This is a genomic window from Streptomyces sp. 1331.2 (assembly GCF_900199205.1).
Lineage (GTDB): Bacteria > Actinomycetota > Actinomycetes > Streptomycetales > Streptomycetaceae > Kitasatospora.
The window spans coordinates 109730-163779 of record NZ_OBMJ01000003.1 but is presented as its reverse complement, the minus strand read 5'-3'; the positions used below and the strand labels follow the sequence as shown (position 1 = coordinate 163779).

The following is a 54050-nucleotide window of genomic DNA, read 5'->3' as shown; positions in this document are numbered from 1 at the left end:
GAGCCGTCACTCCTGCCCGGGCCCCGGAGCATCCCGCTCCCGTCCGACGGGTTGCGCAGCCGGCCCGCCACCATCGTGGAACGCTGCGACACCGTCACCGTCGCCTCTCAAGGAACCGGAGTAGCAACTTCCTTTTCGACGGGACCGGCGGAGCGGCCCAACCAGGGCAGGGCCACCCGGAACGCGGCGCCGCGCTCTGCCTGTTGGTGGCCGCCCGGCCGTGAAAGGTTGCCCGCGTCGGAAGGTTTTCCCGAGCAGCGCCCGACCACGGCCGAGTGTCGGGGGAACGTCCGGCTTACGTCGTTCCCCGGTGTGGCGGTGGTCCGGCAGCCTGGTGTGCGCACGGACAAGGGGGAGCTCCCCGTTCCTCAGGGGCCCGCTGTGCACCGGTTCCGGTGCCCCGGGCCCGACGATTCACGGAGGGAACCATGCGTCGTATCGGAGCAATGATCGCTGCCACCGTGCTGACCGCCATCGGCGTCGTCGGCACGTCGGGAACCGCGCACGCCAGCAACAACTGCGACGAGCCCGCCGCCTACTACTGTCAGTTCGTCGAGACCAACTGGGGCTGGGTCCAACTGGCGACAGACCTCATCGACCACCGCGAGTGGGCCATGGCGAGGGGCGGCTCGAAGATCGGGTCGTCGTGGTACGTGTACATGGACCAGTCGAGCAACGGCGGTGTCACCTGGGACCCTTGGCTCAACACGGTCGTCAACACGACCAACTACACCGAATCCCTCCCGGACTCGGACATCGTCACCCGGGGGTGCGTCAACGTCAACGGGTACTCGTTCTGCACCGGTTGGCACTGATTCCGCAACGGCGGGTCGGATAGCCGCCCCGCCGTCCCAGGGGCCTGATCGGCCGCCTGTTCCGCACTCCGACAGCCCGTCATCGGGCGGAGCCCCCGTCGAAGGGGCCCGGCCGATGGCGGGTTGTCCCCGTCACACCGCCCGCTCACCCGGTACGCCGAGATCGAGGTGCACGACCGGCAGTTCGGTGGTCGCCCGCCCTGACCCGTTCCGGCCGGACGTCAAAGGGGTCCAGCCAAGGTACGGGCAAAGGGGGCCATGACGTGATCTTGGAAGCGTGATCGGAGGGCCCCCACCCAGCGTCTCCCCGTTCCGGCAACCGACCGGATGCCTCCCGCCGTCACTCCCCCGTTGCGGTCACAGTCACACCGAAGGTGAGTGCGCCCGTCAGTAGCGCGAATGCGAGGGTGACGGCCGCCCACTGTCCGATGGAGTCGACCTGGTCTCCGAGCCCGAGCAGCTGCCAGGCGGTGTCCCGTAGCGCCAGTGAGACCGGCAGTGTCAACGCGCCTGCGGTGGTCGCGATCCGGGCGGCCCGTCTCGTTTTCGACGCGGGAGGGGGCGCGGCGAACCGCAGGACGCTGTTGCAGGTCATCACAAAGGCGAAGGTGCCGCCCGCGAAGACTGCGGTCTCCATGGTGAAGAGCAGCACCCCGGGCCAGCCCTCGCCGGAAGCCAGTCCCGTGGCGACCAGCAGGCCGGCGGCGACGGCGGCTGCGGCGGCGAGCAGGGTGAACCGGAGGCGCACGAAGTCGAGCACCTTGCCGCGGCCGATCAGCGCAGCGAGTGCGCGCCCCGTGCGGGAGCGAGGGCCGGCGAGGAGAGTCGCGAGGGGGGCGAGGTCGTCCAGCCAGTCCCCGCCCGTGTCCTCGGCCCCGCGCACCGGCTTCGGTAGCCGTCGGATCGCCCGGCGGTGCAGCAGCAGGCCCCCGGCCGTAACCCCGGTGAGCGGCAGCAGGGACGCGATCAGCCAGGGGGTGCCGCCGTCCCAGGACGCGTGATCCGCCCGCGCGGCCACCGCAGCCCAGTCGGTGGCGAGCGTGGCTGCGACGAGCAGCGTGCAGACCAGCGCGGCCCGAAGCGCCTGCTCGACCCGGTGGCGCGGCAGCGGCCGGTCGCGGCGGCACAGCAGCACTCTTGCCCCGCCGAGCGCACCGAGCAGGGGGACGAAGAACATGGTGAAGGTCACCACCGCGTCGTACGGATCGCCCTGCCAGGGACTGCCCGCCCGCACCGAGCAAACCTGCGTCGTCAGGTAGGCGAACAGGGTGAAGGCGGCGGCGCCGGCGGCGGAGGTCGAGAGCGCCGCGGCCGCAGCGGGCCGAGCAGGGTGTCCGACTTCGAGCTGATCGATCGTCACGTCATGTCGCATGACGGTGATAGTACATATCGCGTACTACGTGGCACGTAGTTCGTAGCGCGTAGTATGGTGCTCCGTCATATCGAAAGGAGCGACATGCAAGCCAACGATGCCCAGACGCTGGTGCTCTGCGCGCTGGCCGACGGACCGCTGCACGGATACGCCATCAACACGGCGATCGAGGAGCTGACCGGGGAGCGGCTGGGCCCTGGCAGTCTGTACGGGGCGCTGGCCAGGCTGGAGTCGAAGCGGCTGATCGAGCCGCTCGACGGGCAGGGCCGCCAGCGCCCGGTGCAGCTGACGTCCCTCGGCCGCGAGGTCCTGGAACGCGAACTGCGCGCCATGGCGCGGGTCGCGAACGCGGGACTGCGGCGCCTGGGGGTGAACCCGGCGTGAGCGAGCGCAGCGAGCGAACCAGGGGAACTGGGCGTTGTGCGAGAGCACGCGACGAGCGCAGCGAGGAGTGGGCATGAGCGAGCGCAGCGAGCGAATCAAGGGAACTGGGCGTTGTGCGAGAGCACGCGACGAGCGCAGCGAGGAGTGGGCATGAGCGTCGTCACCCGCAGCCTGGTCAGGCTCTACCCGGACGCCTTCCGCGAGCGCTGGGGCTCGATGGTGGAGGACGAGGCCCGGGGCGCGGGCTGGAAGTCCTGGCCCAACCTGATCGCAGGCATCGTGGACATGTGGCTGCACCCGGCCCACTGGCCCGCCGACTCCCCGGCACAGTGCCATCGACGGGTGGCCACCATGGGCATCACGGTCGCCCTCGCCGCCTGGTTCCTGAGCCACCTGGCCGCCGAACAGGCCGGCCCCTGCCCGCCGACGCCGTCCGGGCGCAGATCACGCACGGCTGCACCACCCTGCTGCTGCTCGGCATCGCCCTCGTCGCACCCCGGCCCCGGCCCACGCTGCGCGCCGCGATCACCTTGCTGGGCTGGGCGCTCCGTCGCCTCGCCGTACCGACGCTCCTCGGCACCACCGTGGTCGTCCTGGTGCACGGCGGCGTCGACGCGGAGGCCTCACCGCCCACCTTGCGTACCGCCGTACTCGCCGCCTGGTGGATCTCCCTCGGCCTCGGCGCGATCCAGATCCCCCGCATCTTCACCGGCGTCGGCGCGGATGCCGTCGTGCCGCCCGGCACCGACCGCCTGCGGGCCGGTGTGTGGACCCTCGCCGGCGCCAGCGCCACCGGCGGCGCGACCATCTTCGGACTCTCGCTCACCGGTGCCGGATTCCACCCGCTCGGCGTCGGCATCGGCGTGGGCCTGCTGCTGCTGACGGCGGTGTGCGCGGGCACCCTGCGCGACCTGCGCGACCTGCCGTCGGCCGGGTAAGCCACGCGACATCCGCCTGCCCAGGGCTCGCCCGAACCGGCGGGCCGCTCCCATCCCCCTTGGACGGTGCCCATGCCCGACCTGCTCCGCTCCCTCTACACCCGCCGCCTGCGCCGCGAGGTCATGGCGGGCCCGCTTCCCCGGCATGTCGGGCTGATCATGGACGGCAACCGCCGCTGGGCCCGGCAGATGGGCATGGCCAACCCGAGCCTCGGGCACAAGGTGGGCGCCGAGCACGTCGAGGAGGTGCTCTCGTGGTGCGAGGCCCTGGGGATCAAGCACGTCACCGTCTTCGTCTGCTCGACCGAGAACCTTCAGCGCCGCGGCGACACCGAAGTCGCCTACCTGATGCGGCTGATCGAGCAGGTGGTCGTCGATCGCCTCACCCGCCCGGACTCCCGCTGGCAGGTCCACCTCGCAGGAATGACCGACGCCCTGCCCGACACCACCGCCCGCGCCCTCAAGGAGGCCGTCGAGGCCACCCGTACCTGCACCACCGGCGCTCACGTCACCCTGGCCGTCGGCTACGGCGGCCGCCAGGAGGTCGTCGACGCCGTGCGCGACCTGATGTACGCGCGAGCCGAAGCGGGCGCGTCACTGACCGAGGCCGCGGACGCCCTGACCGTCGACGACATCGCCCCGCACCTGTACACCGCCGGCCAACCAGACCCCGACCTGGTCATCCGTACCAGCGGCGAACAACGGCTGTCGAACTTCCTGCTCTGGCAAAGCGCCTACTCGGAGCTGTACTTCTGCGAGGCCTACTGGCCCGCGTTCCGCGAGGTCGACTTCCTGCGCGCGGTCCGAAGCTTCGCCGCCAGGCAGCGGCGCTACGGCGGCTGAGCCCCGGTCTCGTAGGGCGGCACCGGCTCGGCCGGCGCCGCCCCTTTTCCGTAGCAGCGGGTGGCGATCAGGAGGCAGCGGTCGCGGTCGTCACCCGCCGACGCATCTGCGGGCCCGTCAGGTACCGCAGCAGCTGGACGGTGCGGATCACCCGGCCCACCTCGCTGCACGTACCTTGGCTGGACCCCTCACAGCGGGGTGAGGACGTCCTGGTGCACCTCGTCCAGGACGAAGCCGTTGTCCAGCCGGACCCGGACCGTCACCCGGTTCCCCCGCTCCCGGTACGCGGCCCACTGCGGCTCCAGCGCGGTGATCTCCGCCTCCAGCCGCTCGCGGCTGGCCACCGGCATGGTGTGCCCGTAGTCCTCGAACAGTGCCCTGAGCCGCTGGTACTCGCGGACGTCGTGGCTCTCCGGGAGTTCCCCGTCCACCCGCTCGACCACGCCCTGCGTCCCGGCCCCCAGCGAGACGAAACCGACGACGGCCCCGGGCGTTCCGGCGACCGCCTCACCGATCGCCAGGTCCTCGGCCAGCTTGACGCGCCGGCCCTCCTCCAGAGTCATCCGTCCTCCGCCTCTCCCTCGCTCACCGCCGCCGACGGGCAGCGTCCGGCCCACGGCCCCGGCCATTATCCGCCGACCTCCGCCGACCTCCGCCGGTCCCGCCGCCCCCGGCCGGGCGCTCAGCTTCAGGCCGAAGCGCTGGTCAGCCCGAACCGGTCTCGGTCCACGGGCGGAGTTTCGCCGGATTGCGGATCGCCCAGATGCGCGTGATGCGGTCGCCGGTGAGGCCGAACGCCGCCACGGTCGCGGTGACGCCGGTGTGCTGGGCGACCAGGCCGGGTCGGCCGTTGACCGTCCGTTCGAGGAGGGTGAGCCCAGGGGCCTTGTCGGCGATGTGGATCAGGTACTGGGCGATGCGCTCGCTGCCCCGGACCGGGCGAAGGACGGCGCCGACCATGCCGCCCCCGTCGGCGGTCATCGTGGCATCAGGGGCGAGCAGACCGACCAGGGCCTCGATGTCCCTGGCCTCCCACGCCTGTTTGAAGTGCCCTACCACACGGGCCTGTTCGGTCGCGGGGGCTGCCGGCACCTGTGCGGCGCGCACCCGCCGGCGGGCCGAGGACGCCAGCCGCCGGCAGGCCGCCGGAGTCCGGCCGACCATCTCGGCGACCTCGGCGAAGGGGTAACGGAAGACGTCGTGCAGGATGAACGCCACGCGCTCGGCCGGCGTCATCGACTCCAGGATGACCAGGAAGGCCATGTTCACCGACTCGTCCAGGGTGACCCAGTCGGCGGGGTCGATCGGCTCGGCCCTGCTGCCGCCCGCCGGTCCGCCGATCGACTCCGTGCGGTCGGGCAGCGGCTCGGGTATCCACTCCCCGACATAGCGCTCGCGCCGGACCCGCGCCGACCCGAGCAGGTCCAGGCAGACGCGGGTGGCCACCGTCGTCAGCCAGGCGCCGGGCGACGCGACGGCCTCCTGCCGGGCCGGCGACATGGCGTACCAGCGGGCGTACGTCTCCTGCACGGCGTCCTCGGCCTCGACCAGGGAACCGAGCAGCCGGTAGGCGAGATTGATCAGCTGGCGCCGCTCGCCGACGATCGCACTCAGTCCCGGCTCGGATGGGGTGCTCATGAGTCGGGCCCACTCCCTGGTCTCTTCCGCTTCAGCTTCCGCTCTCGCCGCGCCCGTAGCTCCGATGACACCGCAGCGGCGTGTGAGGCCGGAAGCCCCCGCCTCACATTTCGCGGGCCTGCGTCGTCGGACTGCCGAGACACTATCGATCAACTGCCGCGAGGCAGAAGAGGGGACCACGACATGGCCATACCGACGACGGCAGACAAGCGCAGCCTCACGTTCCCGCAGGTCGCCCTCGCCCTGCAAACCCTGGCGATCTTCTTCCAGGCCGCCACCGCCGGCCTGCTGCTGGCCTCCCACGGGGAGACGCTGCACAGTGTCGGAGCACGCGTGATGTACGGCGCATCGATGCTGTACCTGCTCGCCGCGATCCTGGCCTGGCGGCCCGGCGGCGGCTCGCCCCGCCCCATCCTGTACGCGGCCGGCTTCCTGGTGCTCGCCTCGGTGCAGGTCGTGCTGGGCATCGCGCACATGCCGGCGCTCCACGTCCCACTGGGCGTCCTGATGTTCGGCCTCAGCGCTTTGGTGCTGGGGCAGGTGTCGACTGCCGCCTCCCGGGAGCGCCCTGGCACGCGCTCATAACCGCCGCGCCACCCCCTCCGGACGGCCGTACTCCTCACAGCGATCAGCCCGGGCGGGCCGCAGGGCGTCGAGGTGGGAGCACCGTGGGTGCCGGCGGTCGGCCGTCGGGGTCAGGCGGGCCGGGGGTGCTGCAGTCCGTGCAGGAGCAGGTCGATCAGGCGTCGGGGGTCGTACTGCGGGTCCGCGCCGCCGATGCACAGGTTGCCGATGCCGCGCATGAGTTCGTAGGGCTGGGTGCCCGCCCTGATCTCGCCCGCTGCGACCGCGGCGTCGAGCAGCTGCGCGCAGACCGGCAGCAGGCGGTCGAGGAAGTGGCCGTGCAGCGCGGCGAAGGCGCTGCTGTCGGACTGCATCGCGTCGGCCAGTCCGTGCTTGGTGACCAGGAAGTCGACGAAGAGGTCGATCCACCGGCGCAGTGCGGTGAACGGGGAGCCGGCGTCGGCCAGCAGCCGCGGGCCCGCCTGTGCGCACTCCTCGATCTGGTGGCGGTAGACGGCGGTGATGAGGTCGGCCCGGGTCGGGAAGTGCCGGTAGATCGTCCCCGTTCCGACGCCTGCCTCGGCCGCGATCCGGCGGATCGGTGCGTCGACGCCGGCGGTCACGAACACCTCGGCGGCCGCCGCGAGCAGTGCCTCCCGGTTGCGCGTCGCGTCGGCCCGCTTGCTCCGGGCCGACGACTTCCCGCTGGGGCTCTCGCTGGACACGGCTCTTCTCCGATGCTCGGTTGGGCCCGTTGACAAAACGGAACCTCGTTCCGGATAGTAAATGGGACGGTGTTCCGTTTCAGCTTAGCCGAGGCCGAAGGCTGCCGCCGTCTGCCACTTGCCTGCCGTCACCGCAGAAGGAGGAACGCTCGCCATGAGCGCACCCACCCGCACCGAACCTGTCTCCGTCCCCGTCCCCGTCCTGTCCTACAGCCCGGTGGTCCTGCCCGTCCCCGGACGCCCCGTGGACCTCCACGTCCGCGTCACCGCACCCGCGTCCGGCACCGGACTGCCCGTCATCCTGCTCTCCCACGGCCACGGCCCCTCGCACCACCTCTCCTCGCTGCACGGCTACGCGCCGCTCGCCGACGCCTGGGCGGCCGAAGGCTTCGCCGTCCTCCAGCCCACCCACCTCACCTCCCGAACCCTGAGCCACCTGGTCGCCGACGCCCGCGGCGCACCCGACTTCTGGCGCTCCCGCGCCGAGGACATGACCCACGTCCTCGACCGGCTCGACGTCATCGAGCGCACCGTCCCGCAGCTCGCGGGACGCCTCGACCACAGCAGGATCGCCCTCGCCGGGCACTCGTACGGCGGCTTCACCGCCGCCCTCCTGCTGGGCGCCGGACTCCACGACCCCGACACCGGGACCGTGGTGCACCTGGCCGAGCCGCGGATCACGGCGGGCGTCCTGCTCGCCCCGCCCGGCCGGGGCGGCGACGCCTACAACGGGCCCATGGCGAAGCAGTGGCCGATCATCGGAGCCGTCGACTTCTCCACCATGACCACCCCCGCCCTGGTCGTCGTCGGCGACCAGGACGACCCCCGGCACTTCACCGACCTCGGCCCGGCCTGGCACGCCGACCCCTACACCCTCGCCCCCGCCCCCAAGACCCTGCTCACCCTGTTCGGCGCGGAACACGGCCTCGGCGGAATCGCCGGATACGACGCCGCCGAGACCACCGACGAGAACCCCGAACGGGTCGCCGCCCTCACCCGGCTCACCGCCGCCTACCTCCGCACCCGCCTCCACCCCGGCGACCCGGCCTGGCCCACCGCCTGCGAGGCCCTGGCCGCCGCCCCCGAACCGGTCGGCCGGATCGAGGCCAAGTAGCCGCCCCGGGAGGCAGGCCGCCGTCCGGCTGCCTCCCCGGTTCGAGCACCGCCGCCGGCACGGCGCTGGTCCGGTACCACTGCACGGCGGTCATCCGGAACCCGGCCCAGACAGCGCTCATGGTGCGGATGAACCAGGCCTTCCGGATCGTCGGCGACCACAACGCCGGCTACCGCATCATCCTCGCTCACTCCGGACTCGCGCTCACCGCCCCCACCGCGGCCGGCGGCGCGGGCACCCAGGCCCCGGACACCGCCGCCGCCACCCAGCGCTGGGACCTCGTCCCTGCCTGAACCGCCGTCCCCGCAACGGCCGGAGGGACCGGCGCGCCAGGAGTCGGCGCCGGCCCCTCCGGCCCGGTGTGCTGTCAGCGGTCGTCGCCGAGTCCGCGGTCGGGGGCGCTCATGTCGCCGGTGGCGGGAGTGCCGTCGGCGAGGGCGTAGCGCAGGAAGACGGTGCCCTTGCGGCCGGCCGTGGGGGGTTCGAGGAGGGTGACGTTCGTGGGCACGGCGCCGCCGTCGAAGACCTTCTTCCCGACGCCGAGCACGATCGGGTGCACCCAGAGGTCGAGGCGGTCGAAGAGCTTCTCGCGCAGGAGAGTCTGGACCAGGTTCAGGCTCCCGACGACCTTCACGTGCCGGTGCCGGTCGCGGATCTCCCGTACCGCGGCGGCCAGGTCGGGGCCGAGTTGGGTGGAGCCGGCCCAGGAGAGGTCGGGCTTCCCGCGGGAGGCCACGTACTTGGGGACGCTGTTGAAGAGGGTGGCGAACTCGTTGTCCTGGCCGCCCTCCTGGTGGGGCCAGTAGGCGGCGAAGAGGTCGTAGGTGCGCCGGCCGAGCAGCAGGGCGTCCGTGCCCTCGTACGCGGCGGCGATCTGTGTGCCGGTGGCCTCGTCCAGCAACGGCGCCTGCCAGCCGCCGAACGGGAACCCGGCCGGGTCCTCGTCGGGGCCGCCGGGCGCCTGCCCGACGAGGTCGAGGGTGGTGAACAGTTCGATGTGGATGAGGCCCATGGCTTTCCTACTCCCGATTCCTCGAACGGCACTTGCCGACCGGTCGTGCAGCGCCCGGCACACACGGAGCCGAGTACACACGGTGCCCAGCACACGGTGCCCCACTCGCACCGCCCGCTCCAAGGCGCCGCGCGCGGATAACACGACAGAGGGTGTCGGGTTTCGAGGGGACAGTAGGGGCCCGGCCGGTGTCACGGTGGCGCAGGTCGGGACGACAGACGGTCAAACGATCAGACGGACGGACGGACAAGGACCCTCATGCGCGAGACACCCGAAGAACTCCAGCAGCTCCAAGCCCTCCTCGACACCTCGCTCGCCGGCTCCACGGCGCACCTGAGGTCGATCATCAGCAGCGAGCGCACGCTCACCGCCGAACAGCTCACCGGCGCGCTCACCGGCATGTGCACGCTCGCGCTGTCCACCGTGACGGCCAAGGGCGAGCCGCGGATCAGCGGAGTGGACGGCCACTTCCTGCACGGCAAGTGGCACTTCGGCACCGCGCGCAGCGCCGCCAAGGCCCGGCACCTCGCCGCCCGGCCCGCCGTCAGCGCCGCGCACCTGCGCGGGGAGGACCTGGGCGTGTTCACCCACGGCACCGCGGAGACCCTCAATCCCCTCGGCGGCGAGCCGGCCGCCGACTGGCCGGAACTGCTCGCGTACTTCCGGGACTTCTACGGCGACGACGCCTTCGACTGGGACAACGACGTGGTCTACTACCGGCTGCACCCGCAGTGGATGGCCGTGTTCGCCGCCGACCCCGCCAAGCTCGGCCGGCAGGCGGACGACGCGGACACGGCGGACGAGGTAGACCCGGCGGACGAGGCGAACAAGGCGAACGAGGCGGACCAGGTGGACCAGGCATGATCAGGCCCGGACCTGGAACGGGCCACCCGACGACGGAAGACTGACGGAAGGAGAGGCCACGTGCGGGCGAGCCGGGCCATCGCCCTGCTGCTGCTCCTCCAGGCCCGGCGGACGATGACCGCCGCCGAGCTCGCGGCCGAGCTGGAGGTCTCCGAGCGCACCGTGCAGCGGGACGTCGCCGCCCTGGTCGAGGCCGGCGTGCCGGTGTACGCCGACCGCGGCCGCGCCGGCGGCTACCGGCTGGTCGACGGCTACCGCACCCGCCTCACCGGCCTCGAACGCGCCGAGGCCGAAGTCCTGCACCTGGCCGCCCTTCCGGGCCCGCTGCGCGACATGGGACTGGCCGGGCACGCCCTCGCCGCACGGCTGAAGGTCGCCGCCGTCCTGGGCGACGCCCCCGCCGGCGCCGTCCGGCGGTTCCACCTCGACGCACCGGCCTGGTTCCGCGAGACCGAACCCCCGCCGCTGCTCCCCGAGGTGTCGCGCGCCGTGTGGGAGGAACGTGTGCTGCACGGCCGGTACGCGGCGCGCGGCGGCACCCGGGAGCGGCGGCTGGAGCCGTACGGCCTGGTCCTGAAGGCCGGGCAGTGGTACCTCGTGGCGCGCGGCGCCTCCGGCCGGGTCGGCACGTACCGCGTCGACCGCTTCGAAACGGCCGAGGCCGGCGACGAACGGTTCGAGCGCGACCCGGAGTTCGACCTCGCCGGCCACTGGGCCGCGGCGGCACGGGAGTTCACCCGCGCTCTGCTGCGCGAGCGGGCCGCCGTACGGCTGAGCCCGCTCGCCGTCGAGAACCTGGCCGTCCTGCTGGAGGCGACCGCCGCCGCCGACGCCCTCGCCACCGCGGGCCCGCCGGATGCCGAGGGCTGGGTCACCGTGACCCTGCCGGTCGAGGACTGGGACATCGGGTACCTCGAACTCCTGCGCCTGGGCCCGGAAGCCGAGGTCATCCGGCCACCCGAACTCCGGGCCCGCCTGGCCGAGGCGACCCGCCGCGCCGCCGCCCGCTACACCTGACCGCGCACGCCGCCGGGCGTGGCGCGCTGCCCTCGGCTAACTCCCTCACGGCGAACTCCCTTGTGGGGCACGGTGATCGGAGCTGGACCCGGCCTCACCCGGTCGGCTAGGTTGACAGCCATGACGACCGGGACGGCCTTGCGCCACACACGGATCGGCGACCCGGTGCTCCGCTGAGCACCGTGCGGGCCGGGGCCGGCCCGCTGCCGGACCGAGGCCCGGGCGCCGCTTCCCCGCAGGCCCGGGCTCCGCCTCCCTCGTGAGTTGATCACAGCTCGACACATCAACCACGACAGGAGAGTTCATGCCCACCAAGACCCTGCAGATCCCGACCGCGGACGGCCGGGCCGACGCCTTCGCCGCCTTCCCCGACGGTGGCGGGCGGCACCCGGGGGTGCTGATGTACCCGGACGGCTTCGGCATCCGGCCCGTACTGCGCGAGATGGCCCGCGAGCTGGCCGGGCACGGCTACTACGTGCTCGTTCCCAACTTCCTCTACCGGCACGGCCCGACCCCGGTGATCGACCTCCCCGCGCACATCGGGGAGGAGGTCCGGCCCGCGATCTTCGCCGAGCTGATGCCCCTGATCCAGGAGCACACCGCCGAACGCGTCCTGCGCGACGCCGAGGCGTTCCTCGGGTTCCTCACCGCCCAGCCCGAAGTCGCCGCCGGACCGGTCGGGCTGACCGGCTACTGCATCGGCGGCCTCCTGGCGCTGCGCACCGCCGTGGCCCACCCCGGCCGGGTGGCCGCGCTCGGCGCGTTCCACGCCCCGGTGGGCGCCGACGGGCCCGACGGCCTGCGCGGCCTCACTGTGGAGGCCCACTTCGGCCACGCCGCAAGCGACGTGACGCCCGAAGCCCTCGTCGAGCTCAACCGGGACCTGGACGCCGCAGGGGTCGGCCACACCTCCGAGATCTACCCGGGCACCGAGCACGGCTTCACCATGTCCGACACCGACGCCTTCGACCCGGCCGGCCTGCAGCACCACTGGGACCGCCTGCTGCCCCTCCTCGGTCGCACGCTGGCTGACGGCTGACGGCTGACGGCTGACGGCTGACGCTCAGTCCGGCCCGCCCGGCCCGCCCGTTCGGCCGGACGGGCGGGCCGGGCGTCAGGCCGCGAAGGCGGCGAGGAGCTTGTCGGTGAGGCGGTCGAGGTAGTCGCGGCCGGTCGGGGTGTGGACGACGGCGAGGCGCCAGTAGAGCGGGCCTGCGAGGAAGTCGAGCGCGAGTTCGCGGTCGGTGTTGGTGGGGAGTTCGCCGCGGAGGACCGCCCGTTCCAGGAGCAGGGTGGCCTTGGCGCGGCGGGTGTCGCGGACGGCGGTGAAGAGGGCCTCGGCCAGTTCGGGGTTGCGGTGGCCTTCGGCGATCAGGTCGGGGATGATCCGCGCGGGGAGCGGCTGCTGCAGCGCGTCGGCGACCTCGGTGAGGAAGGCGAGGACGTCGCCGCGCAGGCTGCCGGTGTCGATGGTCCCGGACGTGGTGACGGCGACGGCCGAGACCAGGTCGACGGTCATGTCCAGCTTGGACGTCCAGCGGCGGTAGATGGCCGCTTTGCCCGCGCCGGCGCGCTTGGCCACCGCCTCCAGGGACAGCCGCGCGTAGCCGGCCGACGCCAGTTCCTCGAAGAAGGCGAGGGCGATCGCCTCGGTGACCGAGTCCTGGAGCACGGGCCCACCGGGGAGTCGGCGCGGGTGGGCGGAGGTGGGCCCGGAGGCGGGAGTGGGCCCGGAGGCGGGCGCGGGGGAACTGGGCATGCCCCGAACCTACACGAGACGGAACGGTTGCGTCTCGACTGGGAGGGGGCTACCGTCGTTCCAGTAGACGAGACGGAACCGTTCCGTCTCGACAAAAGGGTCTGGGGTGCACCATGCGATTCCTGTACGAGGACGAGTCGTTCTCCTTCGAGACGCTGCGCACGGCCGGCTTCGCCAACGACGGCGGCGCCGACCTGGGCGAGGTCCTGACCACCGCCCGCGCCATCGGCGACGGCGACGAGGAGGCCTGGCTGCGCGAGTGGAAGCGCACCGCGCAGCGCGTCCACGCCGTCGGTACCCGCGCCCTGGCGGCCGGCCACCGGGTCAGCTCCCGCGAGGCCCTGCTGCGCGCCTCGAACTACTACCGCACAGCCGAGTTCTACCGCCGCGACGACCCCGCCCACGACCCCGAGGTCAAGACCCTCTCCGCCCTCTCCCGCGAGACCTTCGCGACCGCCGCGACCCTGATGGACACCCCCGTCGAGCCCGTACGCATCCCCTACGAGGACACCAGCCTGCCCGGCTACCTCTTCCTCGTCGACGACTCCGGCGCCCCCCGCCCGACCGTCGTCTTCACCAGCGGCTTCGACTCCACTCTGGAGGAGGCCTACTTCGTCATCGGCGCGGCCGCGCTGCGCCGCGGCTACAACGTGCTGGCCTACGACGGGCCCGGGCAGGGCGCGGCGCTGCGCGAGCAGGGCCTCGTCTTCCGCCCTGACTGGGAGGCCGTGGTCACCCCGGTGGTCGACTACGCGCTCACCCGGCCCGAGATCGCCCCCGACCGGATCGCACTGCTGGGCTACAGCCTCGGCGGCTACCTCACCGCCCGCGCCGCCGCCCACGAGCACCGCCTGGCCGCCCTGGTCCTGGACGACGGCCTCTACGACTACCACGACGCCCACACCCGGGTCATGCCGCCGTTCCTGCGGGACTGGGTCGAGTCCGGGCGCGACGACCTCGCCGACCCCGTCCTGAGCCTGCTCATGCAGGCCGGCACCCAACTCCGCTGGGCCCTGCGTAACGGCGTGTGGGCGTTCGGCGCCGACTCCGCCGCGGACTACATCCGCCGCACCGCCGACTACACCCTCGACGGAGTCGCCCACCTCATCGACTGCCCGACCCTGATCCTGGACGCCGAGGACGACCAGTTCTTCCGCGGCGAGCCCCAGCGCGTCCGGGCCGCCCTGACCTGCCCGCACACCCTGGTCACCCTCCCCGAGGCCGAAGGCGCGGGCGAGCACTGCCACATGGGAGCGATGTCCCGCTTCCAGCAGGTCACCTTCGACTGGCTCGACACCACCCTGACTCCGGCCGCCCACACCCCGCCCGCCGGCCCCACAGCCTGACCGGGCAGTGGCGTACGGTCCTGACCCCACGCTGGGCCTCTACCGTTCCAGCGTGGCGGATGCGGTCGGCTCCATGACCTCAGCCGGCAGGTAGTTCCGGGCCGGTGGGCGTCAGCCGCCGGCCGCCGGCCGTCCCTGGGCGTGGGTGTACGGGACGGGCCTGCCGGTGAGGGCGTCGGTCACGGGCCGGCTGCCGAGGGGGTGGCGGAGGACGGCCGTGACGCGGGCGATGCCGCCGTCCTCGCAGCCGATGTCGGGGCCCGAGGCGTCCCGGCGCCTCAGCAGCAGGGTGACCTTGTCGGCCCACTCCCCGGCGACCAGGTCGGGCTTGTAGTCGCAGCCGCTCCAGGCGACCTCCATCGTGATCGTGCGGTCGTCCGCCTCCACGACGGTGTTCTTCGTGGACGGATCGGCGAGCTGGAGCCGGACGAGGACCGACGCGTCCCGCCTCTTGAACGGGAGCGGGTAGGCGGAGTCCTCGGAGTGGTCGGCCCAGGCGTAGCACCCCGCCACCCCGACCCCGATCAACCCCACCACGGCTATCCAGCGCTTGTCGCGTCGCGTCAGTTCCACGGCCGCTTCCCCTCCCCTTGTCGCGGATCACGGTAGACCTGCGGCAGTCGTGGCCCAGGGCCGAGGTCAGTGGCGGTGTCCGCCCCGGGGCGCGGGGATGCGGGGCAGGACGTCCCACAGGGGCCGGCTGCCGGCGGCCCAGCGGGCGAGGGCGTTCCGGTCGACCAGGAGGATGCCCTGCTCGGCGCCCCAGCGGTGGGCTTCGCGGGAGAAGCTGCCGTTGGTGACGACGACGGCGACGTGGGCGCGGTGGGCCCGCTGGTAGGTGCCGGCGAGCGCGTACAGGACGCCCACACCGACCGGCTTTCCGCCGAGCGGATCCCGCTTGTGCTTGCACTGCAGGGCCCAGCGCCGCCCCAGCGGGTCCTCGGCGAGGACGTCCACGCTCTGGTCGTTGGCCCTCCCGACCTTGTGCGCGCGGCAGCCGTCGCGCTGCAACAGGTCGCGCACCGCGTACTCGAACGCGTCCGGCGCCATGTGGTCGATCCCGCCCGGACCGCTCAGCGCCAGGCGCAACCTGGCTGCCCGCAGCTGCAGTCGGCGGGCAGCGAGGACGCGGGCGCGCAGCACGGCGGCGGCGACGGCACCGGCCGTCAGCGCTAGGACGACGAGGACCCACCAGTTCGCCGCCAGCCACCGCAGGACGGCAACCGCCGCGCCGAGCGCGAGCAGTGCCACCATCGCGTAGGCGAGCCATGTGCCGTCATCGCGCCGCGCGGGCCGGCGGCGAGGGCGCGCCCGCGCCGGAGGCCTGCGCCTAGCCATTGGCTGTTCCGAGCCTGCTCATGCTTGGCGTCCTCCCTGCGGTCCGCAGCCGTACCCGCCGAGGGGAGGGTCAGTGGGTGACCTGGACAGCGATGCCGACGAGTTGGAGGATGGCGTGGCCCCAGCTGGTGGCGGCGATCAGGACACCGAAGACGACCGCGGTGAAGACGGTGAACGCCTCGTCCGTGCGGCTGCGGGATTCGGTACGGCGTCGAAGCCGGATGACGATGAAGATCGCGAGGAACGCCGTCGCGCTGATCGAGTACTGCACTGCACTGCCCGCCCTTGACGCTGTGTCATGCTCCGACTACTACCCGTCTGCCATTCGGGTGAGCATGTCAGAGCGGCGGACGGCCCGGGACCGCTTCGCGGAAATCAGGCGGACGCGAACGGCCCCACACGCCGCTGCACCCCGCCGGCACGCGAAGGCCGCGCCCGGCGTACGCCCGCGCGTCCGAGGAGGTGCCACGCGCAGCGCCTCGGCCGGCCCGGTGAAGTGCCAGGGCGACCTCCGGCGAACGCGGCCACCTACGTCGGCACCTAGGGCCTGTCCGGCGGATCTTGCCGGGCGCACGACGCCGGATCATCCCGCCTGGACGCACGCCCGAATCGTCCAAGTACACCCAGTACGAGGGCGATTCGGGCGCACGCCCAGACGGGCGCGAAGTGGGGGTACCTCCCGGCCGAAGGCTGGGGGAGCCGCGCGCTGATCCGACAAGATCCGCCGGACAGGCCCTAAGCGCTCTCGCCACCCGCCGCAGGCGTCCCGCCACCTCCCGCCGCTGCCCGGTCAGGCGGTGGTCGGGACGACGACCAACTCGCCGACCGTGTCGGCGAGGGTGCTGCGGGCCGGGGCGGGGAGGGCGTCGTCGGTGATGAAGCAGTCGATGTCCGCCAGGGTGGCGAAGCTGCTGAGGCCGACGACGCCCCACTTGGTGTGGTCGGCGACCACGACGGTGCGGCGGGCGGAGGCGATCAGGGCCCGGTTGGTCTGGGCCTCGGCCAGATTGGGGGTGGTGAGTCCGGCCTGTTCGCTGACGCCGTGGACGCCGAGGATGAGCAGGTCCACGTGGAGGGTGCGGATCGTCTGGTCGGCGAGGGCTCCCACCAGGGCCGCGGAGCGGGTGGGGGTTCCGCCGGTGAGCAGCAGGGAGGGGACGTTCTCCCGCCCGTCGCTGCCCGCCGCCCACAGCAGGTCGGCCACCCGCAGGGAGTTGGTGACGACGGTGAGCTGCGGGATCTCCAGCAGCCGGGAGGCGACCGCGTAGGTGGTGGTGCCGGCGGACAGGGCGACCACGCTGCCCGGTTCCACGCGCTGGGCCGCCGCGTCCGCCAGGGCGGCCTTGGTGCTCTCCTCCAGCTCGGACTTGACGTCGAAGCCGGGTTCGTCGGTGCTCGCGGCCCCCACCGCGATGGCCCCGCCGTGCACCTTCTGGACGGCGCCCTGGCGCACCAGGGCGTCCAGGTCGCGGCGGATCGTCATGTCCGACACGCCGAACTGTTCGACCAGCTCGGCGACGCGCACCGCGCCGGCCTTGCGGATGGCCTCCAGGATCAGCGCCTGGCGCTGCGGGGCGAGCAAACTCTGATCAGCCACGGAGGCCCTTTCGGTGTCGGACGGGTTCCCGGTCGCTCCCGCTTCGTCCGGCAGGTCGACGCCGCCACGGTCGTGGATGGACGGATGGATGGACGGATGGACGGACACATGAGTATCCCAGGGCCCCGCCGTACGGCGGTCTGCGGGTCAGGCGGGGAGGCCGACCGCCCGCTCGCGGTTGCGGCGCTGCTGGATGACGACGGCGGCGACCAGCAGGGTGCCCTGGGCGACGTTCTGCCAGAAGGCGTTGATGCCCTGGACGGTGAGGCCGTTCTGCAGCGCGCCGAGGAGCGCGACGGCGAGCAGCGTGCCGCCGATGCTGCCCTTGCCGCCCTTGAGCGCGCAGCCGCCGAGGGCCGCGGCGGTGATGGACTGGAGCTCCAGGCCTTCGCTGCCGGAGACCGGCTGGCCGGAGCCGGTGCGGGCGGTGAGCAGGACGCCGGCGAGGGCGGCGACGGTGCCGGAGAGGGCGTAGGCGGCGATCAGGTACTTGTTGAGGTTGATGCCGGCCAGGCGGGCGGCGGTGTCGTTGCCGCCGATGGCGTAGATGTTGCGGCCGATGTCGGTGTAGGTGAGCAGGGCGTGCACGGCGGCGGCGGTGAGGATCAGCAGCCAGACCATGGTGGGCAGGCCGGCGATCTTGCCGCGGCTGAGGAAGACGAAGACCGGGTCGTTGAGGACGTAGCCCTGGGCGCGGCCGTCGGAGACGAGTTGGGCCACGCCCTTGTAGGCGGCCAGTCCGGCGAGGGTGGCGATGGTCGGGTTGACCCGGCCGTGGATGATGACGACGCCGTTGAACAGGCCGATGCCGGCGCCGATGGCGAGTGCGGCGCCGATGCCGAGGTAGGGGTCGGCGCCGGTGGAGGTGAAGACCATGGCGCTGGTGACGGAGGCGAGCCCGGCCTGGGAGCCGACCGAGATGTCGAGGCCGCCGCAGATGATCACGACGGTCTGGACGACGGCCAGCAGGCCGGAGATGGTGGCGGCCTCGGCGATGACCTGGACGTTGTCCCAGCCGACGAAGTTGGGGTTGAGCGTGCCGAAGAGGGCGACGACGGCGACGAGGGCGCAGATCAGGCTGAGGTTCTGCCCGCCGATCGCGGCGAGCAGGGCGCGCGGGCCACCGGGCCGGACGGGCAGGGCTCCGCCGTCCGGTAGCGGGGCGGTCGGGGGAGTGGCGGTGGTCATCGGGTCTCTCCGGTCCGGGCGGGGGCGGTCTTCGCGAGGTGGGTGGCGGCAGCGCCAGCGGGGCTGGGGGCGGCGAGGTCGTCGGCCATGGCGAGGGCGAGGACGGCCTCCTCCGTCGCCTCGTCGCGGGTGAGTTCGCCGGTGGTGCGGCCGTTCTGCATGACCACGATCCGGTCGGCGAGGCCGAGGACTTCGGGCAGTTCGGAGGAGACGACCAGGACGGCGGTGCCCTCGCGGGCGAGGTCGGCGATGATCTGGTAGATCTCGGCCTTGGCGCCGATGTCGACGCCGCGGGTGGGTTCGTCGAGGATCAGCAGCTCGGGCCGGCGGGCGAGCCAGCGGGCGAGGACGACCTTCTGCTGGTTGCCGCCGGAGAGGGTGCGGACCTCCGCCTCGATGGAGGGGGCGCGCACCCGTAGCCGGTCGGCGTACTCCTGGACGAGGGCCTTCTCCTGGCGGCGCCTGACGAACCGTCGGCGGCTGAGCCGGCGCAGGCTGACCAGCGAGGTGTTGTCGCGGATGGTGCGCTGCAGGAACAGTGCCTGGGCCTTGCGTTCCTCGGGGGCGAGGCCGATGCCGGCGGCGATGGCGGCGCGGGGGTCCGTCAGCCGGAGGACCCGGCCGTTGAGCGTGACGGTGCCGGAGCGGATCGGGGTGTCGCCGGCGAGGGCGAGGGCGAGTTCGGAGCGTCCGGCGCCGATCAGGCCGGCCAGGGCGACGACCTCGCCGGCTCGGACCTGCAGGCTGATGTCGCGCACGTCGTCGGTGGTGAGGCCCTGCACGTCCAGGACGACCCGGTCGGTGGCGACCTGCCGGCGGACGAAGAGCGTGGACAGGTCGCGGCCGACCATGAGCCGTACGAGCTCGCTCTCGTCGGTGGCGCCGGCCTGGACGACCCCGGCGACCCGGCCGTCGCGCAGCACGGCGATGCGGTCGGCGAGCCGGAAGATCTCCTTCATCCGGTGGGAGACGTAGACGACCGCGATGCCCTCGTCGCGCAGCCGCCCGATCAGGGCGAACAGGGCCTCGACCTCGTGCTCGGAAAGCGATGAGGTGGGCTCGTCGAAGGCGATCGCGCGGGCCGGGACGGTGCCGGTCAGGGCCCGCATGATCTCGACCAACTGGCGCTGGGCGGCAGTGAGTTCGGAGCCGAGCAGGTCGGGGTCGAGGACCTTGTCGAAGCCGAGGCGCGCCAGGTCGGCGGTGATCCGGCGGCGCAGTTCGGCGCGGTCCAGGCGGCGGCCGGCCCGGCGGGGCAGCGAGCCGGCGTAGACGTTCTCGGCGACCGGGACGTGCGGGATGATCTCCGGTTCCTGCGGGATGATCCGGATCCCGGCGCGGCGGGCGTCCTGCGGGGAGTGCAGGTCGAGGGGGCGGCCGTCGAGCAGGACGCGTCCGCCGGTGGGGCGGTGGTCGCCGGTGAGGATGCGCAGCAGGGTGGACTTGCCGGCACCGTTCTCGCCCATCAGGGCGGTGACCTGGCCGGGCGGGAAGGTGAGCGTGACGTCCGTGAGGGCCTGGACGGTGCCGAAGCGCTTGGACACGCCTTCGGCGCTCAGGCCTGCGGAGCCCTCCGAGGTTGGGAGGGGCGGGGGTTGGGACGGGATCAGGGGTTCAGGTTCAGGTGGGGTCATCGGGGCCTCGTTGGCAGTCAGGGTGCGGACGGTCTTCATGCAGCGTCAGCTGCGGGGCCGGTCGGCTGCAGCACAGGGCCGGCTGCAGCACAGGGCCGGCTGCAGGCCGCGGTCAGCTGCAGGACACGCCCGCGGACTGCCAGGTGGCGGCGTCGACCATCGTGGTGGGGGCGAAGGCCTCCTTCGGGAAGTCCTTGCCGTTCTTGAGCTTGTCGTACATGGTCTGCACCGACAGGGCGCCGACGTCCTTGCCGTTGATGAACAGGGCGGCCTTCATGCCGGAGGGCTTGCCGGACGCCCAGTCCTTGCACGCCAGGTAGGCGCCCAGACCGACGCCGTCGATGTCGTCGGGGCTGATCCCGGCGTTCTGCAGGGCGGTGACGGCGCCCTGCACGTTCTCGTCGTTGCAGCCCCAGGCCACCCAGTGCTTGACGCCGGGGTTGGCGGTGACGGTCGCGGCGACCTTGTCCTGCGCGCCGGTGGGGGTGTTGTCGGTCGCCACGTCGATGACCTGCACGCCCGGTACGGCCTGGTCGAAGGCCTCCTTGGCGGCCTTCACGCGGTCCCCGCAGACGGTGACGTCCTGCTTCCAGGCGGAGACGATCCGGGTGTCGGCGGCGTTCCAGCCGGCCTTCTTGAACTCCTCGGCGGCGCGCTTGCCGACCTCGCCGCCCATCTGCTGACCGGAGAAGCCGATCCGGGGCACCAGGTCGGTGGCCGCGCACTGCGCCGGGGCCGGTCCGCTCGCGCAGACCTGGTCGTCGGAGGTGAGCAGTGCGGCCTTCGCGTCCCGGGCCGTCCGGACCACCTGCGGGCCGACCGCCGGGTCCGGCACCACGATGATCAGGCCGTTGCTCTTCTGCGCGATCGCGGCCTGCACCTCGCCGACGGTCTTGTTCGCGTCGTTGCCGAGGTTGACCACCTTCAGGTCGGCGCCCAGTTCGGCTGCCTTGGCCTTGGCGCCTGCGGCCTCGTCCACGAAGTACTGCTGGTCACCCTGCTTCTGCAGGTAGGTGATCGAGACCTTGCCGGAGACCGGCGCGACCGGGGCGTCGGCGCTGTTGGAGGACGTCTGCCCGGTGGAGCAGGCGGTCAGGGCGACGGAGGTGACCAGGCCCAGGGCGGCGATCGAGGCGAGGCGGGCGCGGCGGGGGAGGCGGGTGCGGCGGTGGCGGGCGCAGGGGGCGAGGCGGGAGAGGTGCACGGTAGGACTCCTGAGGGTGGAGGATTGACCGGCCGGAAGCAACAGAATCGATCAGAAAGCACCGCGATCAAACGCGGTGGATCACAAGAAAGCCCCCGATCCGGAGGCGGGTCAACCTCGCGCGTCACGCCAAGTGGCTATTGAGACCGTCTCGTTATGCCACCGCAGGGAACGTGGGCGAATGCGTTGTCTTTCGTCCGAAGTTGTTGATTGTTGTTGAAGATTGGGGCTAGTCTCCTCCCCGGCGTGACGACATGCACCCGTCAGTTACCCCGCCCCGGCCGAGGAACACCCTCCCCCCACCCCACCCCACCTCCCCACCCGGAGACCCCATGGGCCGTCAACTCCTCCCATCCATCAGGCGCACCGCCCTGAGCGCCGCACTCGCCCTCACGGGCGCGCTGGGCGGTCTGGCCGCACCACCCGCGGCCCAGGCCGCCCCGCCCGCGGCCGCCGCCGTCCAGACCTCCGTCACCCTCGACGGCACCAAGCCGGGACTCACCTTCGACGGCGTCGGTGCGATCTCCGGCGGCGGCGGCAACTCCCGCCTGCTGGCGGACTACCCCGAGCCCCAGCGCAGCCAGTTGCTCGACTACCTGTTCAAGCCCGGCTACGGCGCCTCACTGCAGGTGCTGAAACTGGAGATCGGCGGCGACACCAACTCCACCGACGGCGCGGAGCCGAGCATCGAGCACACCCGCGGGACCGTCGACTGCGACCAGGGCTACGAGTGGTGGCTGGCCGAGCAGGCCAAGGCCCGCAACCCCGCCATCAGGTTCTACGGCCTGTCCTGGGGCGCCCCCGGCTGGATCGGCAACACCGGCAACGGCGGCCACTTCTGGTCCCAGGACACCGTCGACTACCTGATGGACTGGATGGGCTGCGCCGACCGCCACCACCTCGACATCTCCTACCTCGGCGGCTGGAACGAGCGCGGCTTCGACAAGGCCTGGTACGAGAACCTCAAGAGCACCCTCGTCGCCCGCGGACACGGCGCCACCAAGGTCGTCGCCGCCGACGACACCTGGAGCGTGGCAGACGCCATGGCCACCGACCCGGCGTTCCGCAACGCCGTCGACATCGTCGGCGTCCACTACCCCTGCGGGTACCTGGGCTCCTACACCAACTGCCCCAGCACCCCCACCGCCCAGGCGCTCGGCAAACCACTGTGGGCCAGCGAGAACGGCTCCGAGGACGCCGACGGCGGTGCCCCGGCCGTGGCCCGCGGCATCAACCGCGGCTACCTCGACGGGAAGATGACCTCGTTCCTCAACTGGCCGGTCATCGCCGCGCTCTACCCCGACCTCTTCTTCTCCACCGACGGCATGTCGATCGCCAACCAGCCCTGGTCCGGCCACTACGGCATCGGCCGGACGACCTGGGTCACCGCGCACACCACCCAGTTCGCCAAGCCCGGCTGGCGCTACATCGACGCGGCGAGCGGCTACCTCGGCGGCGCCCGCGCCAACGGCAGCTACGTCACGCTGCAGAGCACGACCTCGACCACGACCGGCCGCGACTACAGCACCGTCCTCGAAACCGTGGACGCCACCGCCGCCCAGACCGCGAACTTCACCGTCACCGGCGGCCTGTCCACCGGCAAGGTCCACGTCTGGTCCACCGACCTGCGCTCCGCGAACCCGGCCGACTGGTTCGTCCGGCAGCAGGACGTCACCCCGGCGAACGGCCGCTACGCCCTCACCCTCCAGCCCGGCCGGGTCTACACCGTGACCACCACCACCGGCCAGGGCAAGGGCACCGCCACCCCGCCGGCCGCCGCCCCGATGACGCTCCCCTACGCGGACAGCTTCGAGACCCCGGCCGCCACCACCTCGCCGAAGTACTTCACCGACATGAACGGGGCCTTCCGGACCGCCCCCTGCGGCGGCGGCCGCACCGGCACCTGCCTGCGCCAGATGGCCCCGACCACGCCGATCCGCTGGACCGACGAGCGCTACAACGCCCCGTACACCATGGCGGGCGACGGCAGTTGGTCCAACTACACCGTCACCGCCGACGTCCTCTTCGAGCAGTCGAGCACGGTCGAACTCCTCGGCCGGGTCAACCAGCAGGGCCGCAACAACAACGGCCTGAACGCGTACCACCTGCGGGTCGGCGACACCGGCGCCTGGTCCATCGACAAGAGCGACACCAGCTGGAACTTCACCACCCTGGCGAGCGGCACCACCGCCGCGCCGGGCACCGGCAGCTGGCACACCGTCCGGTTCACCCTGGAGGGCCAGACCCTCACCGCGAGCATCGACGGCACCACCGTGGGCAGCGCGACCGACGCGAGCTACACCAACGGGCGGGCCGGCCTCGGCGTCACCGGCTACCAGACCGACCAGTTCGACGACTTCGCCCTCACCCCCGGCACCCCCACCACCCACACCGGCCCGGTCGCCTCGGCCCTGCCCGGCACCTGCGCCCGCCCCGCCGCCGACACCAGCGGCGCCGCCGTCCAGCTCTGGGCCTGCGACGGCAGCCCCGGGCAGGTGTGGACCTGGTCCAACGGCACCCTCACCCACAACGGCAAGTGCCTCGACGTGACCGGCCAGGCCACGGTCAACGGTTCCCCGGTCGAACTGTGGGACTGCAACGGCGGCACCAACCAGCAGTGGACGCCCCAACCGGACGGCACCCTCAAGGGCGCCCAGTCCGGCCGCTGCCTCGACGACCCCGCCGCCGCCACCGCCGACGGCACCCCGCTGGAGATCTGGGACTGCAACGCCGGCGCCAACCAGCGCTGGACCCTCCCGTAACGGCCACCACGGCAGGCCCGGCCGGTCCCGCGCGCCCCGACGCGCGGGCCCGGCCGCCCAGGTGCGTACGGTTCGCTGCCGCGATCCCCGTTCAGCCGCCGCAGGCGCAGCCGGCCGTCGCAGCGGCGGCTTCGGAGGTCTGCGCGCCACTGGGGCAGCAGGTGTCGCCCCCGGCGGCGCTCCTGCCGAGCCGGTCGGCATCGGCCTTGACGACATAGACCTCCCAAGGCTCCTTGCCGGGGCCGTGCACCCAGACCTTGTCCTGGAGGGCATAGCAGCAGCTGGTGTCGTTCTCCTCGAAGGTGGCGAGGCCGGCGTCCTTGAGGCGGGTGGTTGCGGCGGCGACCTGCTCGGTGGACTCGACCTCGACGCCGAGGTGGTCCAGGCGGGTGTCCTCGCCCGGCTCGCCCTCGATGAGGACGAGCTTGAGCGGCGGCTCGGCGATGGTGAAGTTCGCGTAGCCGGGTCGGCGCTTGGCCGGCTCGGTGCCGAACAGCTTGGAGTAGAAGGCGATCGAGCCTTCGAGGTCGGCGACACACAGGGCGAGCTGCACGCGGGACATGGCGGTCTCCCCGATCCGGACCCTAGCTCCTTGATTCGACAGTTGTCGATATGGCCGACCTTGCCACCGGATTAGATGGCTGTCAACATAGACGTATGTCGAATCTGGAACTGCCGGTGCTCGACCAGGACGCCGCAGCCGCCTGCTGCTCGCCGATGGTCCGCGAGCCGCTCGGCGAAGAGGCCGCCGTCGACCTTGCGAGGATGTTCAAGGCCCTGTCGGACCCGGTGCGGCTGCGGCTGCTGTCGCTGATCGCCTCGCACGAGGGCGGCGAGGCCTGCGTCTGCGACCTGACCGGACCCTTCGACGTCTCCCAGCCCACCATCTCCCACCACCTGAAAGTGCTGCGCGAGGCCGGCCTGGTCGCCTCCGAGCGGCGCGGGACCTGGGTCTACTACTGGGTGCTGCCCGCAGCCCTGGCCCGTCTGTCCTCCCTGCTGCAGACCCCGGAGGGCGCGAGATGAGCCTGCCCGCCCCGCTGGGCCGCCGCGCGGCCGTCGAGTTCGTCGGGACCGGCGCGCTGGTCGCCACCGCGGTCGGCTCCGGCATCCAGGCCACCAAGCTCTCCCAGGACATCGGCGTCCAACTGCTGGCCAACTCACTCGCGACCGTGTTCGGCCTCGGCGCGCTGATCCTGCTGCTCGGCCCGGTCTCCGGCGCCCACTTCAACCCGGTCGTCACCCTGGCCGCCTGGTGGACCGGCCGCCGCGACGGGGACGGGCCTGCGCTGCGGGAGGTCGTGGCCTACGTCCCGGCCCAGGTCGCCGGTGCGATCGGCGGAGCCGTGCTGGCGGACGCGATGTTCGCCGAACCGCTCGCCCACTGGTCGGCGCATGACCGCTGGGCGCCGCACCTGTGGCTGGGCGAGGTCGTCGCGACCGCCGGCCTGATCCTGCTGGTGCTCGGCCTGGCCCGGGCCGGCCGCGCGCACTTCGCCCCGGCCGCGGTCGCCTCCTACATCGGCGCCGCCTACTGGTTCACTTCCTCGACCAGCTTCGCCAACCCGGCGGTGACCGTCGGGCGGGCCTTCACCGACACCTTCGCCGGCATCGCCCCCGCCTCCGTGCTGCCGTTCATCGCGGCCCAACTCGTTGGCCTGGTCGTCGGCCTGGCGCTGGTCGCCGTCCTGTTCGGCCGCCCGACCCCCGCCGCCGACGACGTCGTACCCCCGCAGGCCGCCCACCTGGCCGCCGCCGACCGCTGAACCCCGAAGGACCCTTCCGTGAGCACTCCCGCCGTCCCGTCCGTGCTGTTCGTCTGCGTGCACAACGCCGGCCGCTCCCAGATGGCCGCCGCCTTCCTCACCCGCCTCGGCGGTGACCGGGTCGAGGTCCGCTCCGCCGGGTCCGCCCCTGCCGAGACCGTGAACCCCGCCGTGGTCGAGGCCATGGCCGAGGTCGGCATCGACATCACCGCCGAGACCCCGAAGGTCCTCACCGTCGAAGCCGTCCGGGCCTCCGACGTGGTGATCACCATGGGCTGCGGCGACGCCTGCCCGTTCTTCCCCGGCAAGCAGTACCTGGACTGGAAGCTGGACGACCCGGCCGGCCAGGGCGTCGACGCCGTCCGCCCGATCCGCGACGAGATCGAGACCCGCATCCGCGGCCTGCTCGCCGACCTCGGCGTCCAGCCCGAGGCCCGGGCATGACCGCCGACGGGCCGGTCCGGATCGGCCGCATGCGGCCCGAACACGCCGAGCAGGTCCTGGCCGTCTACCAGCTCGGCATCGACAGCGGCGACGCGACCTTCGAGACCACCGCGCCCAGCTGGGAGGCGTTCGACGCCGCCCGGCTGCCCGACCACCGCCCGGTCGCCCTCGACCCGGCGGGCCGCGTGCTCGGCTGGGCCGCGGTCGCGCCGGTCTCGACCCGCCGCGCCTACGCCGGCGTCGTCGAACACTCCGTCTACGTCCACCCCGACGCCCGCGGCCGGGGCGTCGGCGCGGCCCTCCTGGACGCCCTGATCACCTCCACGGAGGCGGCCGGCATCTGGACCATCCAGTCCGGGATCTTTCCCGAGAACACCGCCAGCCTCGCCCTCCACGACCGCGCGGGCTTTCGCCGCATCGGCACCCGCGAACGCATCGCCCGCCGCCACGGCCGCTGGCGCGACGTCATCCTGGTCGAACGCCGCAGCCCGACCGTGCTCTGACCACGGGCCGACCTGCCCGACAAGGCCCTTGCCGTGCCGCGGCGGGACGACGGCAAGGGCGCGTACCGCCTACGAGTAGGAGGGGACGTACGCCTTGCAGTAGTCCTGGTAGTAGTCCCGCTGGGCCCAGCTCAGGATGACGCTGCCGGTGGCGGGGCCGACATCGCCGTCCACGTCGAGCCGGGTGACGCCGGACTGCGAGTTGTAGGCCGTCTGCAGCCACACGACCATGTTGTACGTGGCCGGTCCGAAGGAGCTGTCCAGGTTGAGCGCCGCCGGGGCGGGCGGCCCCGGGTGCCGCTGGCCGGCAATGTAGTTGAGCATCTGCTGCACGCACCACACCGGGGTTCCGGAGGTCACGTGGCCGTAGCCGATGTACGCCGCGCCGGGGTTCGCACTGGCGGTCCCGGCCCCGAGTACCAGCGCCATACCGGCCGCAGCCCCCACCAGAACCGACTTGGCCTTCTTGTTCGACATCGGACGCCCCGTTCATGAATCAGATGATCAACATGTGTGACGCACACGCTCGCACGCCGAGCCCCGGGCAAGCGGGGGAACCGGAGGATCACCGGTGTGAGCTGCGCCACCTGTCCGGCCGCGCAGCGCCGGACACGCGCTCGCCCACGCTCCCAGAGGCGTGCGTTCCTTGTCGGTCAGCTCTTCGGGACGAGGCCGGCGCGCAGGGTCTCGACCAGGGCGACGCTGTCCACGAGGCCGCCGCGGCTGGAGTTGACGAGGATCGCGTCGTCCTTCATCCGGGCCAGCGCGGCCGCGTCGATCAGGTGGTGGGTGGCCGGCACCAGCGGCACGTGCAGGCTCACCAGGTCGGCGCGGGTCAGGAGTTCGGGCAGGTCGGTGTAGGTGCCGAGGGCGAGGCAGGCGGGGTTGGGGGAGACGTTCCAGCCGAGGAGTTCGGTGCCGAAGCCGGCCGCGATGCGGGCGAAGCATTCGCCGATCTTGCCGCTGCCGATCACGCCGACCGTCATCCCGTGGACGTCCCGGCCGAGCAGGCCGTCGAGGCGGAAGTCGAACTCGCGGGTGCGGTTGGCGGCGAGGACGGCGAGGGTCTCGGCGTCGAGGACGGCGTTGACGCTGCTGCTGCTGCTGACGGCGGGGTAGCCGGCGGCCAGTGGGGCGGTGTCGCGGTCGAGGAACACGGCCAGGGTGCGTAGTGAGTGTCGGCCGGCGAACGCCTGTTCCAGGAGCGGCTGTTCGTCTGCTTGGACGCCGTAGGCGAGAATCTCGACCTCCGTCACGCTACCCAAGGCGTTGCCGAACTGTGGGGTATGGCTCGCGAGGGCGGGCCGGCCAGGGCGTCGGGACGGACGGCAGATGAGCGAACCACGGGGTCTGTGCCTCGGCTCCCGGTCGGGGGAGCCGAGGCACAGACCGTCCCGCCTGACGTGCGGCGTGGCGCACCCGGGTCAGCTGCGGGTGGCCAGGAGCTGGGTCGAGCCGTCCGGGAGGCCGGCGATGGCGGCGCGCTGGGCCGGGAAGACGCTCGCGCCGTACGGGCCCTGGACGGCGGCGAAGCCGGACCAGTTGCCGCTGGTGAAGCGGGCCTCGTGGTAGACGTTGCCGTCACCGCCGACCACCGCGACCTGGGTCGAGCCGTCCGGCAGGCCGGCGATGCCGACCGTCCGCGCGGCCATGGTGGGCGTGCCGACACCCGGGAGCGGGGCGAAGCCGGACCAGTTGCCGCTGGTGAAGCGGGCCTCGTGGTAGACGTTGCCGTCGTTGCCGATCGCCAGCACCTGCGAGGAGCCGTCCGGCAGGCCCGTGATGGCGACCCGCCCGGCGGCCATACGCGCGGTGTTCACCCCGGGGAGCGGGGCGAAGCCGGACCAGTTGCCGTCCGTGAAGCGGGCCTCGTGGTAGACGTTGCCGTCGTTGCCGATCGCCAGCACCTGGGAGGACCTGTCGGGCAGGCCGGCGATGGCGACGTCCCCGGCGGCCATGCGCGGGGTGCCGACCCCGGGGAGCGGCGCGAAGCCGGACCAGGTGCCGTCGGCGAACCGCGCCTGGTGGTAGACGTTGCCGTCGTTGCCGATCGCCACCACCTGGGAGGAGCCGTCCGGCAGGCCGGCGATGGCGGCCCGGCGGGCGGCCATGGTGGGCGTGCCGACGCCCGGCAGCGCGGCGAAGCCGGACCAGCTGCCGTTCGCGGCGCGGACACCGTGGTAGAGCAGACCGTCCAGACCGATGCCCAGCTCCTGCGAGGAGCCGTCCGGCAGCCCGGCGATCGCGGCCTCCGAGCCGCGGAACACACCCGACCCGCCCGTCAGCGGCGTGAAGCCGGGCCAGTTGCCCGCGCTCTGGCGCACGCCGAGGAAGAACCCGGAGGACTGGGACGGCGGGGCGCTGGTGAGCTGGATGTCGAGGTAGTCCTGGTCGATCCCGATCGCGTAGCCGCCCCAGCTCTCCGGGTCCTGCGGCGAGGCGTACTGGTGGGCGCGCTGGTGGTTGGACCAGTAACTGGCCGGTATGGCGGGGTCGTTGGTGTCCTCCCGGCCGTTCCAGTTGGCGCTGAAGACGGCGTCGGGCATGGTGTAGGCGCTGTTGCCGGCGTTGGCGGCCAGGTCCTTCATGCCGGAGGAGGAACTGCTGTACACACCGGAGTTGTAGCCCCAGGCGTGCAGCTCGTTGGTCCAGGCGGTGAGGAAGCCGAGCACCGAGCCCGAGTACTGCGGGACGTAGGCCTCCATGTCGTAGTAGAGGATCGAACCGGGGCCGAAGCCGAGCGCCTGCGCCTGGCTCACCGCGTCGTCGGCCGCGTTGGCGCCCTCGGTGGTGGGGGCGGCGATGCTCGGGGCCTGCACACCGACGTACAGCGGCATGAAGGCCCAGCCGCCCGCCTGCCGCTGCTGGACCCAGGAGGCCGTCAGGTTCGGTTGGGCGCAGGCCCGCTTGGCACCGCCGATGTAGATGCCGACGGCCCGGTACGGGGAGGAGCTCAGCCAGGCGTTCATCGCGGCGGCGGAGGGCGCGGTGCAGGCGTCGAAGCCCTTGCCGGTGTAGTTCGTCGCCGACGCGGGCACGGCAGCCGGCGCCATGGCCGGTGCGGACTCAGCGGGCGCGGATGCGGCGGGTGCGGACGCCGTGGCGGACTTCGGTGCCAGGGGCGTCGTCCGGGGCCCGCCGGGCGCGGGCGCCGGCGTCGGCTGGCGCGTCGGCTCGGGGGTGAGCCCGGCGCCGGTGATGATCCGCAGCACGAGCGGCTGGTCCGTGTCGTACGTCCCGGTCACCGCGACGACACCGTCGCTCGCCCGGATCGTGTGCGCGACGCCGTTGGAGCCCCCCGGATCCGGTACGGCCGACGCCGCGGGCTCGACCAGCAGCGCCTCCGTACGGCCCACCAACCGCGGCGGGCAGACCTGCTGTTCACCCGGGCGCCCGAGGTACACCGCGTGCCGGTCGAACCGGACACAGGCCTGCGGATCCACGCCCAGGTCCACCACCGGCCAGGCCGCGGGCACCCGGAAGGTACGGCCCTGGTACGCCACCGCCTTGGTCTCCGAACTCGCGGAAGGCGTGGCGGTCGTGGCGGGCGCTGACGGCGTGGTGGTCGTGGAAGGCGTGGCGGGCGCGGAAGGCGCGGAAGGCGCGGAAGGCGTGGCGGTCGTGGCGGTCGTGGCGGGCGCTGACGGCGTGGTGGTCGTGGCGGGCGTGGCGGTCGCAGAAGGCGTGGAAGGCACGGCGGTCGCTGAAGGGACGGGCGCGGCCGCGGCGGAGCCGACGGCGGGCACCGCCAGGAACACGGCCGCCGTGACGGCCACCGCGCTCCGGAGTGCTGTCATACGGGACTTCACCCAGTTCTCTCCTGACATGGCGAAAGGCCGCGCGCCGAGTAGCCGGCCGTGCGGCGTCGGCGGCCACGATATCCACGCCCGCGACCCCGACCGACAACGGCCCGCCATCCCACTCCGGCGATCCGTCAACTACCACGACGGTTCCGGACATCCCCGACGCCCCGAGCCCGCCCCGAGCCCGTCCCGAGCCCGCCCCGAGCCCGTCCCGAGCCCGCCCCGAGCCCGCCCCGAGCCCGCCCCGAGCCATCCCGAGCCCGGACGCCGGGCCGGCCCGGAAAAGCAGGTGCCCGGGCGGATGCGGGTCGGGTAGTGTGCGGAGCATGTCGAGTCCGGAATCGGACAGGGTGGGGGCTTTCGGTCACGCCGTCAGCCCCCTGAGCCGCTGAGTCCACAGTCCTGTTGCCGTCCCGCCGCGTTCCGCGGCCGGGCGGGTTCGCCCTCGGGCGCTGACTGCCGGGCGCCGACCGCCGGGTGCTGACCGCGGTGACGAGATGACCGCCTCGTGCTTCTCCTCACCTCGGAACCCCGGAACCCGGAGCCACTCGATGCCTCTCCCGCTGTACCTGCTCGCCCTGGCGGTCTTCGCCATGGGCACCTCGGAGTTCATGCTGGCCGGCCTGCTGCCGGACCTCGCCCCGGACCTCGGCGTCACCGTCGCGACCGCAGGTCTGCTCACCCCGGCCTTCGCGATCGGCATGGTCGTCGGTGCCCCGCTGGTGGCGGCGCTCGCCCGGCACTGGCCCGCCCGGTCGAGCCTGCTCGGATTCGTCCTCGTGTTCGCCACCGCCCATGCCGTGGGCGCCGCCACCCCGAACTTCCCGGTGCTGTGCGCGACCCGGGTGGTCGCGGCGCTCGCGAACGCCGGCTTCCTCGCCGTCGCCCTGACGGCCGCCGGCACGCTGGTCCCCGCCGACCGGAAGGGACGGGCGCTCGCCGTGCTGCTCTCGGGCACCACGATGGCCACCATCGTCGGCGTGCCTGCAGGAGCGGTGCTGGGCACGGCGCTCGGCTGGCGGGCCGCGTTCTGGGCCGTCGCCGCCCTCTGCCTGCCCGCGGCCGTCGGCGTCCTCACCGGACTCCCGGCGGCCCCGGCGGGCGCACGGCGGAACGTGCCTGACGGGCGGCCGCCCCTGCGGGCGGAGTTGGCGCACCTCAGGCGCCCGCGGCTGCTCCTGGTGATGCTGCTCGGCGCGCTGGTGAACGCGGCCACCTTCGCCAGCTTCACCTTCCTCGCCCCCGTCGTCACCGGCACCGCCGGGCTGGGCGAGGCGTGGGTCCCCGTCGTCCTGGTGCTCTTCGGCGCCGGGTCCTTCGTCGGCGTCACCGCCGCCGGACGGCTGTCCGACCGGCGCCCCGGCCTGGTCCTCGCCGCCGGCGGCCCGCTGCTGTTCCTCGGCTGGCCGGCCCTGGCCGTGCTCGCCGACCAGCCGCTCGCGCTGCTCCTCCTGGTGTTCGTCCAGGGCGCGCTGTCCTTCGCGCTGGGCGGCACGCTGATCTCGCGGGTCCTGTACGAGGCGGCCCCGGCCGTCACCATGGCCGGCTCCTACGCGACGGCGGCCCTCAACCTCGGCGCCGTCGCCGGCCCCCTCATCGCCGCGACCACCCTCGGAACCGGAACCGGAACCGGAACCGGCACCGGCACCGGGTCCGGCGACCTCGGGCCGCTGTGGGTCGGCGCGCTGCTCGTCGCGGTCGCGCTCCTGGTCGCACTCCCCGCGCGCGGTGTGCTGACGGCCGTCCCCGGTGAGCGCTCAGCCCGTACGGGCCGCGGGGTCGCGCCGGCGGTACCGCCGCTCGGTCGCGGTGCAGATGGCGAGTAGCAGCGCCGCGGCAGCCGCCCCCGTCGTGACGGCGAACGGCGCGCCCGGGCCCGCGTGATCGGCGGCCCAGCCGGCCAGGAAGGTGCTCGCCGACTGGGCCAGGATCAGCGCGCTGACCAGTGCGGCCATCGCCTCGCCGAGCCGGGCGGCGGGCACGGTGCGCTCGACCAGACCGAACATCGTGATGAACTGCGGTGCGACGGCGACGCCGAGGCAGCCGATGGCCGCGGTCAGTGCCGGGAGACTGCCGCCCGCGGGCAGCAGCAGGCAGGACGCGGCGAAGAGCAGCGCCGCGCTCGCCCTCAGCCGGGGCGCCAGACCCAGGCGGGCCGGCAGTGAGGCGGTGACCAGGCCCGCGAGGGAACTGGTGCACCCCAGGAAGCCGTACACCAGCCCGGCGGCCCCCGGCCGGCCCAGCGCCTCGGTGGTCGCCGTGATGCCGACCTGGACGGATCCGAAGCAGGCGCCCAGCAGCGCCATCCCGGCCAGGACCAGGACGTACGGCGTGCTCAACAGCCGTTCCGCGGACCGGGCATGGGGCAGGGAGGACGCGGGGACGCCCGGTGCGGCGGTGGGGTGCAGGGCGAACAGGCTGGCGCAGACCCCGGACAGCACGGCCGCGGTGAGCAGCCCGACGGCGGGGGCGGCAGCGGAGGCGAGCAGGCCGACCAGGGCCGGTCCGGCGGTGAAGCCGACCTCGTCGACGATCCCGTCCAGGGTCAGCAGGGCCGAGGTCAACTCCGGTTCCCCGCAGGCCAGTCGGGCCCAGCGGCTGCGCGAGAGCGGGCCGACCAGCGGGACCGACAGGCCGGTCAGCGCGGCCGGCGCGATCTGCCAGCCGAGCGCGAGCCCGCGCTCGGAGGCGACGACCAGCGCGACCAGGGCCACCGCGTTGGCGAGGGCGGCGGCCAGCCCCGTCGTCCGCTGTCCGCGCCGGTCGGCGAGCCGGCCGACGATCGGACCGCCGACCGCCTGCCCGGCCGCCAGCGCCCCCGCGACCAGCGAACCCGACCACACGGTGCCGGTGTTCCGGCTGACCAGCAGCAGCGTGCCGATCGGGCTCATCGCGTTCGGCAGCCGGCCCAGCAGCGACCAGAGCAGCACCCGGCCGCCCGTCAGCTGCCTCGCCAGGCGGAAGTTCACGGCCACGGACACGACGACGCCCCTCAGCGGAGCCGGCCCGGGCGCCCGCCTCCCGCAGCCGACCCGACCAGGAGACAGCCACCTGCGGGTGCTCCCCGACGGTAGGGGCGGGGGCGGGCCACCGGTAATCGTCCGATCCTCCGGTGTGCCTGCCTCGGGTGACCGGCCCACTCGGAGGAGTGGCCAACCACGGCTGCCCGTGGGCGTGCTGGGCCCGCCGAGTGCCGACGTCACCACCGTCGGTCGGCCTGGTCCCGGACATGGGGCCGCCCCGGTCGCCGACTCGGGTTGAGTGGGCGACCGGGGCGGTCCGGAGCGTGTCGGCGCGCGTCGAAGCGCGTCGGGGTTCGCGTCGCGCGATCAGACGGTGACGGTGGCTCGCTCGGTCTGCTCGGCCTCAGGGCCGGCCGTCTGCTCGGCCTCCGCGCCGGCGGGGGTGTTCTCCCGGGGCGTCGGGAGCACGGCCATGATCACGCCGGAGATCACGATGGTCGCCGCCCAGGCGAGCCCGTACCTGCCGACGGGAGTGTCGGAGAGCGGGCCGGCGAACCAGTCGCACTTGGTGAAGGCGATCCCGGCCAGCAGCGCGAGCACCCAGGACACCATCGCCTGCCAGCAGAAACCGCCCACGTACCAGTACCGGCTGTTCCGGCTGGTGTCCATCAGCGCGGCGGCGTCGTAGCGCACCGCACGCGAGCGGCGCCGGAACATGTCCACCGCGTAGACGCCGATCCAGGCCGAGAAGGAGACCGCGAGCAGGATCAGGAAGGTGATGAAGGAGCCCAGGAAGCTCTTCGCGACCAGCATCAGCAGCAGGCCGCCGACCAGCGAGATCACCGCGTTGATGCTGACGGCCAGGGCGCGCGGCAGCTTGACGCCCATGGTCTGCGCGGTGAAGCCGGCCGAGTACATGGAGAGGCTGTTGATCAGCAGCATGCCGACGATCGCGGTCAGCAGGTAGGGCACGGCCAGCCAGGTCGGCAGCAGGTCACCGAGGAAGGAGACCGGGTCCGCGGCGTCCGCGAGGCCGGGGGAGGCCACCGCCATCACGGCGCCCATGAGCACCATCGGCACCATCACCAGGCCGGCGCCGGAGACCGTCACGCCGACGATCTTCCGGCCGGAGGCGGCGTGCGGCAGGTAGCGGGCGAAGTCCGGGCCGGTGGGGACCCAGCTGATGCCGCCGGCGGCGATGGTCCCGACGCCGGCGATCATCATCGCGGTGGTGCCCGCCGGCTTGGAGAAGACCTCGCTCCAGTTCATGGTCGCGATCAGGTAGCCCAGCACCAGGATGCTGAAGATCCCGAAGAGGTACGTCGACCAGGTGTTGCAGACGTTCAGCGCCTTGCGGCCCATGCCGGAGACCAGGAAGGTGCAGGCGACGAAGGCGAAGAGCGTGATCACGATCAGCGCGGTGTTGCTCTTGATGCCGAAGAGCAGGTCGAGCACGGTCAGCACCGCGTAGGCGCCGGTGACGGCGTTGATCGTCTCCCAGCCGAACCGGGCGATCCACAGGATCGCGCCGGGGAAGAGGTTCCCGCGCACCCCGAAGGTGGCCCGGGAGAGCGTCGCGCCCGGGGCCCCGCCCCACTTGCCGGAGACCGACAGCACGCCGACCAGCCCGAACGAGACGATCGCGGCGCACGCGGCGACGACCAGGACCTGCCAGAAGTTCAAGTGGTTGAACACCACCAGGGCGGCGCCCATGGTGAGCAGCAGGACGCTGATGTTCGCCGCGACCCAGGTCGGGAAGAGCTCGCGGACTCTGCCCCCGCGCTCGTGGTCGGGGACGGGTTCGATACCGCGGGTCTCTATCGCGCCGGCGTCGGTGTCGGCGGTGGACGGGTTGTCCATGAGGGTGGCTCCGTGCGTGTGAAGCGGGAGATGAATCGGGCAAATGGAACATTTATGGAACTCTTCGCGCGTAGCGCGGGAGTTGAGTCATCCTACTTTGTCTCTTTCGCCTCTCTGATCACTCCGGGGTCGGAGGGCGCTGGACGGGCGGGGGCAGACGTGGGACGGACGCCGCACGGCCGCCACGACTGGCGGGATCTTGGCGACCTACGGCGCTCACGCCACTCGTCGGGCGGGCCCGGGGATCAGAGGATGGAGCCGTCGCCGACCGGGGGAACCCGGCGCGGCCGCCCACCGGAACCCCGTCCCGACCAGCAGGAACACGAGGTACCCCATGTCCGCCCCCGCCACCGCCCCCGCCGCCGCGACCACCGGCGCCGTTCTCGGCGTGCCCGCCGCCGCTCCGGCCGAGGCCGCGGCGCACTTCGCCGCCCGTCTCGCCTTCGAGGCGGACGTCTCCGACGTCCACGCCGACCTCGCCTCCGGCGCACCCGGCATCGTGGTGGTCGACACCCGCAGCGAGGCTGCCTGGGACCAGGGCCACATCCCCGGCGCCTTCCACCTCCCCACCGCACGGATCGCCGACCTGGCACCGCAGCTGATCGACCCGGCCCTGACCGTGGTCACCTACTGCTGGGGCCCCGGCTGCAACGGTGCGACCCGCGCCGCCCTGGCCTTCGCCCGCCTCGGCTACCGGGTCAAGGAAATGCTCGGCGGCTTCGAGTACTGGGCGCGCGAGGGCTTCGCCTACGACTCCGCCACCGGCACCGAGCAGCGCCCCGTCGACGACCTGACCGCCCCGCGCTCGGGCATCTCCTGCGCATGCTGAAGGACCCCGCACAGCCGGACCGCGCGCAGCCGGACCCCGTACGGCCGGACGTCGTGATCCGTCCGGCCACCGCCGCCGACCTGCCCGCGATCGCCCGCCTGTGCGCCGCCCACGCCGCCTTCGAGCGCGCCGACCCGGTGCCCGCCGATCTCGCCGCCCGCCTGGAGCCCGTACTGTTCTCGGCCCGGCCGCGAGCCTGGTGCCTCGTCCTCGACCACGGAGACGAACTGATCGGCTACGCCACCTACTCCCGGGAGTTCTCCACCTGGCAGGCCGCCGACTACGTCCACCTGGACTGCCTCTTCGTCACCGAACCGCACCGCGGAGCAGGCTGGGGGCACGCCCTGCTCGGCGCCGTCCAGGACGCGGCGGCAGCCCTCGGCGCCGACCACCTCCAGTGGCAGACACCCGACTGGAACACCGACGCCATCCGCTTCTACCACCGCACCGGAGCCCGATCCCGCCCCAAGGTCAGGTTCTCGCTCCCCACCCGCAGCATTCAAGGACGGCGCAACTCCAGCTGGACCAGGCCGTTGCTCGTCCCCGCGACAACGGTGCCCGGCGGGCCGGAGGCCAGGGCCCGGACGGGGGAGTCGAGGTCGATGTCGTAGAGCGGGGCCCACGGGAAGTCCAGGGCGTCGAGGGGCCAGATCCGTACGATCGTGTCGGCGGTCACGACGACGGGGGTGCCGTCCGGCAGGGTCATGCGGACGTCCTCCGCGAGCTCTTCGACGGCACGACCGGCCGCTTCCCCGCCTGGCACACTGAAGCCTCCGCGCCGAAACCGAACAGAGGACCGGACGCCGCCCCATGCTGAACCCACTCGACGCTCCGGACGCGGTGTCAGCCGCGGCAGAACTGCTGGAGGACTTGCTCGACGACGTCAACCATGTGTCGTCCATCTCCCTGTCTCCTGTGGTTCCGGTGGCTGGGACGGCACCCGGTCGTGACCGGATGAAAGGTCTTGCTCAAGCCGTGTACGACGCGGGGCGCAGCGGACACCAGCTAAGGACCTTGGTCGACCCGTTGGAGTCACCGCAAGCCTGGCGGGACATTCTCCGCCGAGAGGTGACCGACGGATTCATGCAGCCCGCCATCAGGTACGCGCGCCCCAACCCGCGTACGCCCGTTGAGCTCCGGAAGCCGGGCGAACTCGCCGCCGGCATCGCCGACCTCATCGAAGCGCATCTGGGGCCGGTCCGAAGCTGCGGCGACGTCACCGGCCCGGACACGGGCGACCTGTGGTGCCGCCGCCTGCTGTTGGTCACCGACGACTGGGCCGCCATCCTGCATTTCGGGTTCTCCGACTGAGCGATCACGTCCGTCCCCGTCAACCGGGACGTGCCGGCGCGGGCCGCGGACGGTGCAACTTGTCCGTGGCCCCACATCGACCTCTACCAACTGCACTGAGACGGCGGCCCTGCAACGCCCGTACACGCCCCGCCTGCCGACCGGATTCTGACCGGGGTTCCGCACCCCACACCGACGCTCAGGCGCCGGCCAGCCAGTCCTCCTCGATGCCGTCGAGAACGAACCCGTTCTCGAAGCGCACCCGGTACCTGATCCGGGCGCCGACTCCGCCGTCGTGACCCCCCTGCGCGACGACCTGCTGACGGAGGTTCTGGACCAGGCCGGCCGCGAAGCCCTGCAACTGCCCGGGGCGGACCTCCCTGTCGAAGGCCGCGACCCAGTTCGTGGCCGCGCCGCCGGCTTCCTGCGCCGAGCCCGAGACGATGCCCGCCAGGCCCGCGGCCAGCGACAGCGGACCGGGGAGGCCGGACCTGGCCGCCGTGTCATCCGCGGTGACCTGCACATCCCTGGTCAGCTTCACCTTCGCGCCGATCTCGTACGGCATGGGTGTACCCCCCTCGTTCGATCGTGGGCCGTGATCACGGCCAGCGTAGTCGGGATACCCACGACGGGAACGGGTGTCCGGAAAGATCGGCAGCACCACGGAGTGCCCAGCAGGCACCCGCGTTGAGCCCCACACCCGCGTCGCACGCGGTCAGGCCCTGCGGATCCGGCAGGCCTTCGCACAGCGGCCGCAGAGCGTGAACACGCGACGGATCAGGTTACGCACGGTCGTCCTCCTCTGCGCGGCGCCGCCCGGCGTGCCGGTGCTCGGCGTCGAGCCGCAGCGCGAGCAGCCCGTGGGCCATCGCACCCCCGGCGCAGACCGCGGCCGCGACGAAGCCGATCTCGGCGATCTCCTCGCGGGTCGCCCCCGCGTCCGCCGCGCCGCGGGTGTGGGTGTCGATGCAGTACGAGCACTTCGTCGTCAACGCGACGGCCAGCGCGACCAGTTCACGCAGCTTGAGCGGGATCGTCCCGCCGTCGCGGAAGACCGTCTCGTGGAAGCGGACGAACGCGTCGAACTCGTCCGTGGCCAGGGCGCGCACCATCGGCACGGCACGCAGGTCGGAAGGTTGCTGGTAGGTGGTCATGGTTCGATCCAAGCCGCGCGGAGCAGGGCACGTCCAAGACCGTTTGAGGATGAGTGGGCATGTCCCGGCTATCGCCCCCGCCCGCCCTCGTTCGCCATCGCCCCCGCTGGCTATCGTGACCGCCATGGACCTGCGCAGACTGGGCTACTTCATCGCGGTGGCAGAGGAAGCCAACGTCGGACGCGCCGCGAGGCGTCTTCGGATGTCGCAGCCGCCGCTGAGCCAACGCATCCGGGAACTCGAAGCCGACCTGGGCTGCGCCCTGTTCGTCCGGACGTCGCGGGGCATGGAGCTGACCGAGCCGGGCCGGGTCCTCCTGGTGGAGGCCCGCGCCCTGCTGGCGAGCGCCGAACAGGCCCGCGAGCGGGTGCGAAGGGCCGCGGGCGAGCGGGTGCTGAGGGTCGGAGTGCTCGGGCCGGGCGAGTCCGCACTGTCCTTCCCGGCGGCCCGCGCCTTCGCGCTCAGGTGCCCGGACACAGCCGTCCGGCTGCACCAGGGCGACCTGCGCGACCCGCTGGTCGGACTGACCACCGGTCAGGTCGACGTGGCGATCACGTACGGGCCGTTCGGCGAGACGGGGTTGGCGACGCGGACGGTGCACGAGGACCGCTGCCACGCCGCCCTGCCCACCGACGACCCCCTGGCCCGCCGGCCCAGCCTGACCCTCCAGGACCTGGCCGACCGTACCTGCGTCCGCCTGCCGGAGAGCGCCGATCCGACCTGGCGGGCGTTCTGGCAGGCGACCTCCGCCGGCACCGACGGGCCGGCCGCCCGGTCGCTGGACGAGTGTCTGCACGCCGTCCTGTGGCAGCGCGCCGTCGCGCTCGTCCCCGGCCAGGCCCTCGCCCGCCACCGCGTGGAGGGCATCGTCTACCGCCCGGTCGACGGCCTCCCGCCGAGTCGCCTGGTCCTCGCCTGGCGCCGTGCCGACCGCTCGCCCCTCATCCCCGCCTACGCGGCCGCCTTCTGCACCGCGACCCGGTAGGACCGGGTCGGTACTGGTTCGCACGGCGCCGGTGACCACCCGACAGAGACGGTACGAAAGTGTCGGGTGCCCGGGGCCGGTGCCGCCGCACCCACGGGGGCATGGACGACACGAGCTCGGCCGGTCCCGACCCGGCGACCACGTTGACCTCGTTCGGGTCACACCAGTGCCGCGCCGCCGTCTATCGCGAGCGTGGTGCCGGTGACGTAGGCGTTGGACAACACGAAGAGGTAGGCCGCCGCGGCTTCCTCGGCAGTGCCGACGCGCCGCGTGAGCAGCTCGGACCCGGCGCCCTGGAGGAAGGCCTCCGGGTCCGGGACACTGCCGTCCCACAGCTCGGTGCGGATCACACCGGGCTGGATCACGTTGACGCGCAGCGGGGCGAGTTCGACGGCGAGTGCCCGGGACAGGGCCTCGATGCCGCCGGTGATGCCTGCCGTGAGCGCGGTTCCGGACAGGGGGCGGATCGCGAGGACGCCGGAGCTGAAGGTGATCGAGCCGCCTTCGCGCAGTCGTGGTGCAGCGTACTTGGCGGAGAGGAACGCGCCCCAGAACCGGCGCTCGAAGACGGCCCTGGCCTCCTGCGGGGTGGTGTCGGCCAACGGCTTGATCAGCAGGGATTCGCCCGCGGTGTAGACGAGGTGGTCGAACTCCCCGACCTGCTCGAAGAACGCGGCGATGGCGTTGCCGTCGGCGACGTCCAGGCGGCGGCCTTCGGCCGGCTCGCCCAACCGCTTCGTCGCGGCGTCCACGCGGTCCTGATTGCTGGAGGCGACCACGACGTCCGCGCCGGCCGCCGCGGCCTGTTGGGCCACCGCGAAGCCGATGCCGGAGGTTCCACCGATGATCACGATCTTCTTGCCGGCCAGAGACATGGGATCGGTCCGTTCCTTCGTCGATGCAGTGCCGGGGGTCGGCAACTGCCGTGACACGAACGTACGCCTCCACCATCGAGACGGTGAATGCCTGGATGTCTTGATTCCCTGTCATATCGTCTCGCCACGCAAGCACTAGAGTGGCGCTATGGACATCCTGAGCGACACCCTCGAAGTCCTGCGCACGGGACGCCCGATGGTGACTCGCACCGACGCGCACGCCCCGTGGGCCCTGAAGTTCCAACCCATCTCAGGAGCCGGATTCCACGTGGTCGTGGAAGGGCACTGCCACCTGCTGCCACCGCACGGCCAACCGCTCGCGCTCGGACCCGGCGACATCGTCTTCCTGCAGCGCGGCAGCGGACACACCCTGTGCGACGTGCCGGACCGCGATCCGGTGGACTTCGTACCGGAGCGCGTGGACCGTTCCTCGCCGATCGGCCAGGTCACCGTGGACGGACCGGGGCCGCACACGGTGCTGGTGTGCGGCGCGTACGCGATCGACGTCGAGCGCCCGCATCCGCTGTTCAGCGATCTACCGGAGGTCATCCACCTCCCCGCGGTTCCCGGCCGCCACCCGGTGCTGCGCTCGGCGGTCGATCAGCTGTGCGCCGAGTTCCACGCACCGCAGCCGGGCTCGGACGCGGTCGTCACGGCGCTCGTCGATCTCCTGCTGCTGTACATCCTCCGGTCGTGGTACGCCGAGTTGCCGAAGGAGCGGACCCGGGGTTGGGCGGCCGCACTGACCGACCCGGCCGTCGCCCCGGCCCTGAAGGCGATCCACGACGATCCCGGCCATCCCTGGACCGTGGAGTCTCTGGGCACCCGCGCCGGGCTGTCCCGCGCGGCGTTCGCCCGCCGCTTCGCCGCGGTGGTCGGCGAGCCGCCTTTGACCTACCTGACCAACTGGCGGATGGCCACCGCGGCGCGGCTGCTGCACCGATCGCCGGCCCCGCTGAGCACCATCGCGCAACACACGGGGTACACGTCGGAGTTCGCCTTCGCCAAAGCCTTCAAACGACACTTCGGATCGCCGCCGGGGGCCTACCGCAAGCAGGCCACGACGGCAGGCGACGAACCACACGGCCACGACTGACGGTGAGGGCCGGCACATCACCGCGGCGGAACGGGAAGCGAGGGCCTGCGGTCCGGCAGGCTGCGCACAACGTCGGTGACCACCCGACAGAGACGGTGCGGAAAATGTCGGGTGCCCGGGGCCGGTGCCGCCGCACCATGGGGGCATGGACGACACGACCTTGGTAACCCGTTTCCTGCGCGACGGCTTCGTGAAGCTGGAGGGCGCCGTCGCACCGCGCGTGACCGCGGACTGCGCGCGGCTGCTGTGGCGGGAGACGGGCTGCGACCCGGACGACCCGTCGACGTGGACGCAGCCCGTCCACTGGGTGCCCGGCATGGCGCAGGGGCCGTTCGCCGCCGCCCCCAACTCCCCGGCCCTGCACCACGCGTACGACCTGCTGGTCGGCGCGGGGCGCTGGGAGCCGCGCTACTCGCTGGGCACGTTCCCGCTGCGCTTCCCGCACGAGGAGGAGCCGAACGACGCGGGCTGGCACATCGAGGGCAGCTACCTGCCGCCGGGTGAGAGCTGGTACTTCACGAACCTGCGCTCCCGCGACCGGGCGCTGCTGATGCTGTTCCTGTTCAGCGAGGTCGGCGAGGAGGACGCCCCGACCCGGATCCGGGTCGGCTCACATCTCGACGTGCCGAAGGTGCTGGAGAAGTACGGCGAGGACGGCGCGAGCGGGCTGACCCTCGCGTCCGAGCTGGTGGCGGCCTCCGACCACCGCCCGGTCGCCCTGGCCACCGGTTCCCCGGGCGACGTCTTCCTGTGCCACCCCTTCCTGGTCCACGCGGCCCAACCGCACCACGGAACGCGCCCGCGCTTCCTGGCCCAGCCCCCACTGATGCCCGCCGCCCCCTACGACCTGGACCGCACCGACGGCACGTACTCCCCGGTGGAGATCGCCATCCGCCGAGGCCTCGGCCGGCCCACCCCCGGCCCGGACGGCGACGGCAGCCCCCACACGGCCGGCAGCGGCACCCTCCACCCCGTCGGCTAGTACAGCGTCAGGAGCACCCGGGCCACTGCTTCCTGGAACCGGTCCTGCGTCGGTTCGAGTTGCCGGCCGGCCCGCTTGCACGCCTCCAGGTCCTTCGCCCACACCGACTCGCCGGCCAGGGTCTGCAGTTCCGTGGCAAGCGCTCGTACGTCGTCGTCGAAGACCCGGGCCCGTGCCGTCTGGAGACTCAGCAAGGCCTCCGACCAGCCGACGGCCGTCGGGGTCTCCCAGACCCGGGCGGCCCAGTTCCCGGTCTCCCGAAGCTCGGTGAGCAATCTGTCCATCTCGCCGTAAGCGGCCTTGATCACGTCAGCCACCGCAGCCTGCAGAGCCAGGACGCTCTCCCGCTGGAAAGCATCGCGGGCAGCCTGCTGATCACGCTCGAACTGCCGATCACGAGCAGCGGCCTCGCGAGTCCAGGTCAGCCGTTCCTTGTAGATGGTCAGCGCCGATGTCGTGACCGAGCCGAGCACGACACCGACGAAACCGAACAGAGCCTCCCCAGCCACGCCACACTCCCTACTCCCGGTCCCGAGCAGCCCGAGCGCTTCCTACCACCGATGCCGTGCCGCGACACACGGCCGGGTCGAGGAGGCGGGCTGCAGACCGGAGAGCTGCGAGAGCTCCGGTGAGGGCGGTGCCGAGGCGGCTCCTCGGCACCGCCCGTCGGGGCCAGGCGTCCGTGCTCACCCGGCCGCGGGCAGCCGCCTCATCGCCGGCCGGTCGGTCACGGCTGCCGGCCCGGCTCCGTCGCGCCCGTCCACCACTCGAATTCAGTCAGCGAGGGTGTACCGGCTCGGCAGGAAGATCGCTGGGTATAGTGCAGGCGTTTCGGGGGGCCGGCGGCGGGGAGTCTGTCGACTTCACACGCCACCTCGCGTTCGCGGACATCCGGGACGCTGCGGGAGCCCCGATGACCACATCGCGCAGGAGGCCGTCCCATGGAACCCGTCACGCTGATCACCGGTGGCTCGACCGGAATCGGCGCCGCCACCGCCCGCGCCCTGCTCAAGCAGGGCCACCACGTGGCCGTCACCGGACGTGACGCGGACAAGCTGGCCGCCTTCGCCGCTTCGGCCGGAGCGGGCGAGCGGCTGCTGACGATCACCGGCGACACCAGCGACGAGCACGACGTCGCCTCCGCCGTGCGCCGCGTGGTGGACGTGTGGGGCCGACTGGACAACGTCATCGCCAACGCCGGCTTCTCACTGCCCGGCAACCTGGAGAGCCACGCCCCCGAGGACATGCGCGCCATGGTCCTCACCAACGTCCTGGGCCCGGCCCTGCTGGTGCGGGAGACCCTGCCGCACCTCAGGGAGTCCAAGGGGCGGATCGTGATCATCGGTTCGGTCGCCGGGGTGCGCAACACGCCCGGCAACCTGTACTCGGTCACCAAGTGGGCCGCGCACGCGCTCGCCGAGAACACCCGGCTGCTGGTCGGCAAGGACGGCGTCGGCGTGACCGTCGTCGCCCCCGGGGTGGTGGACACCCCGTTCTGGAACGAACGCGGCGGCACCCCCGACGCCTCGCCGACTCTGACCCCCGAACAGATCGCGGACACGATCGCCTTCGCCATCAACCAGCCCGCGGGCGTGGACATCAACCACCTCACCGTGCGGCCGACCGGCCAGCTCGGCTGACGCCGCGCTCGGCAACGGCAGGGCCGGTGTTCCCGGCGGTGGCGGTGATCACTAAGGTGTGGGAGTTGTGAGCACGGGTGGATCCAGTCGCGACCAGTGGGTCGAGTTCGTCAGGGAGTTCGAGAAGAGCAACGCAGCACAGCAGCCGGGTGCCGCCGAGCCGGCGCGCCCGCCCGAGCGGCGGCGCTCGCGGCGTCGGCTGCTGCTTCTCGCGATGGCTGCACTGCTGGTAGCAGGGGGCGCGGCGGCGTACCTGCTCCGGCCGTCGGACCCGGCGCCGGCCGCCGCGCCTGCGCCGGCACCTGCGTCTGCCGCGCCGACCTCGGCCGCTCCCTCCCAGCCCGTGGCACCATCGCCGTCCGATGACCCGTCGGCGGCAGCGGGCGCTCCGGCCTCGGCGATCCCGCTGTCCGTCTTCCCGTCGCAGGTGCAGGGGTACACGCTGGTGGCGGCGGCGACGAACCCGACCTGCACCGGTCCGAACACCGTGGCGCCGACCCTCGCCGGGTTGATCACTCAGGGCCACGGCTGTCTCGGCGTGGACCTGGTGCTGTACAAGGACGCCGACGGCAACCAGTACAATCTGGCGCTGTTCACGATGAAGGACCAGGGCGACATCGCCCACCTGATCACCGTCCTGGGCTCGCACCCCGAGGCCTACCAGGCTGCCGTCCACATCCCGCCGAAGGACTCGGGCCTGCGCCAGCTGCCGCCCGGCAGCGGCCTGGTGCAGGACTTCGCGGCCTCCGGGCACGGCATGCTCCTCGGCATGGGCCAGTGGTCCGACGGCCGGACCGCGGACCTCGACAAGCTGTCGAACCAGCTCTCGCCGCTGACCGAGGCCGTCATCAGGAACGTCCCCGCCTGACGGAGCGGCCTGGGGTTCGGGCCGAGGTCCGTTCGCGTCGACGCGAGGGCGGTGTGGTCGGGCTCAGCGCCGCCAGCGGTGGAGGGCGTCCCATTCCTCGGTGATCCAGGTGCCGTCGCCGATCAGCATCACGGTCTCGACCTCGGCCATCGGGTACTCGACCCGGCCGTGCAGGGCGCCGGTGGCGGGGTCGGCGAGCCAGTGGCTGTGCTCCCGCCAGCCGTCCCTGCCGAACATGTACACCGCGGCCTCGTCGTACGGGTTGTGGAGCGTCACCATCGCCGTCCCGTCGTCGACGAAGCCGCTCGACGAGGAGATGTACGGGGCGTTGTGCACCGAGCAGTCGCCGGTGCCGGGGGCCGGGAAGTCGTCCAGGCCGAGTGAGGCGGTGACCCGGTACGTGGGGAGGCTGTGCCAGCTGACGTCCCGTCCCGTGCGGTCGACGGTCATGCAGCGGGCGTTGCGTGAGTCCGTGCCCAGGTAGTCGCGCTCGTCCAGGCGCAGGCCGCCCCGGTCCTGTGGCACCTGCCCGCCCAGGACGACGGCTCCGGACTCCCACCGCGCCTCGTAGTGGGTGGCCGCCGAGCGCCCTCCGGAGACGCTCACGCCGGAGATCTCGTCGTTCTCGTCCCAGAGCAGGCTGACGAACCGTTCGTAGCCGCCGCACGGGAGCACGCTGCGGGCCAGCACCGTCCCCTCGGCGTCCAGGGTGAGGATCAGGGTGCTGTCGGGCAGTCCGGAGGGCAGCCGCAGCCAGATCCGGAGCTCCTGGTCGGCGGTTGTCGAGAAGTCGAGGTAACCCCAGCGGCCCACGTCCCAGGTGCCGTACGGCTGCTTCCACAGGGTCGCGCCGTCCCGGGCGACCGCGACGTAGTCCGTCGCCGTGCCGAAGACGGCGAACGACAGGTCGGGAGCCGTCCACTCCCTCAGCCACCGGTTGGGCGACGGTGCCGGGAACTCGGCCGCCGGCTCGGCCTGTTCCGCCAGCTCGTAGATGCGCAGCGACTCGGCGCTGCGGACCTCCAGCCGGGGGACGGGACCGGTGGGGTCGAGGCGGGTCCGGGCGCCGTCCCGGTCCGGGATCGGGTACGTGGCCACCAGGCTGGGTGTGATCGTCATACCGGCATCCTCTCGCGACGCGCCGACAACCCGGGGGCGTCGGTGTCCGCAACCGTTCCACGCTCACCTCGTCCCGCTGCGCCGTTCCAGACGGCGACGAATCCGCAGGTCAGGGGGCATGTCGCTGTTCCAGCGTCCCGGATCGCCAGGCGGAGCTGGCGGGCGGGACGGAGCCCGGGACAGTCTGTGGTCCGACGGCGGACGTTCCCGAACGGCCCGCCGCCCGAACGACCCGACCCCATGTCACCCGACGTCCGGAAGGAAGCCCTCTCCATGCGCACCACCCCGAACCGACGCCCGATCCGCCCGATCACCGTCCTGCTGGCCGCCGTCGGGCTGGTGGCGGCCGCGGCCGCCCCGGCCGCCGCCGTCCACGGCGGATCGGACACCACGGCCAAGGCCCACCCGTTCGTGGTGGCCCTGGAGACCGCCGCGGGCGAGCAGTGGTGCACCGGCGCGCTGATCGCGCCGACCAAGGTGCTGACCGCCGGCCACTGTGTCGCCGAGGCGGACGACCCGGGCTCGCTGCGGGTGATCGCCGGGCGGACCGACCTGACCGGCTCCAGCGGCCAGGTCCGTCGGGTGAAGGGCTACCGCATCGACCCGCGCTACACCTCCGGCCTGGCCCACGACTCCGCCGTCCTGACCCTGGACCGTCCACTGCCGCAGAAGCCGGTGCGGGTGGCACGGCAGGGGGACGAGCCGCTGTACCGGTACGGCCGCACGGCCACGCTGTTCGGGTTCGGGCGCACCGGCACGGACGGCCCCGGCACGCACCTCAAGCAGGCGCAGCTGACGCTGGCTCCGCCGGCCTCCTGCGCCCCGTACACCTTGCCCGAGGACTCGCCGCAGCTCAAGGTCTGCGGCCTGCCGCGGACCGGTACGACGGACAGCGTCTGCAAGGGGGACTCGGGTGGGCCACTGGTGGTGGGCGGTGTCGTGATCGGAGTCGTCTCCACCGGCAACAAGTACTGCGACACCCAGCACCCGGTCTCGGTGTTCACGCGGGCCACCGACGTCCCCGCGGAGCTGCTGTCCTAGACAGCCGGGACAGGGGCGAAGGCGGAACAGCCCCACGGCCCGGCCCGGGTCAGGCCCCGGCGGCGCGGCCCTCGACGAAGTGCTTGAAGCGGCGCAGGTCGCCGCGAACCTGGACGCCGAGCACGCCGAGCTTGTCGGCGGCCTTCTCGGCCAGGCCCGTGGGCTGGAAGACCATGGTCATCCGCACCCGGGTCCGGGCCGCGCCGAGCGGCTCGAAGTCGACCGTGCCGCTGTGCTTCACGCTCTCGCCGGTGGTGCGCCAGGCGACCCGCTCGTCGGGTACCCGTTCGACGACCTCGGTCTCGAACTCCCGGGACAGCCCGGCGATCCTGGTCCGCCAGTGGGCACGGCGGTCGTCCAGCTGTCTGACCTCCTCCACGCCGTCCATGAACTTCGGGAAGTCCTCGAAGGTCGCCCACTGGTCGTAGACGACGCGGACGGGCACGTCCACGTCGATCGATTCCTCCACCGTGCTCATTGCCGGACCTCTCCACCTTCCACGCGCAGGCGCTGTCGCTGTCCCTGCCAATCTGGGCCGTCTGCCGGGCAGCGGCAACCGACACACCTTCGGTGATCACGGTTCGGCAGCTTTCTGCCCAGTGAGGTTTAAATCGCTGCTCCTGACGTTCGGGCAGGCGATAGGTTTCGCCAGGCAAAAATCAACTCTTGATCGTCACGGGGGAACCACCATTTCCACTCAGTCCGCCGAGCTGCCCCACAGCGCCACGCCGGCCGAGCCCACCGCTCCCACCGAGCCCGCCGCCGACGCCACGGCGGCCCCGGGCCTGCCCGGCTACGGCGAGGGGCAGCTCACCTGCCGGCACTGCGGTTCCGTCCCGGCCGTGGACGCGACCTTCCGCGGGCACCTGGGCCTCATCGTGATCCTTAAGTACCTGAAGCGCCGGGGGCCTTTCTGCCGCAGCTGCGGCATCGCCACGCACCGCGAGATGACCTCCGACAGCCTCTGGCAGGGCTGGTGGGGCATCCCCTCGATGATCGTCAACCCGATCGTCATGCTGCTCAACATCCCGCAGCGCCTGAAGGTCAACAAGCTGTCGGAGCCGCTGCCCGGCGCGCCCCGCCCGCCGATGGACCCCGGCAAGCCGGTCTACCTGAGGCCCACGATCATCGGCGTGCTCATCCCGGTGATCCTGATCTCCCTGATCGTCCTCGTCGAGAAGGACGACCCCGAGTTCGCCAAGACCGGCGACTGCATCCACAACAGCAACCCGATCGTCCTGCCCGGTGCCGTCGACAAGAACCCCGACGTCACCGTGGTCCCCTGCTCCGACCCGAGGGCCGAGGCCCGCGTCGTGGGCCGCGAGGAGGACACCAGCGACGGCGAGAACGCGTGCCGGAGGTTCCCCGACGCCGACGGCTACTTCACCTACAAGCGGGGCAGCGACAAGTACACCCTCTGCCTGCAGGGCCTGAAGCAGAAGCCGGGCACGAGCCTCGTCCCGTAGCGGGACACCTGCCCGCGGCGGTCGACGTCACGCCGGTTCTGCGCCGACGGCTTTCGCGGTCGTTCACGACCGCAGGTCGGGCGCGGCCACCGGCGGGGCCACCGGCGTGGCCGACCCGCGCCGCCCTGGGGCGCGACGTCGCGGCGGCCGGGCCGACTCCGGTGTGCAGCGGAGATGCAGTGCGGCGAGCAGCAGGCAGGATGCGGCCATGACGGACCACAGCGCGGTCGTCCCCGCGTGGGCGAGCAGCTGGGTGCCGAGGAGGGGCGCCAGTGTCGCGGCGACGCCCCAGCTGGTGCCGAAGACGGCCAGGTAGCGGCCGCTTCCGCCCGGTGGCGCGAGGTCGGTGACGCGCGCGTAGACACGGCCCATGATCAGCAGGTCGCCGAGGCTCATCACGGCGGCCGATGCGAGCAGCGCCGGCAGGCTGCGGGTGAGGGCGTAGCCGGACAGCCCTGCGGCCAGGAGCAGGTGGGCGAGAGCGAGTGCGACCGGCGTGGTGAGCCGGGTCGTCCAGGGCAGCCGGACCAGCGGCTGGGCGAGCACGGTGGTCGCTGCCGCGGCGGTGAACAGCAGGCCGGCGTCGGCGGCGGGCAGGCCCTGCCGGGCGAGGGCGAGCGGCAGGGCGATCACGGTCTGTTGGTTGATCAGGGCGTAGGCGGTTCCGGTGGCCAGAACGCCCAGCAGGGCCCGGTCGCGCAGCGGCCGTACGGCGGTGTCGCCGCCCTGGTCGTCCGCTGCGGGCGGTGCCGGGCGGTCGCGGGGCAGGGCGAGGCGGATCAGCAGCGCGCAGGCCAGGCAGGTGGCGGCGTCGGTGACGAAGAGCCAGCGCAGGTCCCAGCGGCCGAGCAGGGCGGCGAGCAGCCCGGCGCCCATGCCGCCGGCCGCGAGCGCGGCGCTGAACAGGCTGAACGCGCGCACCCGGTGCTGCTCGGGCACGGACTCGCCGATGATCGCCTGGCTCGGGGGCTCGTAGAGTTCGAAGGCCAGCCCGAGCAGCACCGCCCCGGCGACCGCCCAGGTGAGCGAGGCGGAGGCCGCGATCGCCAGCTGTGCGACGGCGCAGCCGCAGAGTCCGAGGACGATGGTCGTGCGCCGGCCGATCCGGTCGGCCAGGTGGCCGCCGGCCAGCCGCGAGGGGATCGTGGCGAGCCCGAAGGCGGCGCTGACCAGGCCGGCGGTGGTCAGGCTCGCGGCGTGGTCGGTGCTGATCAGCGCGGTGAGGAAGGGCAGCGAGAAGGCCCCGAGCCGGTTGACGACCCGGGCGAGTAACAGCAGACGGACGGTACGCGGCAGCGGTTCGGAGCGCGGCACGGCGCCTCCAGCTTCTCGTGAGTCGTGAATTGTGGATCGTCAGTGATCAGTGATCAGTGATCAGTGATCAGCAGGCGGGGCGGACGCTGTCGTCAGGCCGGGCGGTCGCTCCGTGCGAAGTGCGGCAGCACCATCGCGACCAGGGCGTCGACATCGGCGTCGACCATCGGTTCGCCGGTCATGCCCATCCGGTGGAGCAGGATGCCGACGACGGCGTCGATGAAGAACAGGACCCTGTTCTCCGGCTCGTCGAGCGCGTCCTGGAGGGCGAGGCGGTAGGGGTCCTGCAGCCGGGTGGAGAGGATCTCGCGCAGGGCCGGGTCGCTGACGGCGTCGCTGAACACGCCCGCGAACGCGTCGCCCACCCCGGGTTCGCCGATCTTCGCCGCGATCCAGCGGATGGTCGCGGTCATGAGCTCGGCCCGGTCGGCGCCCTCCCTGAGCGGTGCCGGGCCGAAGGCGTCGAGGAGGCAGTCCACGATCAGCGCGCCCTTCGACGGCCAGCGGCGGTAGATCGTCGTCTTCGCGATGCCGGCCGCGGCGGCGATGCGCTCGACCGTGGCGCGCGCGTAGCCGAGTTCCTGAACCGTCCTCAGCGTGGCGGTGAAGACCTCGGCGTCGATGCCGCTGCGCGGGCGTCCGGGCGGCCGGGCGGGTGAAGGCGTTCGAGTCATTCCCTCACCCTAGCGAGTTCCGCTACCTTAGGTATCGATACCTGAGGTAGCGAAACCTGAGGTGGCGCCACCATACGGGGAGAAGAAGGCATGCGGGGAGGAGAAGGTATGAACGGGACCGGCGGTACGCGGCAGCCGTCGGCGAGCGGAGGCGGGTTACGGCAGCAGGCACTGGGGGGCGAACGGGACTGGGAGGCGATGACGGCCGAGGAACTGGCCGCCTATCGCGAGGCGGAGAACCACAGGCGGGCGTCGCCGGCGATGCGGGCGATCACCGGGATGCCGGACCCCGGTGCCGCGGTCGACTGGCAGGAGCTGGCGCTGCCCGGCCGCCGCCTGCCGGTGCGTGTCCACCGGCCGGTCCGCGAGCGCGGCGCCGACCGCGCCGACCGCGCCGAACGAGCTGACTGGACAGAGCCCCTGCCCCTTGTACTCCACGTCCACGGCGGCGGATTCGTGGGCACGGCGGTGCAGTGCGACTGGATCACCAGCCGTCTCGCCGCCCGGCTGCCGGCCCTCGTCGTCTCGGTCGAGCACCGCCTGCTCGCCCCCGACACGCCACTGTCGGCCGCCGTCGACGACGGCTGGGACGCGCTCGACCACCTGGTGCGGCACGCCGCCCATCGGGGCATCGACCCGACACGCATCGCCGTCTTCGGCGAGAGCTGCGGCGCCCTGATCACCGCCCTGACCGCCGTCCGCGCCCGGCAGGCCGGCCTGCCGCTGCGGGCCCAGGTGCTGGTCAACCCCCTTGCCGACGTCACCGGGGCGATGTTCGACCACCCCTCGGTCGCCGAGTACGCCCAGAGTCCGACCCTGACCGTGCCCCAACTGCGGCTGCTGCAGCGGCTCGCCGTCCCCTCGGGGGACGACCCCCGTGCGCTGTCCCCGCTGCACGCCGACCAACTCGCCGGCCTGGCACCGGCGTTGGTGGTGGTGCCGACCCATGACCCGCTGGCCGACCACGGCCGCCGCTACGCCGAGCGCCTGCGTGCCGCCGGGACGCCCGCGCGGCTGGCCGAGTTCCCGGAGACCACGCACGCCTTCCTGAGCATGCCGGCGGTGGTGCCTCAGGCCGAGGCGGCAGCGGCGGAGATCACCACGTTCCTCCGCGATGCCCTCGACCGGCCGGGCGGGCCTGGTGGGCCCGGCAGCCTCTGACCGAGCGCGCCCGACGAGCACGAACGGCGAGCGCGCCCGACGAGCACGTCCGACGGCGGAGCCACGGCATCCGCCGTCGACTGCCCTCCGGACTAGATAGATCGTTCGTTCTAGTCCGTGCTAGGTTTACCCCACTAGAGCGTTCGTTCCAGTCAGGTCCAGTCCTGGGGCGAAGCGACGACCGAACCTGCCACCCGTCTGCCTTCGGCGCAGGGCGGGACCGAACACCGCAAGAGGGAACGAGGAACCGTGGACATCAAGCACATCACCGCGAACGGCATCGACTTCGCCTACGTGGAGCAGGGCGAGGGCCCGCTGGCCCTGCTGCTGCACGGATTTCCGGAGACCCCGGACATCTTTCGCGACCTGATGCCGGCTCTGGCCGCCGCCGGGTACCGGGCGGTGGCCCCGTACATGCGCGGCTTCGCGCCCTCCGCGGTCCCGTCCGACGGCAGCATGCGCCTGGCCGACCTGATCGCCGACGCCAACGCCCTGCACGAGGCCCTGGGCGGCGGCGCCGACGCCGTCCTGATCGGCCACGACTGGGGCGGGTTCACCACCTGGGGCGCGTCGGTGCACGCGCCCGAGCGCTGGTCGAAGGTCGTGGTGGCGGACGTACCGCCGCTGCGTTTCTACGAGCGCAAGGCCGCCGACCCGGTGCAGATCCACAAGAACAGCCACTTCTACTTCTTCCAGATGGGCATCGCCGACCAGATCGTGCCGGTCGACGACTTCGCCTACATCGACTGGCTGTGGCAGCACTGGAGCGGCTTCGCCAACCCGGAGCTCGACACCACCGCCTACCGCGAGGCCGGCAAGAACGCCCTGCGCGCCCCCGAGAACCTGAGCCTCGGCCTCGGCCTCTACCGCCAGAACTTCCCGGCCGCGACCTTCGGCACCGACCAGTGGGAAATGGGCCCGCTGCTCGCCGAACTCCCCGCCCAGCCGACCCTCTACCTCCACGGCAGCGAGGACCCGGTGATGGACGAGGAAGCGATGGCGGACCTGCTCCGGCTGCTGCCCGCCGGCTCGGACAGCGTCCTGCTCCCTGGCGTGGGTCACTTCCCCTTCGTCGAGGCCCCCGAGGAGGTGACCAAGCGCATCCTCGCCTTCCTCGCCTGAGGGTCTTCCTCGCCTGAGGACCCTCCGCCCCGTCGCCCCGGAGGAGCGTGACCGCGATCCGGGGCGACGGGGCGGTGCGGGGTGCGAGCCCGGCCGTCAGCGGCACGGCGGGACAGCGGGACGGACGGACCCGGACGGACCGACCCGTCCCCGGAGGTTCGCCGGACAAGCCCGGCAGGCGCGGCAGCATGCTTCTACCCTGGGACAGGCGGACACCCCCGCCGGCTGTCGCTTGGGAGTGAGCGTGCGCCAACTCGACCTTCTCGTAGTCGTCGTCTACCTGGTCGCCATCGCCGTGATCGGGCTGCGGCTGGCAGGCCGTCAGAGGACGTCGAAGGACTACTTCGTCGGCGAGGGCCACCTGCCGTGGTGGACCGTCTCGTTCTCCGTCGTGGCCACCGAGACCAGCGTGCTGACCGTCATCAGCGTGCCCGGCGGCGCCTACGGCGGGCAGGGCTTCGGCAACGTCGAACTCGCCCTGGGCTACGTCATCGGCCGCACCGTCGTGGCCTCCGCGCTGATCCCCCTGTACAAGCGCGGAGGCTTCGTCAGCGCCTACCAGTACCTGGGCAGCCGGTTCGGCCCCAGGCTCCAGGGGCTCGCCTCGGTGACCTTCGTCGTCACCCGGCTGCTGGCCGAGGGCGTGCGCCTGTTCGCCTCGGCGATCCCGATCAAACTGCTGCTCGGAGAGTTCGGCGTGCACACCGGCTACCGCGCCATCATCATCGTGCTCACGCTGATCACGGTCGTCTACACCTACCTCGGCGGGATCAAGGCCGTCATCTGGACCGACGCCATCCAGATGGGCCTGTACCTCGGCGGCGCCCTCCTCGCCGTCGCGGTGCTGTCCGGCCACGTCGGCGCCGACGGCTACGCGCGCGCCCTGGACGCCGGCCGGTTCAGGCTCTTCGACACCGACTTCGGCCTCGACCACATCCTCACCAGCCCGTTCGCCCTGCCGACCGCGATCGTCGGCGGCGC

General features: G+C 72.6%; 58 protein-coding genes and 1 pseudogene (1 of these 59 cut by a window edge). 31 read left to right on the top strand and 28 right to left on the bottom strand.

The window, feature by feature from the left end; all coding sequences use genetic code 11:
• Nucleotides 1–446 precede the first annotated feature (446 nt).
• Complete coding sequence (locus CRP52_RS35915; RefSeq protein ID WP_097241039.1) at nt 447–815, top strand: hypothetical protein; 369 nt, start codon at nt 447–449, stop codon at nt 813–815.
• A 340-nt stretch (nt 816–1155) separates the two neighbouring features.
• Here the strand turns inward: CRP52_RS35915 and CRP52_RS35910 are convergent, their stop codons facing one another.
• Nucleotides 1156–2187, bottom strand: coding sequence for a hypothetical protein (locus tag CRP52_RS35910; protein ID WP_143685926.1), 1032 nt, complete (start codon nt 2185–2187; stop codon nt 1156–1158).
• Between the two features lie 84 nt (nt 2188–2271).
• Between CRP52_RS35910 and CRP52_RS35905 the strand changes: the two genes are divergently transcribed.
• The 3 genes from CRP52_RS35905 to uppS all read left to right on the top strand — a co-directional run bounded on the left by CRP52_RS35905 (nt 2272) and on the right by uppS (nt 4352).
• Complete coding sequence (locus CRP52_RS35905) at nt 2272–2571, top strand: PadR family transcriptional regulator (RefSeq protein ID WP_097241037.1); 300 nt, start codon at nt 2272–2274, stop codon at nt 2569–2571.
• A gap of 287 nt (nt 2572–2858) precedes the next feature.
• The gene (locus CRP52_RS37885) at nt 2859–3509 is read left to right on the top strand and encodes a hypothetical protein (protein ID WP_143685925.1); all 651 of its coding nucleotides are present in this window, start codon (nt 2859–2861) and stop codon (nt 3507–3509) included.
• A gap of 66 nt (nt 3510–3575) precedes the next feature.
• The gene (gene uppS / locus CRP52_RS35890) at nt 3576–4352 is read left to right on the top strand and encodes a polyprenyl diphosphate synthase (protein ID WP_306458938.1); all 777 of its coding nucleotides are present in this window, start codon (nt 3576–3578) and stop codon (nt 4350–4352) included.
• 67 nt (nt 4353–4419) lie between these two features.
• On the opposite strand, the gene CRP52_RS40995 is transcribed toward uppS, so the two are convergent.
• The 3 genes from CRP52_RS40995 to sigJ form a co-directional block, all read right to left on the bottom strand.
• Complete coding sequence (locus CRP52_RS40995; protein WP_107474925.1) at nt 4420–4512, bottom strand: Tn3 family transposase; 93 nt, start codon at nt 4510–4512, stop codon at nt 4420–4422.
• 28 nt (nt 4513–4540) lie between these two features.
• Nucleotides 4541–4915: a hypothetical protein gene (locus CRP52_RS35885; protein WP_097241033.1), complete on the bottom strand. Its 375-nt coding sequence runs from the start codon at nt 4913–4915 to the stop codon at nt 4541–4543.
• 142 nt (nt 4916–5057) lie between these two features.
• A complete protein-coding gene (gene sigJ / locus CRP52_RS35880) occupies nt 5058–5990 on the bottom strand; it encodes an RNA polymerase sigma factor SigJ (protein WP_097241032.1) in 933 nt (310 codons plus the stop codon).
• A 183-nt stretch (nt 5991–6173) separates the two neighbouring features.
• On the opposite strand from sigJ, the gene CRP52_RS35875 reads away from it, so the two are divergent.
• Entirely contained in the window at nt 6174–6575 is a 402-nt protein-coding gene (locus CRP52_RS35875; protein ID WP_097241031.1) for a hypothetical protein, read from the top strand.
• A 110-nt stretch (nt 6576–6685) separates the two neighbouring features.
• Here the strand turns inward: CRP52_RS35875 and CRP52_RS35870 are convergent, their stop codons facing one another.
• The gene (locus CRP52_RS35870; protein WP_097241030.1) at nt 6686–7279 is read right to left on the bottom strand and encodes a TetR/AcrR family transcriptional regulator; all 594 of its coding nucleotides are present in this window, start codon (nt 7277–7279) and stop codon (nt 6686–6688) included.
• 154 nt (nt 7280–7433) lie between these two features.
• Here CRP52_RS35870 and CRP52_RS35865 point away from each other — a divergent pair, with 154 nt between their 5' ends.
• The gene (locus CRP52_RS35865) at nt 7434–8393 is read left to right on the top strand and encodes an alpha/beta hydrolase family protein (RefSeq protein WP_097241029.1); all 960 of its coding nucleotides are present in this window, start codon (nt 7434–7436) and stop codon (nt 8391–8393) included.
• 119 nt (nt 8394–8512) lie between these two features.
• A complete protein-coding gene (locus tag CRP52_RS37880) occupies nt 8513–8686 on the top strand; it encodes an RICIN domain-containing protein (protein ID WP_143685924.1) in 174 nt (57 codons plus the stop codon).
• Nucleotides 8687–8760: 74 nt separating this feature from the next.
• On the opposite strand, the gene CRP52_RS35860 is transcribed toward CRP52_RS37880, so the two are convergent.
• Nucleotides 8761–9405, bottom strand: a complete 645-nt coding sequence (locus CRP52_RS35860) for a dihydrofolate reductase family protein (protein ID WP_097241028.1) — start codon at nt 9403–9405, stop codon at nt 8761–8763.
• Nucleotides 9406–9663: 258 nt separating this feature from the next.
• Between CRP52_RS35860 and CRP52_RS35855 the strand changes: the two genes are divergently transcribed.
• The 3 genes from CRP52_RS35855 (at nt 9664) to CRP52_RS35845 (ending at nt 12325) form a co-directional block, all read left to right on the top strand.
• Nucleotides 9664–10269 carry a pyridoxamine 5'-phosphate oxidase family protein gene (locus tag CRP52_RS35855; RefSeq protein ID WP_107474924.1) on the top strand — a complete coding sequence of 202 codons (606 nt, stop codon included), beginning with the start codon at nt 9664–9666 and terminating at the stop codon, nt 10267–10269.
• A gap of 60 nt (nt 10270–10329) precedes the next feature.
• Nucleotides 10330–11286: a helix-turn-helix transcriptional regulator gene (locus CRP52_RS35850; RefSeq protein WP_097241027.1), complete on the top strand. Its 957-nt coding sequence runs from the start codon at nt 10330–10332 to the stop codon at nt 11284–11286.
• A 304-nt stretch (nt 11287–11590) separates the two neighbouring features.
• Nucleotides 11591–12325, top strand: a complete 735-nt coding sequence (locus CRP52_RS35845) for a dienelactone hydrolase family protein (protein WP_097241026.1) — start codon at nt 11591–11593, stop codon at nt 12323–12325.
• A gap of 75 nt (nt 12326–12400) precedes the next feature.
• Here CRP52_RS35845 and CRP52_RS35840 read toward each other — a convergent pair whose 3' ends face one another.
• Entirely contained in the window at nt 12401–13045 is a 645-nt protein-coding gene (locus CRP52_RS35840) for a TetR-like C-terminal domain-containing protein (protein WP_097241025.1), read from the bottom strand.
• Nucleotides 13046–13158: 113 nt separating this feature from the next.
• On the opposite strand from CRP52_RS35840, the gene CRP52_RS35835 reads away from it, so the two are divergent.
• Nucleotides 13159–14391 (top strand): alpha/beta hydrolase family protein, encoded by a 1233-nt coding sequence (locus CRP52_RS35835; protein WP_097241024.1) that lies wholly within the window; start codon nt 13159–13161, stop codon nt 14389–14391.
• Between the two features lie 111 nt (nt 14392–14502).
• On the opposite strand, the gene CRP52_RS35830 is transcribed toward CRP52_RS35835, so the two are convergent.
• The 7 genes from CRP52_RS35830 to CRP52_RS35800 all read right to left on the bottom strand — a co-directional run bounded on the left by CRP52_RS35830 (nt 14503) and on the right by CRP52_RS35800 (nt 21352).
• The gene (locus tag CRP52_RS35830) at nt 14503–14964 is read right to left on the bottom strand and encodes a hypothetical protein (RefSeq protein WP_097241023.1); all 462 of its coding nucleotides are present in this window, start codon (nt 14962–14964) and stop codon (nt 14503–14505) included.
• Between the two features lie 66 nt (nt 14965–15030).
• The gene (locus CRP52_RS35825; RefSeq protein WP_097241022.1) at nt 15031–15645 is read right to left on the bottom strand and encodes a restriction endonuclease; all 615 of its coding nucleotides are present in this window, start codon (nt 15643–15645) and stop codon (nt 15031–15033) included.
• A 154-nt stretch (nt 15646–15799) separates the two neighbouring features.
• Nucleotides 15800–16000: a hypothetical protein gene (locus CRP52_RS35820; protein WP_257033226.1), complete on the bottom strand. Its 201-nt coding sequence runs from the start codon at nt 15998–16000 to the stop codon at nt 15800–15802.
• A gap of 519 nt (nt 16001–16519) precedes the next feature.
• Complete coding sequence (locus CRP52_RS35815) at nt 16520–17326, bottom strand: DeoR/GlpR family DNA-binding transcription regulator (protein WP_097241172.1); 807 nt, start codon at nt 17324–17326, stop codon at nt 16520–16522.
• 147 nt (nt 17327–17473) lie between these two features.
• Nucleotides 17474–18514 (bottom strand): ABC transporter permease, encoded by a 1041-nt coding sequence (locus CRP52_RS35810; RefSeq protein ID WP_097241021.1) that lies wholly within the window; start codon nt 18512–18514, stop codon nt 17474–17476.
• Nucleotides 18511–20058 carry a sugar ABC transporter ATP-binding protein gene (locus CRP52_RS35805; protein ID WP_257033225.1) on the bottom strand — a complete coding sequence of 516 codons (1548 nt, stop codon included), beginning with the start codon at nt 20056–20058 and terminating at the stop codon, nt 18511–18513. The genes CRP52_RS35810 and CRP52_RS35805 overlap by 4 nt, the downstream gene beginning before the upstream one ends.
• A 202-nt stretch (nt 20059–20260) precedes the next feature.
• Entirely contained in the window at nt 20261–21352 is a 1092-nt protein-coding gene (locus tag CRP52_RS35800) for a substrate-binding domain-containing protein (protein WP_218893220.1), read from the bottom strand.
• Nucleotides 21353–21684: 332 nt separating this feature from the next.
• Between CRP52_RS35800 and CRP52_RS35795 the strand changes: the two genes are divergently transcribed.
• A complete protein-coding gene (locus CRP52_RS35795) occupies nt 21685–24114 on the top strand; it encodes a ricin-type beta-trefoil lectin domain protein (protein WP_097241020.1) in 2430 nt (809 codons plus the stop codon).
• A 91-nt stretch (nt 24115–24205) separates the two neighbouring features.
• Here CRP52_RS35795 and CRP52_RS35790 read toward each other — a convergent pair whose 3' ends face one another.
• Nucleotides 24206–24676: an ArsI/CadI family heavy metal resistance metalloenzyme gene (locus tag CRP52_RS35790; protein WP_097241019.1), complete on the bottom strand. Its 471-nt coding sequence runs from the start codon at nt 24674–24676 to the stop codon at nt 24206–24208.
• A gap of 95 nt (nt 24677–24771) precedes the next feature.
• On the opposite strand from CRP52_RS35790, the gene CRP52_RS35785 reads away from it, so the two are divergent.
• The 4 genes from CRP52_RS35785 to CRP52_RS35770 are packed head-to-tail and all read left to right on the top strand — an operon-like array spanning nt 24772 to nt 26827.
• Nucleotides 24772–25140 (top strand): ArsR/SmtB family transcription factor, encoded by a 369-nt coding sequence (locus tag CRP52_RS35785; RefSeq protein ID WP_097241018.1) that lies wholly within the window; start codon nt 24772–24774, stop codon nt 25138–25140.
• On the top strand, nt 25137–25880 hold the full coding sequence (locus CRP52_RS35780) for an aquaporin (protein WP_097241017.1): 744 nt from the start codon (nt 25137–25139) through the stop codon (nt 25878–25880). Before CRP52_RS35785 ends, CRP52_RS35780 begins: the two co-directional genes overlap by 4 nt.
• Before the next feature lie 18 nt (nt 25881–25898).
• Entirely contained in the window at nt 25899–26324 is a 426-nt protein-coding gene (locus CRP52_RS35775; protein WP_097241016.1) for an arsenate reductase ArsC, read from the top strand.
• The gene (locus CRP52_RS35770; RefSeq protein ID WP_097241015.1) at nt 26321–26827 is read left to right on the top strand and encodes a GNAT family N-acetyltransferase; all 507 of its coding nucleotides are present in this window, start codon (nt 26321–26323) and stop codon (nt 26825–26827) included. Before CRP52_RS35775 ends, CRP52_RS35770 begins: the two co-directional genes overlap by 4 nt.
• A 69-nt stretch (nt 26828–26896) precedes the next feature.
• Here the strand turns inward: CRP52_RS35770 and CRP52_RS35765 are convergent, their stop codons facing one another.
• The 3 genes and pseudogenes from CRP52_RS35765 to CRP52_RS35755 all read right to left on the bottom strand — a co-directional run bounded on the left by CRP52_RS35765 (nt 26897) and on the right by CRP52_RS35755 (nt 30330).
• Entirely contained in the window at nt 26897–27304 is a 408-nt protein-coding gene (locus CRP52_RS35765; RefSeq protein ID WP_097241014.1) for a peptidoglycan-binding domain-containing protein, read from the bottom strand.
• A 194-nt stretch (nt 27305–27498) separates the two neighbouring features.
• Nucleotides 27499–28083: pseudogene (locus CRP52_RS35760) on the bottom strand (NAD(P)-dependent oxidoreductase); the annotation flags it as partial.
• Nucleotides 28084–28251: 168 nt separating this feature from the next.
• Nucleotides 28252–30330, bottom strand: a complete 2079-nt coding sequence (locus tag CRP52_RS35755; protein WP_179853153.1) for a glycoside hydrolase domain-containing protein — start codon at nt 30328–30330, stop codon at nt 28252–28254.
• 4 nt (nt 30331–30334) lie between these two features.
• On the opposite strand from CRP52_RS35755, the gene CRP52_RS38795 reads away from it, so the two are divergent.
• Both CRP52_RS38795 and CRP52_RS35745 read left to right on the top strand, forming a co-directional pair.
• Nucleotides 30335–30946, top strand: coding sequence for a hypothetical protein (locus CRP52_RS38795; RefSeq protein WP_179853152.1), 612 nt, complete (start codon nt 30335–30337; stop codon nt 30944–30946).
• A gap of 235 nt (nt 30947–31181) precedes the next feature.
• The gene (locus tag CRP52_RS35745; protein ID WP_097241012.1) at nt 31182–32456 is read left to right on the top strand and encodes a Cmx/CmrA family chloramphenicol efflux MFS transporter; all 1275 of its coding nucleotides are present in this window, start codon (nt 31182–31184) and stop codon (nt 32454–32456) included.
• Here the strand turns inward: CRP52_RS35745 and CRP52_RS35740 are convergent.
• Together CRP52_RS35740 and CRP52_RS35735 are read right to left on the bottom strand one after the other, a co-directional pair.
• On the bottom strand, nt 32388–33611 hold the full coding sequence (locus CRP52_RS35740; RefSeq protein WP_097241011.1) for an MFS transporter: 1224 nt from the start codon (nt 33609–33611) through the stop codon (nt 32388–32390). The two genes, CRP52_RS35745 and CRP52_RS35740, sit on opposite strands and share 69 nt — an antisense overlap.
• A 348-nt stretch (nt 33612–33959) precedes the next feature.
• Nucleotides 33960–35453: a purine-cytosine permease family protein gene (locus CRP52_RS35735; protein WP_097241010.1), complete on the bottom strand. Its 1494-nt coding sequence runs from the start codon at nt 35451–35453 to the stop codon at nt 33960–33962.
• Between the two features lie 334 nt (nt 35454–35787).
• Here CRP52_RS35735 and CRP52_RS35730 point away from each other — a divergent pair, with 334 nt between their 5' ends.
• The 3 genes from CRP52_RS35730 (at nt 35788) to CRP52_RS35720 (ending at nt 37593) form a co-directional block, all read left to right on the top strand.
• Nucleotides 35788–36282, top strand: coding sequence for a rhodanese-like domain-containing protein (locus CRP52_RS35730; RefSeq protein ID WP_097241009.1), 495 nt, complete (start codon nt 35788–35790; stop codon nt 36280–36282).
• Nucleotides 36276–36893, top strand: a complete 618-nt coding sequence (locus CRP52_RS35725; protein ID WP_097241008.1) for a GNAT family N-acetyltransferase — start codon at nt 36276–36278, stop codon at nt 36891–36893. Before CRP52_RS35730 ends, CRP52_RS35725 begins: the two co-directional genes overlap by 7 nt.
• Nucleotides 36894–37092: 199 nt before the next feature.
• Nucleotides 37093–37593 (top strand): hypothetical protein, encoded by a 501-nt coding sequence (locus CRP52_RS35720; RefSeq protein ID WP_097241007.1) that lies wholly within the window; start codon nt 37093–37095, stop codon nt 37591–37593.
• Between the two features lie 178 nt (nt 37594–37771).
• On the opposite strand, the gene CRP52_RS35715 is transcribed toward CRP52_RS35720, so the two are convergent.
• Entirely contained in the window at nt 37772–38137 is a 366-nt protein-coding gene (locus CRP52_RS35715) for a hypothetical protein (protein WP_097241006.1), read from the bottom strand.
• Between the two features lie 217 nt (nt 38138–38354).
• Nucleotides 38355–38726 (bottom strand): carboxymuconolactone decarboxylase family protein, encoded by a 372-nt coding sequence (locus CRP52_RS35710; protein ID WP_097241005.1) that lies wholly within the window; start codon nt 38724–38726, stop codon nt 38355–38357.
• A 124-nt stretch (nt 38727–38850) separates the two neighbouring features.
• Between CRP52_RS35710 and CRP52_RS35705 the strand changes: the two genes are divergently transcribed.
• A complete protein-coding gene (locus CRP52_RS35705) occupies nt 38851–39711 on the top strand; it encodes a LysR family transcriptional regulator (protein ID WP_097241004.1) in 861 nt (286 codons plus the stop codon).
• A 158-nt stretch (nt 39712–39869) separates the two neighbouring features.
• Here the strand turns inward: CRP52_RS35705 and CRP52_RS35700 are convergent, their stop codons facing one another.
• Nucleotides 39870–40586, bottom strand: coding sequence for an SDR family oxidoreductase (locus CRP52_RS35700; RefSeq protein ID WP_097241003.1), 717 nt, complete (start codon nt 40584–40586; stop codon nt 39870–39872).
• Nucleotides 40587–40734: 148 nt separating this feature from the next.
• Here CRP52_RS35700 and CRP52_RS35695 point away from each other — a divergent pair, with 148 nt between their 5' ends.
• Both CRP52_RS35695 and CRP52_RS35690 read left to right on the top strand, forming a co-directional pair.
• Nucleotides 40735–41682, top strand: a complete 948-nt coding sequence (locus tag CRP52_RS35695) for an AraC family transcriptional regulator (protein WP_097241002.1) — start codon at nt 40735–40737, stop codon at nt 41680–41682.
• Nucleotides 41683–41827: 145 nt separating this feature from the next.
• Nucleotides 41828–42664: a phytanoyl-CoA dioxygenase family protein gene (locus CRP52_RS35690; RefSeq protein WP_097241001.1), complete on the top strand. Its 837-nt coding sequence runs from the start codon at nt 41828–41830 to the stop codon at nt 42662–42664.
• On the opposite strand, the gene CRP52_RS35685 is transcribed toward CRP52_RS35690, so the two are convergent.
• Nucleotides 42661–43173: a hypothetical protein gene (locus CRP52_RS35685; RefSeq protein WP_097241000.1), complete on the bottom strand. Its 513-nt coding sequence runs from the start codon at nt 43171–43173 to the stop codon at nt 42661–42663. The two genes, CRP52_RS35690 and CRP52_RS35685, sit on opposite strands and share 4 nt — an antisense overlap.
• Before the next feature lie 432 nt (nt 43174–43605).
• Here CRP52_RS35685 and CRP52_RS35680 point away from each other — a divergent pair, with 432 nt between their 5' ends.
• Nucleotides 43606–44304, top strand: a complete 699-nt coding sequence (locus CRP52_RS35680; protein WP_097240999.1) for an SDR family oxidoreductase — start codon at nt 43606–43608, stop codon at nt 44302–44304.
• Nucleotides 44305–44371: 67 nt separating this feature from the next.
• On the top strand, nt 44372–45172 hold the full coding sequence (locus CRP52_RS37875; protein ID WP_143685922.1) for a hypothetical protein: 801 nt from the start codon (nt 44372–44374) through the stop codon (nt 45170–45172).
• A gap of 63 nt (nt 45173–45235) precedes the next feature.
• On the opposite strand, the gene CRP52_RS35670 is transcribed toward CRP52_RS37875, so the two are convergent.
• On the bottom strand, nt 45236–46291 hold the full coding sequence (locus CRP52_RS35670; RefSeq protein ID WP_097240997.1) for a hypothetical protein: 1056 nt from the start codon (nt 46289–46291) through the stop codon (nt 45236–45238).
• Nucleotides 46292–46564: 273 nt separating this feature from the next.
• Here CRP52_RS35670 and CRP52_RS35665 point away from each other — a divergent pair, with 273 nt between their 5' ends.
• Nucleotides 46565–47332, top strand: coding sequence for a S1 family peptidase (locus CRP52_RS35665; RefSeq protein WP_097240996.1), 768 nt, complete (start codon nt 46565–46567; stop codon nt 47330–47332).
• Nucleotides 47333–47381: 49 nt separating this feature from the next.
• Here the strand turns inward: CRP52_RS35665 and CRP52_RS35660 are convergent, their stop codons facing one another.
• On the bottom strand, nt 47382–47810 hold the full coding sequence (locus tag CRP52_RS35660) for an SRPBCC family protein (RefSeq protein ID WP_097240995.1): 429 nt from the start codon (nt 47808–47810) through the stop codon (nt 47382–47384).
• A gap of 121 nt (nt 47811–47931) precedes the next feature.
• On the opposite strand from CRP52_RS35660, the gene CRP52_RS35655 reads away from it, so the two are divergent.
• The gene (locus tag CRP52_RS35655) at nt 47932–48798 is read left to right on the top strand and encodes an LppU/SCO3897 family protein (protein WP_143685921.1); all 867 of its coding nucleotides are present in this window, start codon (nt 47932–47934) and stop codon (nt 48796–48798) included.
• A 63-nt stretch (nt 48799–48861) separates the two neighbouring features.
• Here CRP52_RS35655 and CRP52_RS35650 read toward each other — a convergent pair whose 3' ends face one another.
• Together CRP52_RS35650 and CRP52_RS35645 are read right to left on the bottom strand one after the other, a co-directional pair.
• Nucleotides 48862–50112, bottom strand: coding sequence for an MFS transporter (locus CRP52_RS35650; RefSeq protein WP_257033224.1), 1251 nt, complete (start codon nt 50110–50112; stop codon nt 48862–48864).
• Nucleotides 50113–50204: 92 nt separating this feature from the next.
• Nucleotides 50205–50786 carry a TetR/AcrR family transcriptional regulator gene (locus tag CRP52_RS35645; protein WP_097240993.1) on the bottom strand — a complete coding sequence of 194 codons (582 nt, stop codon included), beginning with the start codon at nt 50784–50786 and terminating at the stop codon, nt 50205–50207.
• Between the two features lie 198 nt (nt 50787–50984).
• On the opposite strand from CRP52_RS35645, the gene CRP52_RS35640 reads away from it, so the two are divergent.
• The 3 genes from CRP52_RS35640 to CRP52_RS35630 form a co-directional block, all read left to right on the top strand.
• Nucleotides 50985–51947, top strand: coding sequence for an alpha/beta hydrolase (locus CRP52_RS35640; protein WP_257033247.1), 963 nt, complete (start codon nt 50985–50987; stop codon nt 51945–51947).
• Nucleotides 51948–52196: 249 nt separating this feature from the next.
• On the top strand, nt 52197–53069 hold the full coding sequence (locus CRP52_RS35635; RefSeq protein ID WP_097240991.1) for an alpha/beta fold hydrolase: 873 nt from the start codon (nt 52197–52199) through the stop codon (nt 53067–53069).
• Between the two features lie 244 nt (nt 53070–53313).
• A protein-coding gene (locus tag CRP52_RS35630) for a sodium:solute symporter (protein WP_097240990.1) crosses the window boundary here: on the top strand, nt 53314–54050 show its 5' end (the start). 835 nt of this gene lie beyond the right edge of the window; 737 of the gene's 1572 nt are visible here — the first part of the coding sequence; its start codon is at nt 53314–53316; its stop codon lies off the right edge, out of view.

What these genes read in the sequence shown, in the direction of transcription:
- CRP52_RS35915 (WP_097241039.1), top strand. Translation starts at nt 447, where the DNA reads ATGATCGCTGCCACCGTGCTGACCGCCATCGGCGTCGTCGGCACGTCG.
- CRP52_RS35910 (WP_143685926.1), bottom strand. Translation starts at nt 2,187, where the DNA reads ATGCGACATGACGTGACGATCGATCAGCTCGAAGTCGGACACCCTGCT.
- CRP52_RS35905 (WP_097241037.1), top strand. Translation starts at nt 2,272, where the DNA reads ATGCAAGCCAACGATGCCCAGACGCTGGTGCTCTGCGCGCTGGCCGAC.
- CRP52_RS35885 (WP_097241033.1), bottom strand. Translation starts at nt 4,915, where the DNA reads ATGACTCTGGAGGAGGGCCGGCGCGTCAAGCTGGCCGAGGACCTGGCG.
- sigJ (WP_097241032.1), bottom strand. Translation starts at nt 5,990, where the DNA reads ATGAGCACCCCATCCGAGCCGGGACTGAGTGCGATCGTCGGCGAGCGG.
- CRP52_RS35875 (WP_097241031.1), top strand. Translation starts at nt 6,174, where the DNA reads ATGGCCATACCGACGACGGCAGACAAGCGCAGCCTCACGTTCCCGCAG.
- CRP52_RS35865 (WP_097241029.1), top strand. Translation starts at nt 7,434, where the DNA reads ATGAGCGCACCCACCCGCACCGAACCTGTCTCCGTCCCCGTCCCCGTC.
- CRP52_RS37880 (WP_143685924.1), top strand. Translation starts at nt 8,513, where the DNA reads ATGGTGCGGATGAACCAGGCCTTCCGGATCGTCGGCGACCACAACGCC.
- CRP52_RS35860 (WP_097241028.1), bottom strand. Translation starts at nt 9,405, where the DNA reads ATGGGCCTCATCCACATCGAACTGTTCACCACCCTCGACCTCGTCGGG.
- CRP52_RS35855 (WP_107474924.1), top strand. Translation starts at nt 9,664, where the DNA reads ATGCGCGAGACACCCGAAGAACTCCAGCAGCTCCAAGCCCTCCTCGAC.
- CRP52_RS35845 (WP_097241026.1), top strand. Translation starts at nt 11,591, where the DNA reads ATGCCCACCAAGACCCTGCAGATCCCGACCGCGGACGGCCGGGCCGAC.
- CRP52_RS35840 (WP_097241025.1), bottom strand. Translation starts at nt 13,045, where the DNA reads ATGCCCAGTTCCCCCGCGCCCGCCTCCGGGCCCACTCCCGCCTCCGGG.
- CRP52_RS35835 (WP_097241024.1), top strand. Translation starts at nt 13,159, where the DNA reads ATGCGATTCCTGTACGAGGACGAGTCGTTCTCCTTCGAGACGCTGCGC.
- CRP52_RS35825 (WP_097241022.1), bottom strand. Translation starts at nt 15,645, where the DNA reads ATGGTGGCACTGCTCGCGCTCGGCGCGGCGGTTGCCGTCCTGCGGTGG.
- CRP52_RS35810 (WP_097241021.1), bottom strand. Translation starts at nt 18,514, where the DNA reads ATGACCACCGCCACTCCCCCGACCGCCCCGCTACCGGACGGCGGAGCC.
- CRP52_RS35795 (WP_097241020.1), top strand. Translation starts at nt 21,685, where the DNA reads ATGGGCCGTCAACTCCTCCCATCCATCAGGCGCACCGCCCTGAGCGCC.
- CRP52_RS35790 (WP_097241019.1), bottom strand. Translation starts at nt 24,676, where the DNA reads ATGTCCCGCGTGCAGCTCGCCCTGTGTGTCGCCGACCTCGAAGGCTCG.
- CRP52_RS35785 (WP_097241018.1), top strand. Translation starts at nt 24,772, where the DNA reads ATGTCGAATCTGGAACTGCCGGTGCTCGACCAGGACGCCGCAGCCGCC.
- CRP52_RS35780 (WP_097241017.1), top strand. Translation starts at nt 25,137, where the DNA reads ATGAGCCTGCCCGCCCCGCTGGGCCGCCGCGCGGCCGTCGAGTTCGTC.
- CRP52_RS35770 (WP_097241015.1), top strand. Translation starts at nt 26,321, where the DNA reads ATGACCGCCGACGGGCCGGTCCGGATCGGCCGCATGCGGCCCGAACAC.
- CRP52_RS35765 (WP_097241014.1), bottom strand. Translation starts at nt 27,304, where the DNA reads ATGTCGAACAAGAAGGCCAAGTCGGTTCTGGTGGGGGCTGCGGCCGGT.
- CRP52_RS35745 (WP_097241012.1), top strand. Translation starts at nt 31,182, where the DNA reads ATGCCTCTCCCGCTGTACCTGCTCGCCCTGGCGGTCTTCGCCATGGGC.
- CRP52_RS35735 (WP_097241010.1), bottom strand. Translation starts at nt 35,453, where the DNA reads ATGGACAACCCGTCCACCGCCGACACCGACGCCGGCGCGATAGAGACC.
- CRP52_RS35730 (WP_097241009.1), top strand. Translation starts at nt 35,788, where the DNA reads ATGTCCGCCCCCGCCACCGCCCCCGCCGCCGCGACCACCGGCGCCGTT.
- CRP52_RS35725 (WP_097241008.1), top strand. Translation starts at nt 36,276, where the DNA reads ATGCTGAAGGACCCCGCACAGCCGGACCGCGCGCAGCCGGACCCCGTA.
- CRP52_RS35720 (WP_097241007.1), top strand. Translation starts at nt 37,093, where the DNA reads ATGCTGAACCCACTCGACGCTCCGGACGCGGTGTCAGCCGCGGCAGAA.
- CRP52_RS35715 (WP_097241006.1), bottom strand. Translation starts at nt 38,137, where the DNA reads ATGCCGTACGAGATCGGCGCGAAGGTGAAGCTGACCAGGGATGTGCAG.
- CRP52_RS35710 (WP_097241005.1), bottom strand. Translation starts at nt 38,726, where the DNA reads ATGACCACCTACCAGCAACCTTCCGACCTGCGTGCCGTGCCGATGGTG.
- CRP52_RS35705 (WP_097241004.1), top strand. Translation starts at nt 38,851, where the DNA reads ATGGACCTGCGCAGACTGGGCTACTTCATCGCGGTGGCAGAGGAAGCC.
- CRP52_RS35700 (WP_097241003.1), bottom strand. Translation starts at nt 40,586, where the DNA reads ATGTCTCTGGCCGGCAAGAAGATCGTGATCATCGGTGGAACCTCCGGC.
- CRP52_RS35695 (WP_097241002.1), top strand. Translation starts at nt 40,735, where the DNA reads ATGGACATCCTGAGCGACACCCTCGAAGTCCTGCGCACGGGACGCCCG.
- CRP52_RS35690 (WP_097241001.1), top strand. Translation starts at nt 41,828, where the DNA reads ATGGACGACACGACCTTGGTAACCCGTTTCCTGCGCGACGGCTTCGTG.
- CRP52_RS35680 (WP_097240999.1), top strand. Translation starts at nt 43,606, where the DNA reads ATGGAACCCGTCACGCTGATCACCGGTGGCTCGACCGGAATCGGCGCC.
- CRP52_RS35670 (WP_097240997.1), bottom strand. Translation starts at nt 46,291, where the DNA reads ATGACGATCACACCCAGCCTGGTGGCCACGTACCCGATCCCGGACCGG.
- CRP52_RS35665 (WP_097240996.1), top strand. Translation starts at nt 46,565, where the DNA reads ATGCGCACCACCCCGAACCGACGCCCGATCCGCCCGATCACCGTCCTG.
- CRP52_RS35660 (WP_097240995.1), bottom strand. Translation starts at nt 47,810, where the DNA reads ATGAGCACGGTGGAGGAATCGATCGACGTGGACGTGCCCGTCCGCGTC.
- CRP52_RS35645 (WP_097240993.1), bottom strand. Translation starts at nt 50,786, where the DNA reads ATGACTCGAACGCCTTCACCCGCCCGGCCGCCCGGACGCCCGCGCAGC.
- CRP52_RS35640 (WP_257033247.1), top strand. Translation starts at nt 50,985, where the DNA reads ATGACGGCCGAGGAACTGGCCGCCTATCGCGAGGCGGAGAACCACAGG.